General features: G+C 64.5%; 51 protein-coding genes and 1 tRNA gene (2 of these 52 cut by a window edge). 37 read left to right on the top strand and 15 right to left on the bottom strand.

The genetic code is table 11. The features are described from left to right. Both PU724_RS06690 and PU724_RS06685 read left to right on the top strand, forming a co-directional pair. Positions 1-172 carry the 3' end of a glycosyltransferase family 9 protein gene (locus PU724_RS06690; protein WP_354420933.1) on the top strand. 944 nt of this gene lie to the left of the window's left edge, so the window shows 172 of its 1116 coding nt (coding positions 945-1116); its start codon lies off the left edge, out of view; its stop codon occupies positions 170-172. Between the two features lie 118 nt (positions 173-290). Then, a complete protein-coding gene (locus PU724_RS06685) occupies positions 291-1031 on the top strand; it encodes a polysaccharide deacetylase family protein (protein ID WP_354420931.1) in 741 nt (246 codons plus the stop codon). 47 nt (positions 1032-1078) lie between these two features. On the opposite strand, the gene PU724_RS06680 is transcribed toward PU724_RS06685, so the two are convergent. Then, complete coding sequence (locus PU724_RS06680; protein ID WP_128275428.1) at positions 1079-1468, bottom strand: DUF427 domain-containing protein; 390 nt, start codon at positions 1466-1468, stop codon at positions 1079-1081. A 122-nt stretch (positions 1469-1590) separates the two neighbouring features. After that, entirely contained in the window at positions 1591-1962 is a 372-nt protein-coding gene (locus PU724_RS06675; RefSeq protein WP_127284015.1) for a hypothetical protein, read from the bottom strand. 190 nt (positions 1963-2152) lie between these two features. Between PU724_RS06675 and PU724_RS06670 the strand changes: the two genes are divergently transcribed. Together PU724_RS06670 and PU724_RS06665 are read left to right on the top strand one after the other, a co-directional pair. Next, positions 2153-3781, top strand: coding sequence for a fatty-acid--CoA ligase (locus PU724_RS06670; RefSeq protein WP_354420929.1), 1629 nt, complete (start codon positions 2153-2155; stop codon positions 3779-3781). Positions 3782-3854: 73 nt separating this feature from the next. Further along, positions 3855-4640 (top strand): DUF1499 domain-containing protein, encoded by a 786-nt coding sequence (locus PU724_RS06665; protein ID WP_354420927.1) that lies wholly within the window; start codon positions 3855-3857, stop codon positions 4638-4640. A gap of 3 nt (positions 4641-4643) precedes the next feature. Here the strand turns inward: PU724_RS06665 and PU724_RS06660 are convergent, their stop codons facing one another. Then, positions 4644-5552: an MBL fold metallo-hydrolase gene (locus PU724_RS06660; protein ID WP_354420925.1), complete on the bottom strand. Its 909-nt coding sequence runs from the start codon at positions 5550-5552 to the stop codon at positions 4644-4646. A gap of 116 nt (positions 5553-5668) precedes the next feature. Between PU724_RS06660 and PU724_RS06655 the strand changes: the two genes are divergently transcribed. The 7 genes from PU724_RS06655 (at position 5669) to PU724_RS06625 (ending at position 12775) form a co-directional block, all read left to right on the top strand. Beyond that, a complete protein-coding gene (locus tag PU724_RS06655; protein ID WP_354420923.1) occupies positions 5669-6262 on the top strand; it encodes a biotin transporter BioY in 594 nt (197 codons plus the stop codon). Positions 6263-6438: 176 nt separating this feature from the next. Then, complete coding sequence (rfbA, locus tag PU724_RS06650) at positions 6439-7320, top strand: glucose-1-phosphate thymidylyltransferase RfbA (RefSeq protein WP_354420921.1); 882 nt, start codon at positions 6439-6441, stop codon at positions 7318-7320. Between the two features lies 1 nt (position 7321). Next, positions 7322-7876 carry a dTDP-4-dehydrorhamnose 3,5-epimerase gene (gene rfbC / locus PU724_RS06645; RefSeq protein WP_354420920.1) on the top strand — a complete coding sequence of 185 codons (555 nt, stop codon included), beginning with the start codon at positions 7322-7324 and terminating at the stop codon, positions 7874-7876. Positions 7877-7889: 13 nt separating this feature from the next. Continuing rightward, positions 7890-8966, top strand: a complete 1077-nt coding sequence (gene rfbB / locus PU724_RS06640; protein WP_354420918.1) for a dTDP-glucose 4,6-dehydratase — start codon at positions 7890-7892, stop codon at positions 8964-8966. Beyond that, positions 8963-9883, top strand: a complete 921-nt coding sequence (rfbD, locus tag PU724_RS06635; RefSeq protein WP_354420916.1) for a dTDP-4-dehydrorhamnose reductase — start codon at positions 8963-8965, stop codon at positions 9881-9883. The genes rfbB and rfbD overlap by 4 nt, the downstream gene beginning before the upstream one ends. Before the next feature lie 240 nt (positions 9884-10123). After that, a complete protein-coding gene (locus PU724_RS06630; protein ID WP_354420914.1) occupies positions 10124-12112 on the top strand; it encodes a UDP-N-acetylglucosamine 4,6-dehydratase in 1989 nt (662 codons plus the stop codon). A gap of 117 nt (positions 12113-12229) precedes the next feature. After that, positions 12230-12775, top strand: coding sequence for a sugar transferase (locus tag PU724_RS06625; RefSeq protein ID WP_354420912.1), 546 nt, complete (start codon positions 12230-12232; stop codon positions 12773-12775). Here PU724_RS06625 and PU724_RS06620 read toward each other — a convergent pair. Both PU724_RS06620 and PU724_RS06615 read right to left on the bottom strand, forming a co-directional pair. Continuing rightward, on the bottom strand, positions 12763-13713 hold the full coding sequence (locus PU724_RS06620) for an NAD-dependent epimerase/dehydratase family protein (protein ID WP_354420910.1): 951 nt from the start codon (positions 13711-13713) through the stop codon (positions 12763-12765). The genes PU724_RS06625 and PU724_RS06620 overlap by 13 nt on opposite strands. A 31-nt stretch (positions 13714-13744) precedes the next feature. Continuing rightward, the gene (locus tag PU724_RS06615; RefSeq protein WP_354420908.1) at positions 13745-15019 is read right to left on the bottom strand and encodes an O-antigen ligase family protein; all 1275 of its coding nucleotides are present in this window, start codon (positions 15017-15019) and stop codon (positions 13745-13747) included. 492 nt (positions 15020-15511) lie between these two features. On the opposite strand from PU724_RS06615, the gene cysD reads away from it, so the two are divergent. Genes cysD through cysQ form a run of 3 tightly spaced genes read left to right on the top strand, consistent with a single transcriptional unit; the run spans position 15512 to position 19156 of the window. Further along, entirely contained in the window at positions 15512-16417 is a 906-nt protein-coding gene (cysD, locus tag PU724_RS06610) for a sulfate adenylyltransferase subunit CysD (protein WP_354420906.1), read from the top strand. A 2-nt stretch (positions 16418-16419) separates the two neighbouring features. Further along, on the top strand, positions 16420-18357 hold the full coding sequence (gene cysN / locus PU724_RS06605; protein ID WP_187331201.1) for a sulfate adenylyltransferase subunit CysN: 1938 nt from the start codon (positions 16420-16422) through the stop codon (positions 18355-18357). 10 nt (positions 18358-18367) lie between these two features. Continuing rightward, entirely contained in the window at positions 18368-19156 is a 789-nt protein-coding gene (gene cysQ / locus PU724_RS06600; protein ID WP_292104765.1) for a 3'(2'),5'-bisphosphate nucleotidase CysQ, read from the top strand. Between the two features lie 15 nt (positions 19157-19171). Here the strand turns inward: cysQ and PU724_RS06595 are convergent, their stop codons facing one another. After that, positions 19172-19900, bottom strand: a complete 729-nt coding sequence (locus PU724_RS06595) for a Crp/Fnr family transcriptional regulator (protein WP_127391553.1) — start codon at positions 19898-19900, stop codon at positions 19172-19174. A gap of 170 nt (positions 19901-20070) precedes the next feature. Here PU724_RS06595 and ccoN point away from each other — a divergent pair, with 170 nt between their 5' ends. The 7 genes from ccoN to ccoS all read left to right on the top strand — a co-directional run bounded on the left by ccoN (position 20071) and on the right by ccoS (position 26864). Then, positions 20071-21723 (top strand): cytochrome-c oxidase, cbb3-type subunit I, encoded by a 1653-nt coding sequence (gene ccoN, locus PU724_RS06590; RefSeq protein ID WP_189556485.1) that lies wholly within the window; start codon positions 20071-20073, stop codon positions 21721-21723. 3 nt (positions 21724-21726) lie between these two features. Then, a complete protein-coding gene (gene ccoO, locus PU724_RS06585; RefSeq protein ID WP_128273696.1) occupies positions 21727-22461 on the top strand; it encodes a cytochrome-c oxidase, cbb3-type subunit II in 735 nt (244 codons plus the stop codon). 2 nt (positions 22462-22463) lie between these two features. Further along, positions 22464-22625: a cbb3-type cytochrome c oxidase subunit 3 gene (locus PU724_RS06580; protein ID WP_407046030.1), complete on the top strand. Its 162-nt coding sequence runs from the start codon at positions 22464-22466 to the stop codon at positions 22623-22625. Next, on the top strand, positions 22616-23485 hold the full coding sequence (gene ccoP / locus PU724_RS06575; RefSeq protein ID WP_128273694.1) for a cytochrome-c oxidase, cbb3-type subunit III: 870 nt from the start codon (positions 22616-22618) through the stop codon (positions 23483-23485). Before PU724_RS06580 ends, ccoP begins: the two co-directional genes overlap by 10 nt. Before the next feature lie 219 nt (positions 23486-23704). Continuing rightward, the gene (locus tag PU724_RS06570; RefSeq protein WP_128273692.1) at positions 23705-24481 is read left to right on the top strand and encodes a DUF2189 domain-containing protein; all 777 of its coding nucleotides are present in this window, start codon (positions 23705-23707) and stop codon (positions 24479-24481) included. Next, positions 24478-26727 (top strand): heavy metal translocating P-type ATPase, encoded by a 2250-nt coding sequence (locus tag PU724_RS06565; protein WP_354420902.1) that lies wholly within the window; start codon positions 24478-24480, stop codon positions 26725-26727. Before PU724_RS06570 ends, PU724_RS06565 begins: the two co-directional genes overlap by 4 nt. Next, a complete protein-coding gene (gene ccoS / locus PU724_RS06560) occupies positions 26724-26864 on the top strand; it encodes a cbb3-type cytochrome oxidase assembly protein CcoS (RefSeq protein ID WP_127283836.1) in 141 nt (46 codons plus the stop codon). Before PU724_RS06565 ends, ccoS begins: the two co-directional genes overlap by 4 nt. 26 nt (positions 26865-26890) lie before the next feature. Here the strand turns inward: ccoS and PU724_RS06555 are convergent, their stop codons facing one another. The 4 genes from PU724_RS06555 to PU724_RS06540 form a co-directional block, all read right to left on the bottom strand. Continuing rightward, positions 26891-28033: a DegT/DnrJ/EryC1/StrS family aminotransferase gene (locus PU724_RS06555; RefSeq protein WP_292104726.1), complete on the bottom strand. Its 1143-nt coding sequence runs from the start codon at positions 28031-28033 to the stop codon at positions 26891-26893. Positions 28034-28339: 306 nt separating this feature from the next. Next, on the bottom strand, positions 28340-29263 hold the full coding sequence (locus PU724_RS06550) for a carbohydrate kinase family protein (protein ID WP_354420900.1): 924 nt from the start codon (positions 29261-29263) through the stop codon (positions 28340-28342). Then, positions 29260-29706 carry an RbsD/FucU family protein gene (locus PU724_RS06545; RefSeq protein ID WP_127283839.1) on the bottom strand — a complete coding sequence of 149 codons (447 nt, stop codon included), beginning with the start codon at positions 29704-29706 and terminating at the stop codon, positions 29260-29262. The genes PU724_RS06550 and PU724_RS06545 overlap by 4 nt, the downstream gene beginning before the upstream one ends. Before the next feature lie 2 nt (positions 29707-29708). Continuing rightward, a complete protein-coding gene (locus PU724_RS06540; protein WP_127283840.1) occupies positions 29709-30935 on the bottom strand; it encodes an ROK family transcriptional regulator in 1227 nt (408 codons plus the stop codon). Positions 30936-31203: 268 nt separating this feature from the next. Between PU724_RS06540 and PU724_RS06535 the strand changes: the two genes are divergently transcribed. The 11 genes from PU724_RS06535 to PU724_RS06485 all read left to right on the top strand — a co-directional run bounded on the left by PU724_RS06535 (position 31204) and on the right by PU724_RS06485 (position 47655). After that, the gene (locus tag PU724_RS06535) at positions 31204-32181 is read left to right on the top strand and encodes a sugar ABC transporter substrate-binding protein (protein ID WP_407046035.1); all 978 of its coding nucleotides are present in this window, start codon (positions 31204-31206) and stop codon (positions 32179-32181) included. A 161-nt stretch (positions 32182-32342) separates the two neighbouring features. Continuing rightward, a complete protein-coding gene (locus tag PU724_RS06530; RefSeq protein ID WP_127283842.1) occupies positions 32343-33407 on the top strand; it encodes an ABC transporter permease in 1065 nt (354 codons plus the stop codon). Between the two features lie 2 nt (positions 33408-33409). After that, positions 33410-34192, top strand: coding sequence for an ATP-binding cassette domain-containing protein (locus PU724_RS06525; RefSeq protein WP_187331199.1), 783 nt, complete (start codon positions 33410-33412; stop codon positions 34190-34192). Positions 34193-34333: 141 nt separating this feature from the next. After that, on the top strand, positions 34334-36796 hold the full coding sequence (locus tag PU724_RS06520; RefSeq protein WP_135858089.1) for a glycogen/starch/alpha-glucan phosphorylase: 2463 nt from the start codon (positions 34334-34336) through the stop codon (positions 36794-36796). A gap of 148 nt (positions 36797-36944) precedes the next feature. Continuing rightward, on the top strand, positions 36945-39158 hold the full coding sequence (gene glgB / locus PU724_RS06515; RefSeq protein ID WP_354420896.1) for a 1,4-alpha-glucan branching protein GlgB: 2214 nt from the start codon (positions 36945-36947) through the stop codon (positions 39156-39158). Between the two features lie 35 nt (positions 39159-39193). Beyond that, on the top strand, positions 39194-40459 hold the full coding sequence (gene glgC, locus PU724_RS06510; RefSeq protein ID WP_127285589.1) for a glucose-1-phosphate adenylyltransferase: 1266 nt from the start codon (positions 39194-39196) through the stop codon (positions 40457-40459). Between the two features lie 22 nt (positions 40460-40481). After that, the gene (glgA, locus tag PU724_RS06505) at positions 40482-41927 is read left to right on the top strand and encodes a glycogen synthase GlgA (protein WP_127393441.1); all 1446 of its coding nucleotides are present in this window, start codon (positions 40482-40484) and stop codon (positions 41925-41927) included. 3 nt (positions 41928-41930) lie between these two features. Further along, on the top strand, positions 41931-43559 hold the full coding sequence (locus PU724_RS06500; RefSeq protein ID WP_292169636.1) for an alpha-D-glucose phosphate-specific phosphoglucomutase: 1629 nt from the start codon (positions 41931-41933) through the stop codon (positions 43557-43559). Positions 43560-43614: 55 nt separating this feature from the next. Next, on the top strand, positions 43615-45633 hold the full coding sequence (gene glgX / locus PU724_RS06495) for a glycogen debranching protein GlgX (protein ID WP_354420893.1): 2019 nt from the start codon (positions 43615-43617) through the stop codon (positions 45631-45633). Further along, complete coding sequence (gene bglA, locus PU724_RS06490; protein ID WP_354420891.1) at positions 45630-47297, top strand: beta-galactosidase BglA; 1668 nt, start codon at positions 45630-45632, stop codon at positions 47295-47297. Before glgX ends, bglA begins: the two co-directional genes overlap by 4 nt. Positions 47298-47388: 91 nt before the next feature. After that, positions 47389-47655 (top strand): hypothetical protein, encoded by a 267-nt coding sequence (locus tag PU724_RS06485; protein WP_426213059.1) that lies wholly within the window; start codon positions 47389-47391, stop codon positions 47653-47655. Here PU724_RS06485 and PU724_RS06480 read toward each other — a convergent pair whose 3' ends face one another. Continuing rightward, positions 47656-49452 carry a TadG family pilus assembly protein gene (locus PU724_RS06480; protein ID WP_292100209.1) on the bottom strand — a complete coding sequence of 599 codons (1797 nt, stop codon included), beginning with the start codon at positions 49450-49452 and terminating at the stop codon, positions 47656-47658. Beyond that, positions 49452-49817, bottom strand: coding sequence for a TadE/TadG family type IV pilus assembly protein (locus tag PU724_RS06475; RefSeq protein WP_245478389.1), 366 nt, complete (start codon positions 49815-49817; stop codon positions 49452-49454). Before PU724_RS06475 ends, PU724_RS06480 begins: the two co-directional genes overlap by 1 nt. Positions 49818-50198: 381 nt before the next feature. On the opposite strand from PU724_RS06475, the gene PU724_RS06470 reads away from it, so the two are divergent. The 4 genes from PU724_RS06470 (at position 50199) to PU724_RS06455 (ending at position 55625) form a co-directional block, all read left to right on the top strand. Then, a complete protein-coding gene (locus PU724_RS06470; protein ID WP_354420889.1) occupies positions 50199-51791 on the top strand; it encodes a peptide ABC transporter substrate-binding protein in 1593 nt (530 codons plus the stop codon). Between the two features lie 175 nt (positions 51792-51966). Beyond that, entirely contained in the window at positions 51967-52890 is a 924-nt protein-coding gene (locus PU724_RS06465) for an ABC transporter permease subunit (RefSeq protein WP_354420887.1), read from the top strand. After that, positions 52883-54004: an ABC transporter permease subunit gene (locus PU724_RS06460; RefSeq protein ID WP_127312107.1), complete on the top strand. Its 1122-nt coding sequence runs from the start codon at positions 52883-52885 to the stop codon at positions 54002-54004. Before PU724_RS06465 ends, PU724_RS06460 begins: the two co-directional genes overlap by 8 nt. A 1-nt stretch (position 54005) precedes the next feature. Beyond that, positions 54006-55625 carry an ABC transporter ATP-binding protein gene (locus tag PU724_RS06455; RefSeq protein ID WP_292100202.1) on the top strand — a complete coding sequence of 540 codons (1620 nt, stop codon included), beginning with the start codon at positions 54006-54008 and terminating at the stop codon, positions 55623-55625. Positions 55626-55655: 30 nt separating this feature from the next. Here PU724_RS06455 and PU724_RS06450 read toward each other — a convergent pair whose 3' ends face one another. From PU724_RS06450 to PU724_RS06440, 3 genes are all read right to left on the bottom strand, one after another. After that, positions 55656-55991, bottom strand: coding sequence for a hypothetical protein (locus PU724_RS06450; RefSeq protein WP_292100201.1), 336 nt, complete (start codon positions 55989-55991; stop codon positions 55656-55658). Between the two features lie 186 nt (positions 55992-56177). After that, positions 56178-56254: transfer RNA gene (locus PU724_RS06445), tRNA-Pro, on the bottom strand. A gap of 191 nt (positions 56255-56445) precedes the next feature. Beyond that, positions 56446-57327 carry an NmrA/HSCARG family protein gene (locus PU724_RS06440; RefSeq protein ID WP_127286547.1) on the bottom strand — a complete coding sequence of 294 codons (882 nt, stop codon included), beginning with the start codon at positions 57325-57327 and terminating at the stop codon, positions 56446-56448. Between the two features lie 96 nt (positions 57328-57423). On the opposite strand from PU724_RS06440, the gene PU724_RS06435 reads away from it, so the two are divergent. Then, a protein-coding gene (locus PU724_RS06435; protein WP_127393022.1) for a LysR family transcriptional regulator crosses the window boundary here: on the top strand, positions 57424-57671 show its 5' portion. Its footprint extends 652 nt past the window's final position; the window shows 248 of its 900 coding nt (coding positions 1-248); its start codon is at positions 57424-57426; its stop codon lies beyond the right edge, outside the window.

The raw sequence follows: 57671 nt of genomic DNA, 5'->3' as shown, positions 1-57671 counted from the left end.
GCAGCCCTCCATGCCTTGCGAATGCGTGGCAAGCGACTTCTGCAAACCGACCGACCCGAGCAAGGCGTGCTGCGTCTGGCGCCTGGAAGTCGGACCTGTAACCGACGCCGTGCGCGAGATCCTTGCGCGCACCGAAAAGCAAACGGCAAACGCGATCTCGCGCTACGCCTGAAGCAAATTCTCGTGACTGCGTTCGTCGCACGGGCGCCGTCCCGATTTTCGCCTTGATGCGGGTCTTTTGGCTGGATATTGCAACCATCCTGCTTCGACCACCGGCCCGGAAATCGATCATGCGTCTCTTGCGGAAACATCTTTGCGCGATTGCGCTGTCGGTTTGCGCCGTGTCCACGGCCGGCGCCGCGCCGCTTGTCGAGCCGACGCTGCATCTGAAACCGCAGGCAGGCGGCAGCGGCCGCGTCGCGCTGACGCTCGACGCCTGCGGCGGCCAGACCGACACCCGCATCCTCTCGGCGCTCGTCGACAACCGCATTCCGGCCACCATTTTCGTCACCGGCATCTGGCTGAAGCGCAACGCCGCCGCCGTCGAGATCATGCGCGCGCATCCGGATCTGTTCGAGCTGGAGAATCATGGCGGCCGCCATATCCCGGCGGTCGACACGCCGCGGAAGATCTATGGCATCCGCAGCGCCGGCAGCCCGGAAGCTGTGCTGACCGAGGTCGAATCGGGTGCCGCGGCACTCGCAGGCACCGGCGAGCCGGCGCCGAAATGGTTTCGTGGCGCCACCGCCGAATACAGCCCGTCGGCCATCGCCACGATCCGCAAGCTCGGCTTCAAGGTCGCGGGCTTCTCGATCAACGGCGATGGCGGCTCGCTTCTGGGGGCCAGGGAAACCGCCCGCCGCATCGCCGCCGCCAAGGATGGCGACGTCATCATCGCCCACATCAACCAGCCGACCCATGCCGCCGGCGAAGGCGTGGTCCAGGGCCTGCTGGCGCTGAAGGCAAAAGGTCTGACCTTCGTGCGGCTCGACGATGCCGACGGCGTTGGCGACGACGGCACCACCGACTGATCGGTCAGGCCACGCTTTGGCCTCGTCCCGTCCGGTAAGGCAGCATGTCAGTCCGGCGTGGCCTCGATCGTCACCTTGCTCGGATAGAAGGCACCGTGATTGCGGATCTCCGTCATCTCGTCGAAGGGCCGCTCATAGGCCCACATCGCATCCTTGCCGGTATCGCTGGCCGGCAGCGCGCTCCAATAGCTGGCATCGCCCTTATAAGGGCAGTGCGTCGAGTGACCGGTCTTGGCCAACTGGCTGAAATCGATGTCGTCGAAGGGAATGTAGAAGACCGCAGGATAGGGCGGCTCCGACAGGAGCTTTGCCCTTGTCGAGGAAGCGATGACCGTTTCGCCGGCGCGCACGGTGACGGTGCCGCGAAAGGACTCGACGGTGATGACTTTGTCGGGATTGCGCTGGAAGCCGGGGGCGGGGTTGGCGATCTGGTCCATTGGCGGGCTGTCCTTGTCCGGTTGAGAGGTCGCCCGCAATAGGTGTGTCGTGCAGGCGGCCGGCGCAAGGCCAAGCGAAATCACGCCGGGGCGGCGTTCAGGGCGAGCCGTCGCGAAAATCGTCAGGCAGCCGTCTGGAACACGTCCATCAGCCCGGCATAGGCGGCGGCGATGCCGGCCACCGGATTGGTGCTCCTCGATGCGGTCTCGACCTTCAGCGCGCCGCCGACGGCCGGCAGGGTGAGCAGCAGGAATTGTCGATTGCCGCCGTCTCCGACACAGGCAGCCGCGACGTGCTGGTCCTCGCCGTCGTTCTGGACGCACATCTTGAACAGCAGCGTGCCGCCGACCGCCTCCAGGGCGCCGCCCACAACCTCGACGAATTCATCTTCGGAGACCGTCCTGGTGTCCGGCGCCAGATCGGCCAGACTTTCGGCAAGCGAGTTTTCGAGTTCCAGGTCTTCCGGCGCCTTGTCGTCGAGCTGCGTGTCCATGCGAACCTCTTTCATTCGCCAATCGCGCACCCAGCCCATTAACGAAACTTAACGCGGACGATGGCCGGATTGTGGCGGTTTGCGCAGGGTCTTCAAGGAATGCAACGCTTTCAGCGCTTACGGCTGGACAATCCGCCGGTTCGTCCCACAATGCCGCAAAAAGGATCGCCAAAGCGCAGGGGAGGAACAAATGCTTGGATTGATGCAGAAATGGCCGCTGCTTTGCCACAAGCTGATCGACAATGCCGAGCGGCAGCATGGCGGACGCGAGATCGTGTCGCGCTCGATCGAGGGACCGATCGTGCGCACCACCTATGCCGAGATCCATCATCGGGCGTTGAAGGTCGCGCAGCGGCTGGAGCGCGACGGCTTCAGGCTCGGAGACCGCATCGCCACGCTTGCCTGGAACACGGCGCGCCACATCGAGGCCTGGTACGGCATCATGGGCATCGGCGCGGTCTATCACACGCTCAATCCGCGCCTCTTTCCCGAACAGATCGCCTGGATCATGAGCAACGCCGAGGACAAGGCGATCTTCGTCGACCTGACCTTCGTGCCGGTCCTGGAAAAGATCGCCGGCGCGGTCAAATCGCTGAACAAGATCATCGTGCTGACCGACCAGGCGCATATGCCTCAGACGGCGCTGCCGAACGCGGTTGCCTACGAGGAGTGGCTCGCCGAAGCCGATGGCGCTTTCGCCTGGAAGACGTTCGACGAGAACACTGCCGCCGGCATGTGCTACACCTCGGGCACGACGGGCGATCCCAAGGGCGTGCTGTACAGCCACCGTTCCAACGTGCTGCACGCCATGATCGCGGCCATGCCCGACGCCATGGGCATTTCGGCCCGCGACATCATCCTACCGGTCGTGCCGATGTTCCATGCCAATGCCTGGGGCCTTGGCCAGAGCGCGCCGATGATCGGCGCCAAGCTGGTGATGCCGGGCTGCAAGATGGACGGCGCCTCTATCTATGAGCTGCTCGATACCGAGAAGGTCACCTTCAGCGCCGCCGTGCCGACGGTTTGGATGATGCTGCTGCAATATCTGGAGGAGACCGGCAGGAAACTTCCCCATCTGCAGAAGGTGGTCATCGGCGGCTCGTCCTGTCCGCGGGCCATAACCCAGAAATTCCAGGACAATTACGACGTCCATGTCATCCATGCCTGGGGCATGACAGAAATGTCGCCGCTCGGCACGCTTTGCACCATGAAGCCGGAATATGCCGGGCTGGAGGGCGAGGCGCGGCTCGATATCCAGGGCAAGCAGGGCTATCCGCCCTTCGGCGTCGAGATGAAGGTGACCGACGACGAGAACAATGCGATGCCCTGGGACGGCAAGACCTTCGGGCGGCTGAAGGTGCGCGGACCGGCCATCGCGCGCGCCTATTATGGCGGTGTCGGTTCTGAACAGTTCGACGCCGAGGGCTGGTTCGACACCGGCGACGTCGCCCATATCGATCCCGGCGGCTACATGCAGATCACCGACCGCGCCAAGGACGTCATCAAGTCGGGCGGCGAATGGATCTCGACCATCGATCTCGAGAACCTCGCCGTCGGTCACCCCGATGTCGCCGAGGCGGCGGCAATAGGCGTTCCGCATTCGAAATGGGGCGAGCGGCCGCTGCTGGTCGTTGTGCGCAAGCCGGGCAAGGAGCCGAGCAAGGCCGACATCCTGACCTTCATGAGCGGCAAGGTGGCCAAATGGTGGATGCCCGACGACGTCGCCTTCGTCGGCGAAATTCCCCACACCGCCACCGGCAAGATACAGAAAATCACCTTGCGTGAGCAGTTCAGGGATTATCGCTTGCCAACGGATTGACGGGACGGGCGTTTCTGAGGCTTCTGGCAGCCGTCAAAGGCTCTGAAGATCGTTCGGGTTGGTGCGGCGGATCATGGTTGTTATTGCTGAACGGCAGACGTCGAGCGCCGCCGGCTGGTCGCGGCGGACAGCGGCTTTTTCGCTGGTCCTGCTGCTGACGGTGCTTGTCGGCCATCAGTTCGACCTCGTCGAAACGCCTGTGTTCCTCTGGGTGCTGGCGATCGTTGCGCTGCTTGCCGCCTTCGCGCTGCTGTTTGCCGGCTTCGCCCTGTCGAGGCTGTGGAATTTCGGCGATCGCGGCGGGCGCGACCTCTCGGTCGGCGCGCTGCTGGCGCTTCTGGTCCTTGCCCCCTTCTGCGTCGCCGCCTACTGGGCGACGACCTCGCCGCCGCTGAGGGACATTTCGACCGATCTCGACGATCCGCCGGTGCTCGACACATCGGACCGGACGACGGACATGAACGTGCTGTCGCCGCCCACGCCCGGCGAGCAGCGGCTGCAGGGCGATGCCTATCCGCTGGTCACCGGCCGCAGCTACAACCTGCCGTTCGAGACCGTCGTCGACGCGGTCGAAACCGTGCTCGACCGCCGCGACTGGCAGTTACAGGGGCCGTATCCCGAAACCGACGGGCAAAGCGAGGTGACGATCAACGCGCTGGCCAGGAGTTTCGTGCTCGGCTTGCCCGCCGATGTCGCGATCCGCATCGCCGATAACGGCGACACGGTCGTGGTCGACATGCGCTCGGCCTCTCGCTACGGCCGCTACGACCTCGGCGACAATGCCGGCCGCATCGTCGATTTCCTTGGCGAACTCGACCAGGAGGTCGCCGGCCAGGTCGGGCCCGCGCCGGCCGAATGATGGTCATGCCGCCGGCGTGAAAATGCCGTCGATGGCGACGTCGCCGTCGCTGGCGACGAGGCCGCGCGCCACCAGGTCCTCCAGATGCGCAAGGACCGACAGGCCGGCGGCGCCGTGCAGGCGCGGGTCGGTATCGCGATAGATCGCCGCCACCATCTCTTTGATTGTCCGGTCGCCGCCGCGGATGCGTTCCAGGATCGCCCGCTCGCGCATCTTGCGATGCGTTTTCAGCCCGCGCATGAAGCTGCGCGGCTTGGTCACCGGCCCGCCATGGCCGGGCAACAGCAGCCGGTCGTCGCGCTCGATCAATCGGTCGAGCGAACTCATGTAGTCGGCCATGGCGCCGTCCGGCGGCGCGACGATCGAGGTCGCCCAGGCCATGACATGGTCGGCCGAAAAAAGGATGCCCGTCCCTTCGAGCGCGAACGCGGCGTGGTTGGCGGCATGGCCGGGCGTCAGCACCGTCCTGATCGCCCACCCGTCGCCATGGACCAGCGCGCCGTCGGCGAGCGCGACGTCCGGGATGAAACCCATGTCGGCGCTGGCGTCGAGCGGATTGACCTCGCCGATTCGCAGCGGCCGGGCCGGGCGGTGCGGGCCTTCGGCAAGCACGGCCGCGCCGGTGCGCTCCTTCAGCCGCGCCGCCAGCGGGGAATGGTCGCGATGGGTATGGCTGACGAGGATATGGCTGACCGGCCTGCCGCCGATAGCTTCGATCAGGGCCTGGAGATGCGCGTCGTCGTCCGGACCCGGATCGATTACCGCCAGCGTTTCGCGGCCTATCACGTAGCTGTTGGTCCCGTGGAAGGTGAAAGGACCGGGATTTCCGGCGGTGACACGCTGCACGTCCGGGGCGACCGTCACCGCCTGGCCGTAGGCGGGATCGAAGCGTGTGTCGAATTTGAGGGCCATGAGGCGACGCGAAGCTCCGTTCCGTGAGACGGCAAAAGCGATTGCCGCATAACACGGAAGCCAATATAGGAAAAAGCGAAGCCGCATGTCGGCGGCTGTCCGGAATGAGGAATACCATGGCACTTGCAGCAACGATGCGTCCGCTTGTTTCTCTGGCACTGCCCGAAAAGGGCGCGGCGCGGCTGGCGACGCAGCTTTTTCTGGCGATCATCGGGACGCTGCTGCTCATCTTGTCGGCCAAGACCAAGGTTGTGCTCGGCCCGGTCGACATCTCGCTGCAGACGCTGGCCGTGCTGCTGATCGCGTCGGCGTTCGGCCTGCGCCTCGGCGTCGCCACGCTGCTTCTCTACATGGCCGAGGGCGCCATGGGCTTTCCGGTCTTCCAGGGCACGCCGGAAAAGGGCATCGGCGTCGCCTATATGCTCGGCTCCACCGGCGGCTATCTGGCCGGTTTCGTCGTCATGGCTGCGATCGTCGGCTGGGCCGCCGACCGTGGTTGGGACCGTCATCCGGTCAAGCTCTTCAATGCCATGCTGGTCGGCGAAGTCGTCATGATGGCCATGGGCTTTGCCTGGCTGGCAATGCTGATCGGCGCCGAAAAATCCTGGCAGTTCGGCGTCGTGCCCTTCATCGTCGGCGACCTGATCAAGGTGGCGCTGGCCGCGAGCCTGGTGCCGGCGGTCTGGTCGCTGCTGCCGAAGCGGCCCTGAAAATCTGATCGAAAGATCGCCCGAAAAAGCCGGTGCTCACCCGCCGGCTTTTTGCTGTCGCTCGACAGCGCCGGTATTCGTGCACAGTCGAGCACCGTTGTTGACAGGCTACCGCGCAAAACCTAAGCACAGGCAACTTGATGCCGACGGGTGTTCGGCAATTCAAGGAGGGTTTGTTGAAAGGTATCATTCTTGCGGGAGGCAGCGGGGTCCGGCTCTATCCTCTGACCTTGGCGGTGTCCAAGCAAATACTCCCGATATACAACAAGCCGATGATCTACTATCCGTTGAGTGTGCTCATGCTCGCGGGCATCCGCCAGATCCTGATCATCTCGACCCCGCGTGACTTGCCAGCGTTCCGGGAACTGCTGGGCGACGGCTCGGAGTTCGGGCTCGAGCTTTCCTACGCGCCGCAGCCTCATCCCAACGGCCTCGCCGAAGCCTTCATCATCGGTCGCGACTTCATCGGCAAGGAGAGCGTGTCGATGATCCTTGGCGACAACCTCTATTTCGGCGAGGGACTGTCGCAGCTCTGCCGCATGGCGGCGACGCGCGAAAGCGGCGCCTCGGTGTTCGCCTACCATGTCGACGACCCGGAACGCTATGGCGTGGTTTCCTTCGACAAGGCCAGCGGCCGGGCATTGACCATCGAGGAAAAACCGCAAAGGCCCAAGTCCAACTGGGCCATCACCGGTCTCTATTTCTACGACAATGACGTCGTCGACATTGCATCGGCCATCCGGCCGTCGGAGCGCGGCGAACTCGAGATCACGGCGGTCAACAATGTCTATCTCGAGCGCGGGCAGTTGCAGGTGCACCAACTGGGCCGCGGCTACGCGTGGCTCGACACCGGCACGCATGACAGCCTGCATGAGGCCGCGTCCTTCGTCCGCACCATCGAGCACCGCCAGGGCATCAAGGTCGCTTGCCCGGAGGAGATCGCCTTCGAGCAAGGCTGGCTGACGGCCGACAAGGTGCTTGAACGCGCCGCCCGCCTTGGCCAGAACGAATATGCCACCTATCTGCGCAGGCGTGTCACCGAACTGACGGAGAACTAGGGTGCTGGAGATCAGCCCGCTCGGCCTTGACGGGTTGCTGGAGATCATCCCGAAGCGTTTTCACGATGCTCGCGGCTATTTCGTCGAGGATTGGAACGCCAGGCGCTTTGCCGAGGCGGGCATCGATCTCCATTTCGTGCAGGACAACCGGTCCTATTCCGCCGCCGCCGGTGTGGTGAGGGGGCTTCACTACCAGCTGCCGCCGCGCGCCCAGGACAAGCTCGTGCGTGTCGTTAGCGGCAGGATCCTCGACGTTGCCGTCGACATCCGCCGCGGCTCGCAGAGCTTCGGCAAATGGATCGCCATCGAACTGTCGGCCGAGAAGGGCAATCAGGTTCTTGTGCCGAAGGGATTCGCGCACGGCTTCGTCACGCTCGTGCCGGATACCGAGGTTCTGTACAAGGTGACCGACACCTATTCGCCTGCCCATGAGCGCGCGCTGCGTTTCGACGATCCCGCCATTGGCATCGAATGGCCGGCGTTCGCGGGCGGGTTCCAGCTCTCGGACAAGGACCTCGAGGCGCCGGTGCTTGCTGCTGCGAACGTGTTCACATGAGGAGGAGAGCAGCATGAATTTCCTGGTGACCGGTGGCGCCGGCTTCATCGGCTCTGCCGTGTGCCGGCATCTGTGCGCCAATCCGGCCTACCGGGTGACCAATCTCGACAAGCTCACCTATGCCGGAAATCTGGACTCGCTGCGGCCGATCGAAAACGCGCACAACTACAGCTTCGCCCATGCCGACATTGGCGACGAGAGGGCGGTGCTGGAGATCTTGCATCGCGACGCCATCGACATCGTCATGAACCTCGCCGCGGAAAGCCATGTCGACCGCTCGATCGACGGTCCGGGCGCCTTCATCGAGACCAACATCGTCGGCACTTACCGGATCCTGAATGCCACGCTGGACTATTGGCGCGGCCTGCCGCAAGAGCGCAAAGGCCGCTTCCGCTTCCACCATGTCTCGACCGACGAGGTGTTCGGCGATCTTCCCTTCGACGGCGGCATGTTCGTCGAGGAGACGCCCTATGCGCCTTCGTCGCCCTACTCGGCTTCGAAGGCCGCCTCTGACCATCTTGTGCGGGCCTGGCACGAGACCTATGGCCTGCCGGTGGTGCTTTCCAACTGCTCGAACAACTACGGGCCCTATCATTTCCCCGAAAAGCTCATCCCGCTGGTCATCCTCAACGCGCTGGACGAAAAGCCGCTGCCGGTCTACGGCTCAGGCGCCAATGTGCGCGACTGGCTCTATGTCGAAGACCATGCGCGGGCGCTGGAGCTTGTCGCCACGAAGGGGCTACCGGGCGAAAGCTACAATATTGGCGGCAATTCGGAACGCAGCAATCTCGGCGTCGTCGAGACGATCTGCGATCTTCTCGACCATCGACGGCCGCGCGCCGGCGGCGGCAGCTATCGCGACCTGATCACCTTCGTCGCCGATCGCCCGGGTCATGACCGCCGCTACGCGATTGATGCCTCCAAGATAGGCCGTGACCTCGGCTGGACGCCGAGGGAAAATTTCGACAGCGGCCTGGCAAGGACCGTCGACTGGTTCCTCGAAAACAGATGGTGGTGGGGGCCGATCCGCGACCAGCGCTATGCCGGCGAGCGGCTGGGCCAGGCCGAGAACAGGAAGGGCGCGGCGTGAGGCTTGCTGTAACCGGGCGCGACGGCCAGGTCGTCGCCAGCCTGCTTGAGGCCGGGCGAGAGCTGGAGGGCGTTGAGGTCGTTGCCGTCGGCCGTCCGCAACTCGACCTGGCGCAGCCCGGCACGGTGTTCGATGCCCTGGCCGTATGGAAGCCCGATATCGTCGTCTCCGCCGCTGCCTACACCGCTGTCGACCAGGCCGAGGCGGAAAGGGATCTGGCCTTTGCCGTGAACGCCGCCGGTGCCGGCGCCGTCGCCGAAGCCGCGGCGCGGCTTGGCGTTCCCGTCATCCACCTTTCGACCGACTATGTCTTCGACGGCACCAAGGATGGCGCCTATGTCGAGACCGACGCCACCCGGCCGCTCGGCATCTACGGCGCGTCGAAGCTTGCCGGCGAACAGGCGGTGGCTGCGGCCAATCCGCGTCATTTGATCCTGCGGACGTCGTGGGTCTACAGCCCGTTCGGCAAGAACTTTCTCAAGACGATGCTGGAGCGCGCCGCCGGCAGCGGCGAGATCGCGGTGGTGGCCGACCAATGGGGAAACCCCACCTCCGCATTCGACGTCGCCGCAGCCATCTTCAGCGCGGCGGCGAGGCTCGGCCGCGACAGGGACTTCGACGCATACGGCATCTACCACCTGGCGGGAACCGGCGAGACCAACTGGAGCGGCTTCGCGCGTCACATACTGGAGATGAGCCTGGCGCATGGGGGGCCGCATGCACGGGTGCGCGACATTGCCACCGGCGACTATCCGACCAAGGCGCCACGCCCGGCCAATTCGCGCCTGTCGACGGCGAAATTCAGCAGCGTGTTCGCCTGGCAGGCACCGGATTGGCGGCTGTCCACGCTAGAAACGGTATCGCGTTTGCTGGGAAAGGATGCTGATGGATCCTTCGCCGACGTGGCGGCGCCATAGCGATCGCTAATGTTGCGTATGCGCGCCCCAATCTGGCGAAGCTCATGCGGACAAGACAACTGGCCGTTGAAAGTATCTGGCCTCAACCCTCAAAAAATATCTGGCGATGATCTCAACTCCACGCTATGCGATAACAGGGTGACGGGCTGGGGGATGGCGCTCTGGATCGGCGTTGGATGATGATCTGTCCGGTGCCTATCTAGTGGCCATGTCATCGCGCCTGGAGTTCAGTACTACCCAATGACATCCTATGTAGAAGCCGTGTCCGGACTTCGGCCGAAGATGCGGCGTGCTATCATCATGCTTCAGGACATCGTCATGGTCCTGGTAGCGGTGGCGCTCAGTCTAACGTTGTCGCAATCGAGGCTTTCATTCGACGCGCTGTCTTACGGCGGGCTGGCTTGCTGGACGATCCTCGTGCTGCTTGCCCATCTGCTGTTCAGATATTGCGGCCTCTACAACACCGTCTGGCGCTTTGCTTCCACGCCCGACTTCTTCAACATCCTGAAGGGTTGCGGCATCCTCACGGTCGTTCTCTACCTGTCCTCGCTGGGCTTTCGCTTCTTCTTCCAGCCCGTCGCCGGCCTCAACGAGCGCCAGTTCATCGTCTTCTTCCTGGTCTCCTTCACCATTATTTCCGCGCCCAGGCTCTACTATCGATTCCTGCGCGACGGCGCGAGCTGGCGCATCCTCGGTCGCAGGAATGATCCAGGGATCAAGCAGGCGCTGTTCATCGGCAGGTTGAGCGAGGCCGACGTGATCATCCGTTTCACGCGCACCGCGCAGCCCGCCGAATATGCCATCGCCGGCATCATGGCGATCGAGGGAGAGGCGCCGCTGGGCACGCAGATGCAGGGCGTTCCGGTGCTGGCCGCCCGCCCGCGACTGGTCGAAGTGCTGGAGGAATACGCCAACGGCACCGAGAATATCGACATGCTCATTTTCGGCAACGGCGCCGAACGCGAGATCGAGGAGTATTCGGAGCTGGTCCGCGTCGCCCGCCACAGCGGCATCGCCGTCGTCCAGTTCTCGGGCTTCTCGGAACTCGGGCAAGGTGGCAGGCTTGTGCTCGACACCGTCGAGATGGAAACCATCCTGCGCCGCTCGACCGTTCCGCCAGACATAGAGCGCATCGGCGCCTTCGTCCGCGGCAAGCGCGTGCTGGTCACCGGCGGCGCCGGCTCCATCGGCCGCATTCTGGTCAAACGCTCGCTGGAACTGGGCGCCGAGGCCGTTCTGGTCGCCGACATTTCGGAATTCGGCATTTTCCAGCTCGACCAGTCCATCGGCGAAAAGGACCAGGATCGCCTGAAGAGCCGTATCGTCGACGTCACCGACCGGCGCCAGATGACTCGCGTCGTCAGCGAATTCAGGCCGTCCATCATCTTCCATGCAGCGGCGCTGAAACACGTGCCGCTGCTCGAGGAGAACTGGGAATCGGCGATCCAGACCAACATCTTCGGCACGCTCGCCTGCGCCGAGGTTGCCGCCAAATGCGGCGTTCCGCAATTTCTTTTGATCTCGAGCGACAAGGCGGTGGACCCGACCTCGGTGCTCGGCATCACCAAGCGGGCAGCCGAGCAGATCGTGAGTTCCCTGCACGAAACGCAGGCTGTCGGGCAGGGCGGCCGCCGCTCCGGCACCAAGTTCATCGCCGTGCGCTTCGGCAACGTGTTCGGCTCCAACGGCTCGGTGGCCACCATCTTCCAGGCGCAGATCGAGGCCGGCGGCCCGGTCACCATCACCGACCGGCGCATGACCCGCTATTTCATGACGGTGGCTGAAGCCGTCGACCTCGTCATCATGTCGGCCGCCGTTGCCGAAAAGCGCCAGGGCAGGGACGACTACGCCATCTATATGCTGGATATGGGCAAGCCGGTGCCGATCCTTGAAGTCGCCGAGACCATGATCCGCATGGCCGGCAAGAGCCCCTACACCGACATCCCGATCCGCTTCACCGGCATCAGGCCAGGCGAGAAGCTGCATGAGGTGTTGCAAGGCGAGAACGAAGAGGTCGTCGCCCTCGATACGGCCAAGATTTTTGGCCTGCGCGCCGAGGTGGTGGAGTGGCCGAGGATTCAGGCCGCGCTGACGGCGCTGCAGGCGGCGATACGCGACCAGGACAAGGCGGCAGCCCTTGCCGTGCTGGCGGGTTTGCATGAGGCTGAAAGGCTTCCGGCCGGGGCGCAGCAGGAAACCAGCCCGAAATCGGTTGGACAGGCAGGCTAGACCTGTCCGGCGCGTCGATGATTGGCTATTGAAGCCAATCCCGGCGTTCTCGCGCCTTGGCCCCTATCTGGCATTCGATGGCGCCGGGACGCAGGCCCTCGACCGGAGCGACATTGGATGACCCTGCAAGGGCCGAAGCGAACCCTCGATCTCGTGGTGGCGGCCCTGATGCTGGTGGCGACGTCGCCCGTGCTGCTTGTCGCTTTGCTGGCGGTCAAGGCGTCGTCACCCGGCCCGGCTCTGTTTTCGCAGATCAGGGTCGGCCACGGCGGTGTGCTTTTTCGCTGCCACAAGCTGCGGACCATGTACCGGGGAACGCCGTCCTTGCCCACGCATGAGGCGCCGTCACAGGCTGTTACCGCCGTTGGCAAGGCATTGCGCCGGGCCAAGATCGACGAGTTGCCGCAACTCTGGAACGTGCTCAGGGGCGACATGAGCCTGGTCGGGCCGCGGCCGTGCCTGCCCACGCAGACCGAACTGGTGGAGCGTCGCCGGGCGCTCGGCGTGCTGTCGGCGCTTCCCGGCATCACCGGCCTCGCCCAGATCCGTGGCATCGACATGTCGGACCCGAGGCTCTGCGCGGAAACCGATGCCGAATATCTTCGGACGGCCTCGATCGGCCTCGATCTCAAAATACTGCTGGGGACGATCTATCGCGCGTGAGCGGCGGCCGATTTGCGCCGCCGCGCCAGTCCGGTGAGCTGGTCCAGCGTGTCGGCTTCCGGAATCCATCCCTCCGAGACAAGCAGCGACGGATCGCAGGTCTGACTTGCCGTCAGGGCGTCCCACGCCTTGCCCTTGCCAAGCACCTTCGCCGCCGCGCGCAGGGGGGTACCCGGCACGGCGAGCAGGCGCGGCGGCCTGCCGAAGCCGCGCCGGAAGGCGGCGACGATCTCGGAAATCGCGGCAGGCGGGCGGTCGCCGGCGACATAAATGGGCTGAAGCGGCGCCGGCTTGGTCAGGAGCTGCAGCACCGCGCCGGCCACCGCGTCGGACGAAATCAGCGAGCGGATCCCGGTCAGGGCTCCTGTCGGCAGCGGCAGGGCGGTATCGGCAAGCCGCATCAGCGTTGCCAGGTTCCCCTTCATGCCCTCGCCATGAACCGGCGGCAGGCGCAGCACCGCGGCGTCGGAACGGCCGGCGGATCGATAAGCATCGAGCGTCCTGATCTCGCCTTCGCGCTTCGATCTGCCATAGGCGTCTTGCGGGGCAGGGGGCGTCTCCTCATCGATGGTGCCGCTGAAGCCGGGACCGACCACCGCCCGGATCGACGACAGGTAGAGGAAGCGTCCGCTTGCCAGCGTCGCCGCGGCACCCGCAAGCTGCCCGGTCAGGGCTCCGTTCACCGCCAGATAGTCGTGCTCGCTGGCGTCGCGGTCATTGTTCAGCGCCGCGCAGTGAACGACATGCGTCACATCCTGCATCACCGCCAGGAACGCATCGGCCGGGGCATCGAAGCCGGGCAGCAGAACCGCGTCGCTTGTCCGCCCCAGCCGTTCCGGGTGACGCGAGGCGATCCGCACCTCGAGCCCAGCATCGCGCAGTCGATTCACGACCTGGCGTCCGACGAGTCCCGTCGCGCCTGTGACCAGCACTTTCATGGCGTTACCCCGGGTTTGCGCATCCCCGTGGTCAGGCGGCCGGAGCCGCCGCCGCCAGCTCCCGCGGCAGCTCCTGCTGGCGTCCCGATGCGAGGTAGGTCCCGGCGACCACGAAGACCATGAATGTCGAATCAAGGATATCGTGGCCGAGCAGGATGCCGGTCATTCCGCCGATCAGGTAGACGATCACCGTGACGGCGACCATCGTTGCGCCGAAGCGCTCCAGCGGATCGGCGCTGGCGCGCAGGACCCTTGCCGCGTTCCACGCCGCGACCACGAAGATCGCCGCCAGCGTGATGGCCCCGGCCAAGCCGGCCTGCACCAGCGCTGTCAGAAAACCGTTGTGGAAATGGCTGAAGCCCGCGGCCATGCCGAACTGGTCGTGAAAACCTTGTTTCATCAGCGCCTGGCTGGCGGCGATGCCATGGCCGAAAATCGGAGCGTCCCGGAACGCATCGAGCCCGATTTGCCACAGTGCCACGCGCAGTCCCGTCGCCGTCGAATGGTCGCCTTTGGCAAGCGCGTCCCAGTCGCTGAACAGGAAATCCGCACGTTCCGACACGATGTGGAAACCGAGAATGCCGATCACCAGCGACATCGCGGCGGCGATCAGCAAGAGACGCACGAGACTTGCCTCCTCCAGCTTGCGCCGGTTGATCAGAAGCACGGCGAGGACCGATACCGGCACGGCCACCCAGATGATGCGTGTGCCCGAATAGAGGATGGCAATGATGCCGGTCACGGCCGCCAGGAGCAGCAGGCCCTTGGGTCGCTCAATGCCCGAAAGCGCGCCGGCCAGGCACATCATGACGCCGAGGCAGGTGACCGTGGCGAAGGGGATGGCGTTTCCGGCTCCGCCCTCGGCCCGCATGCCTAGCCAGTAATACTGCGCCACGGCCAGCACTAGGGCGCCGAAACATGCCGCCATGCTGGCCACCACGACGATGCGGGCAAGCGTCGCCTTGGCGGTGATGCTCCAGGTCGAGTAGGAGATCGGGAAGAGCAGGAAGGTGACCAGCGCCAGGAGATGCGGCGCATCGGCCCGGAGCGCGTTGTTGACGACCGACGCCAGCAGATATGCCGCGCAATAGGCATAGATCGCGACCGTCATGGCGAGCATCGGCGGGTCGAAATTGAAGCGCCGCCGCCTCAGGGCGAGCAGAAGCACCGACCAAAGGCCGCCGCCGTTGAACACGAAACTCACGGCCGAACCCAGCACCGGCGGACAAAAGAAGCAAAGGATCGAGAAGTAGACGTTGATCTGCGCGGGCGTGAGGTGCCGTTTGATGGATAAAAGCGGGTTCAATGCTCTGTTTCGCAATGTCTGGGGGTCGTTGGGACGCCGTGTTGTTCCGCGACGGCGGACGCGATCACCTTCGAAGCTTATCTGGTGCCACGGCGCGCGGGCAGCATTTCTGGTCGTATAGCGGCTGGGTTCGATTCCCGATAGTGCGGCGGCTGGAGGGCTCATCACAAATCGGCAGCCCGGCCCGCAACCGCGTGAGCAGGAGCTTCGCGCTGCGGGCCGTCCACAGTCCCCCGAAAGGCAATAGTTTCTCAGTTCTTTGGCATGCATCAGGCGGTAGGGCAGGATTTTCCCGCATACGCACCGATCGTGGAAAATTCATTCCGGATTGGCCGTCTGGCGGGCGCGTCTGGCATTGTTCCCCGCAATCGCGATCTGCTAGAACGCCGGCACGAATGTCCAGAAGCAAAGCTTGAACCGGGCTGTTTTTACGAAACGGTGCCTGATCTGTTGATGCAAGGTCTGGATGGCACGAGAGAACGCTCACAGTCCATGAATATCGCACTCACGCACCTGCAGCGGCTCGAAGCCGAATCCATCCACATCTTCCGCGAGGTGGCGGCCTCCTTTTCCAAGCCCGTCATGCTCTATTCGGTCGGCAAGGATTCTTCCGTGCTGATGCACCTGGCGATGAAGGCCTTTTTCCCGGCCAAGCCGCCTTTTCCCTTCCTGCACGTCGACACCACCTGGAAGTTCCGCGAGATGATCACCTTTCGCGACCAGATGGCGCAGAAGCTCGGCTTCGACCTCCTGGTGCATGTCAACGAGGACGGCGTGCGCGACGGCATCAACCCGTTCGACCATGGCTCGAACACCCACACCCATGTGATGAAGACCGTGGCGCTGCGCCAGGCGCTCGACAAATACGGCTTCGACGCCGCCTTCGGCGGCGCCCGCCGCGACGAGGAGAAGTCGCGCGCCAAGGAGCGCATCTTCTCCTTCCGTAACGCCCAGCATTCCTGGGATCCGAAGAACCAGCGGCCGGAAATGTGGAAGATCTTCAGCACCCGCATTGCCGCCGGCGAGTCGATCCGCGTCTTTCCGCTGTCGAACTGGACCGAGCTCGACATCTGGCAGTACATCCTGCAGGAAGATATCCCGATCGTGCCGCTCTATTTCGCCAAGGAGCGGCCGGTGGTCGAGCGCGACGGCATGCTGATCCTCAAGGACGACGACCGCATGCAGTTGCAGCCCGGCGAGGCGGTCGAGAACCGACTGGTCCGCTTCCGCACGCTTGGCTGCTATCCGCTGACCGGCGCCATCGAGTCCGATGCCGACACGCTGGAGGCCATCGTCGGCGAGATGCTGACGGCGCGCACCTCCGAGCGCCAGGGCCGCCTCATCGACCGCGACGAGGCCGGCTCGATGGAAAAGAAGAAGCGCGAGGGGTATTTCTGAGCATGCGCCACATCATGGCCAAAAGCCTCGCCCCCACCGACTCGATCCGCGAATACATGGCCGCGCAGGAGAAGAAGTCGCTGCTGCGCTTCCTCACTTGCGGCTCGGTTGACGACGGCAAGTCGACGCTGATCGGGCGTCTGCTGTCGGACACCAAGCAGATCTTCGAGGATCAGCTTGCCGCGCTGGAGCGCGATTCGCGCAAGCACGGCACGACAGGCGACGACATCGACTTCGCGCTGCTGGTCGACGGGCTCGAAGCCGAGCGCGAGCAGGGCATCACCATCGACGTCGCCTACCGCTTCTTCGCCACGCCGAAGCGCAAGTTCATTGTCGCCGACACGCCCGGCCACGAGCAGTACACGCGCAACATGGCGACCGGCGCCTCGACCGCCGATCTCGCCATCGTGCTGATCGACGCGCGCCAGGGGGTGCTGCGCCAGACCAGGCGGCATTCGATCATCGCCTCGCTGCTCGGCATTCGCCACATTGTGCTGGCCGTCAACAAGATCGACCTCGTCGATTTCGACCAGGCGGTATTCGACAAGATCGTTGAGGATTACAGCCGGTTCTCGCACAATCTCGGCTTCCAGACGATCGCGCCGATCCCGATGTCGGCCCGCTATGGCGACAATGTCTCCAGCCGCTCCGCCAACATGCAATGGTATTCCGGGCCGACGCTGATCGAGCACCTGGAAACCGTTTCGGTCGACGAGGCCGCGGTCGAGCAGCCGTTCCGTTTCCCGGTGCAGTACGTCAACCGGCCCAATCTCGATTTCCGCGGTTTTGCCGGCACCATCGCTTCCGGCTCGGTTGCGCAGGGCGACGAGGTCGTCGTCGCCAAGTCCGGCAAGTCGTCCCGCGTCAAGCGCATCGTCGCCCATGGCGGCGACCTTGCCCAAGCGGTCGCCGGCCAGGCGATCACGCTCGTCCTCGACGACGAGGTCGAGGTGTCGCGCGGCAACATTCTGGTCGCGCCGGCGTCGCGGCCGCAGGTCGCCGACCAGTTCGCCGCCAACATCGTCTGGTTCGACGAGCATGCGCTGCTGCCCGGCCGCTCCTACATCCTGCGCACCGAAACCGACCAGGTGAGCGCCACCGTCACCGAGCTGAAGTACCGCGTCAACGTCAACGACTTCGCCCACGAGGCGGCGAAGTCGCTGGAGATGAACGAGGTCGGCATCTGCAATCTCTCGACGCGCTCGCCGATCGCCTTCGACAATTTCGCCGAGAACCGCACCACCGGCGCCTTCATCCTGATCGACCGCATCAGCAATGCCACGGTCGGCGCCGGCATGATCCTGCATTCGCTGCGCCGCGCCGAAAACATCCATTGGCAGTCGCTCGATGTCGGCAAGCGCGGCCGTTCCGACCTGAAGAACCAGCGCCCGGCCGTGTTCTGGTTCACCGGCCTTTCCGGCTCTGGCAAGTCGACCATCGCCAACCTGTTCGAGAAGAAGCTGTTCGCCTCCGGGCGCCACACCTACATCCTGGACGGCGACAATGTCCGCCACGGCCTCAACCGCGATCTGGGCTTCACCGACGCCGACCGCGTCGAGAACATCCGCCGCGTCGCCGAGGTCGCCCGCCTGATGGCCGATGCCGGCCTGATCGTCATCGTCTCCTTCATCTCGCCCTTCGCCGCCGAACGGCGCGTGGCGCGCGAACTGATGGCCGATGGCGAGTTCGTCGAGGTGTTCGTCGACACGCCCTTCGAGGAATGCGCCCGGCGCGATCCGAAGGGTCTCTATGCGCGCGCGCTGAGTGGCGAGATCAAGAATTTCACCGGCGTCGATTCACCTTATGAAGCTCCGGAGAATCCTGAAATCCATCTCAAGACGCTCGGCAGATCGGCCGAGGAGATGGTAGAGGCCCTGGAACTCTGGCTGAACGAGCGCGACATTGCCGAAGACCAATACGACAGCGGCGGCGGCATCTGACGACGAGGTAATGCTCGGCGTGTTCGAGCGCCTGGCGCTGGAAGCCGGGCGCGAGGTCATGCGCGTCTTTCACGAAGGCTGCGCCGTTGACCGCAAGTCCGACTCCTCGCCGGTGACGGAAGCCGACCGCGAGAGCGAGAAGATCATCCTCGCCGGCCTGCGCGCCGCTTATCCGGCCATCCCTTGCGTGGCCGAGGAAGAGGTGGCGGCCGGCATTGCGACACCCGATCTCGACGGCGTCTTCTTTCTCATCGATCCGCTCGACGGCACCAAGGAGTTCGTCAACCGCCGCACCGATTTCACGGTCAACATCGCGCTCATTCGTCACGGCGTGCCGGAAGTCGGTGTCGTCTTCGCGCCCTGTACCGGGCGCTTCTTCTCGGGCCGGCCGGGCAGGGCGGAAGCGATCGAGGTCGACGGCGATTTCAATATCACGGACCGCCGGACCATCGCGGTGCGGGCAGGGGGGACGCCGCTCGCCGTCGTCGCCAGCCGCTCGCACAATACGCCCGAAACCGATGCCTTCATTCGCGACCTCGGTGCCGCCGAGATCGTCTCGGTAGGCTCGTCGCTGAAATTCTGCCTCGTCGCCGCCGCCGAGGCCGACGTCTATCCGCGCTTTGGCCGCACCATGGAATGGGATACGGCGGCGGGCGATGCGGTATTGCGCGCAGCCGGCGGCATGACGCGCACGCTGGACGGCCAGCCGCTCGCCTACGGCAAGCGCAACCAGGCCAGCGACGCCGATTTCGCGAATCCGCACTTTATTGCGAGCGGGAAGGCAGCCAAGGCAGTGTGAGCGGCCGCGATCGGGTCAGCCTGACCGCTGCTGGAGGCGCTGCCTGTCGATGATTTCGATCTGACGGCGGGATCTGATCTCGATAATCCCGTCGCGTTTCAGCCTCGACAGCTCGCGCGAGACCGTCCCGATGGTCAATCCCAGGAAATCGGCGATCTCGGCCCGTGTAAGCGGCAGTTCGAAGGCCAGCGTCCGATCGTCTTGCGCGACCATGGGGTCGAGATGTCTGCCGATCTGGCCGAGGAAGCTTGCCAGCTTCTCCGAGGCAGTCTTGCGGCCGAGCGCGACCATCCATTCCCGCGCCTCGTCGACATCGCGCAGCGCTTGCTTGAGCAGCCGCCCCTCCAGCATCGGATTGCTGGCGACCATGCGCTCCAGGGCACGCTTCGATATGCGGCAAAGCTCGACGTCCGAGGCGGCTTCGGCGGTGACCGCGCTTTCGTCGGCATAGAGCCTGCCGACGAAGTCCGGCGCGAACTGCAACCCGACGATCTGCCGGCGTCCATCGGCAAGCGTCTTGATCAGCTTGACCACGCCGCGCATGACATTGCTGTACGCCGTGATCGACGCGCCTTCGGAAAGCAGTTCTTCGCCGGCGCCGTGCCTGACGACTCTCGTGTGCTTGGCGAAGGCGAGCAGCTCATCCGCGTTGAGCACGCCGCACATGCCGTTGTGTCGCGCCTCGCAGCTTTGGCACAGTGCGGGAACGTTGGAATTGTGGACGTCCTGGCGGCCGGCGCTCATCTCATTTCGGCAGTGGTCATACTTTGTACAATGCCGCGAAAGCACAGACTTTCAAAGTGCAAACCGGGCAATAGGGCAGGCCAATTTGCGCTAGCGCAAAGACAGCTTCTGCCAGCGCGTATAAGGCGGGCCAACCACCGCCGTTCATGCACGCGAAAGGCAGACCTCGCATGACCAAGCTTACTGTCACCGAACGGCAGATTGGGCTTATCATCTGCCTCGTCGTGGCGGCGATCGGGCTTGCCATGGCCGCCGCGGGTCGTGGCGAGCCTTTTGGCGTCCAGGGCTTCACCGTGCTCCTTCTCGCGCTGGCGTTGAGCGGCTTCATCATCGCCAGATGGGATGCGCCGCCGCCGGACCGGTCCCTGCTCGAGCACTACTATGACGATCCGACCAAGGTGGGCATTGTCCTCACCATGTTCTGGGCTGTCATCGCCATGTTCGTTGGCGTTTGGGTTGCGGCGCTTTTGGCCTGGCCGGAGCTGACCTTCGACGCCGCCTGGGCGAGCTTCGGCAGGTTGCGGCCGGTCCACACCAGCGGCGTCATCTTCGGCTTCGGTGGAAATGCCCTGATCGCCACCTCCTTCCACGTCCTGCAGAGAACGTCGCGCGCCCGGCTGCCCGACCAGTTGAGCCCCTGGTTCGTGCTGATCGGCTACAATCTCTTCTGCATCGTTGCAGCCAGCGGCTATCTCCTGGGCATCACCCAATCCAAGGAATATGCGGAACCGGAATGGTATGCCGACCTCTGGCTGGTGATTGTCTGGATTGTCTATTTCCTGATCTTTGTCCGCACGCTGGCCCGCCGCAAGGAACCGCACATCTATGTGGCGAACTGGTACTACATGGCCTTCATCCTGGTCGTGGCGATCCTGCATATCGTCAACAACCTGGCTGTGCCGATCTCCTTCGGCAGCGCCAAGAGCTACTCGGCCTTCTCCGGCGTGCAGGATGCGATGACGCAATGGTGGTACGGCCACAACGCCGTCGCCTTCTTCCTCACCTCGGGCTTCCTCGGCATGATGTACTACTACCTGCCGAAGCGCGCCGGGCGGCCAATCTTCTCCTATCCGCTTTCGCTGATCAGCTTCTGGGGCATTACCTTCATGTATATGTGGGCAGGGTCGCACCACCTGCACTACACGGCGCTGCCGCAATGGGTGCAGACGCTCGGCATGACATTTTCGCTGGTTTTGCTGGTGCCGTCCTGGGCCTCGGCCGGCAACGCCCTGGCGACGCTCAACGGCGCCTGGCACAAGGTGCGCGACGACGCGACGCTGCGCTTCATGATGGTCGCGGCGGTCTTCTACGGCCTGTCGACCTTCGAAGGGTCGTTCATGGCGATTCGCGCCGTCAACTCGCTCTCCCACTACACCGACTGGACAATCGGCCATGTCCACGGCGGCGCGCTGGGTTGGGTGGCGATGATCACGTTCGGCTCGATCTACGCTTTGGTCCCGTGGATGTGGAAGCGCCCGGCGATCTATTCGCCGAAACTCGTCGAGGTGCACTTCTGGCTCGCGCTCTCGGGCACCATTGTCTACGTCTTCTCGATGTGGAACTCGGGCATTATCCAGGGCCTGATGTGGCGCACCTACAATGAGAACGGAACGCTCGCCTATTCCTTCCTCGACACGGTCGAGGCGATGCATCCCTATTATATCGCGCGCACCTTCGGCGGGCTGCTGTTTCTGCTCGGCGCGATCGTCGGAACCTACAATGTGCTGATGACCATCCGGCAGGCGCGCCTCGAGCGTGGCGTCGAGGCCGGTGGCGAGGTCGACCTGCCGCTCGGCAGGCCTGCCGCACAGCCTGGAGAATGACCCGTGGCTGACCTCCATCGCAAACTCGAACGCAGCGCCATCCGCTTCATGCTGGCCATCATCGCCGTCGCCTCGATCGGCGGCCTGGTCGAAATCGCGCCGCTTTTCACCATCGGCTCCACGGTCGAGGCGGCGCCAGACATGCGCGTCTACACGCCACTCGAGGTCGCCGGGCGCAACATCTATATGCGCGAAGGCTGCTACGCCTGTCATTCCCAGATGATCCGGTCGCTGCGCGACGAGGTCGAGCGTTACGGACCTTACTCGCTGGCGGTCGAATCCAAATATGATCACCCGATGCTCTGGGGGTCGAAGCGCACCGGGCCCGATCTAGCCCGCATCGGCGAGAAATACTCGGATGCATGGCAGGTGGCGCATCTCAACAACCCGCGCGATGTCGTTCCGCAATCGATAATGCCGGCCTATCGCTGGTTGCTGCGCACGCCTTTGAAGACCGACGATCTCGGCAGGCACCTGGCCGCCTTGCGGACCGTCGGCGTGCCCTACACGGACGAGATGGTCGCCAACGCGCCGATCGATGCCTATGGCCAGTCTGCGCCGGATGATGACAAGGCGCGTGGCGTCACCGAGCGTTACGGCAAGGCGACCCATGTAAGGGCTTTCGACGGCAATCCCGGCGAGTTGACGGAGATGGACGCGCTAGTCGCGTACCTGCAGATCCTCGGCGGATTGACCGATGCGGCCAGGAAGACCGACCAGACGGCGCTGGGGGAATGAGCATGCATGACGCGGTGGTCGCAATCTCCAAAAGCTGGGGCCTTTTCTATCTCCTCGCTCTGTCCGCCGGGGTGGTGATTTATGCCTACTGGCCGTCCAATCGAGCCGGGTTCGATCGCGCCAAAAGCAGCATTCTGGACAAGGACGACAAGCCGTGGATGTAGGACGACGCGACCCTGTCACCGGCCGCACCACGACCGGTCATGAATGGAACGGCATTGAGGAACTGAACACGCCGGTTCCCAAGGTCGTGCTGTTCTTTCTCGCCATCGGAGCGCTGTTCTGCCTTGGCTACTGGCTGCTGATGCCTGCCTGGCCGCTTGGTTCGACCTATACGAAGGGCTTGCTCGGCAACGACCAGCGTCGCATCGTCGATCAGGAGGTGGCAACAGCGAAGGCTCAGCGCGCCGCTTGGCTGGACAAGATCCAGGCCTTGGATTTCGCCGCGATCAAATCCGATCCGGTGCTGATGCAGGACGTGACGAAGGCCGGCCACGTGCTGTTTTCGGACAATTGCGCGGCTTGCCACGGCATCAAGGCAACCGGGGGGCCCGGCTTCCCGGATCTGACGGCAAAGTCTTGGCTTTGGGGCGGGGAACCCGAGAAGATCGCCGAGACGATCGGCATCGGCATCAATTCGACCAATGACGATACCCGCGTTTCGCAGATGCTGGCATTCGGCCGCGACGGCATACTCGATCGTCAGAAGATTGCCGACGTCGTCGCCTATGTCCGCTCCCTGTCGATGCCGGACGCAGGGTCGGCCGAAAGCATCGAGGCCGGCCGAGAGGTTTTCGCCGGCAACTGCGTGGCGTGTCATGGCAAGGACGCCAAGGGCATGCATGAGCAGGGTGCGCCCGACCTCACCGACAGCCATTGGATCTACGGCGGCACGCTCCAGGATGTGTATTCGACGGTCTATTCCGGCCGCCAGGGGCACATGCCGAACTGGAACGCGCGGCTGACGCCGGCGGAGATCAAGCTGCTCGCGCTCTATGTCGGCCAGCTTGGGCAGGCCAAATGAGAACGGCGGCCATGATTGCCGGTCTATCGGCGCGAAGGCGGGCAAACACCCGGCTCAAGTGGTTTGCAGTCGTGGCGGTGCTGTTGGCCGTCTTCATCGGCGCCAATGTTCATCTTGTCTACGTCGCCGTCCAATCGCAGCCGGAATGCGTGCTCGATCCCGCCTTAGACTCGGCGTCCCTCCTTCGTCCGGCCAGGCCGGCGTGTTGAGAGAAAGACCATGACCGAAGCCCCAAACGCCTCGCGGCCCTACATCGAGCGCAACCGGCGCAACCTGCCGGCCGGCACCGCTGTCGGTTGGCTCAAAGCCGGCTGGCGGGATTTCATGGTCAGCCCCGGCCCGAGCCTCGTCTATGGCGCGGCGGTTTTCATGGTTTCGCTGGCGATCGTCTGGACACTGTTCGCGCTTGGCCTGGACTATATCCTGTTTCCCGCGCTCGCCGGCTTCATGGTCGTCGGGCCGCTGATCGCCATCGGCCTCTATGAAAAGAGCTGGGCGATTGCCGCAGGGCAGCCAGTCTCGCTTTCGCGCATGATCTTCGTCCGGCCGAAATCCGGCGCGCAGGTCTGGTTCACCGGGGCGATCCTGTGCCTGCTTATGCTGGTGTGGATGCGGGCGGCGGTCTTGATCTACGCGCTGTTCTTCGGCCTGCTGCCGTTCCCGGGTCTCGATCACATCACGTCGATGTTGTTCACGACGCCTACTGGATGGGCGATGCTCCTGGTTGGATCCGTGGCCGGCGGCGTCTTCGCCGCTTTCGCCTTTGCCATCAGCACCTTCTCCGTTCCGATGCTTTTCGACGAGGAGACGGATGCCTTCACGGCCATGGGCACCAGCATTTCGCTGGTCTGGAACAACATACCCGTGATGATCGCCTGGGGCTCGATCGTGCTTGCGCTTTTCCTGTTGAGCGTCGCCACCGGCCTGCTTGGCCTGGTTGTCGTGTTTCCCGTGCTCGGTCACGGCACGTGGCACGCCTACAAGGCAATGAGATGAGTTGCTGCGCGCCCGGAGCGGAAGCCGCGGCCGAGCTCGGCGGCCCTCCGTCGCGCGATGAAATCCTGCTCGCCAGCCACGACCTTGCGGATGGCCTGCGCCAGACCGATCTGTCGGTGCCCGGCGTCCACTGCGCTGGCTGCATCGCCGCGATCGAGGGGGCGTTCCGCCGCGTCCCGGGTGTAGAGCAGGCGCGCGTCAACCTGTCCGCCAGGCGGCTGTCGGTGAAATGGCGGGGCGAGATGCCGCCCCCCATTTTCGAGACGGTGATGACGACAGGCTACGCGGCGCATCTGTTCGACAACGAGGACGCGGCCGTCGACCCCGAGCTTTCGCGGCTGCTGCGGGCAACCGCCGTCGCCGGCTTTGCCTCGATGAACATCATGCTGTTGTCGGTATCGATCTGGTCGGGCGCGGAGCCACAGACCCGCCAGGCCTTTCACTGGATTTCAGCGGTGCTGGCCTTTCCGGCGCTGATCTATTCCGGACGCGTGTTTTTCGCGGCGGCGTGGTCGGCCCTGCGGCAGGGAAGGACCAACATGGAGGTGCCGATCTCCGTTGGCGTCATCCTGGCGTTCGCGCTCAGCCTTTACGACACCGCCGCCGGCGGCGCGTATGCCTATTTCGATGCGGCGGTGTCGCTTTTGTTCTTCCTCCTCATCGGCCGCAGCCTCGACCATGTCATGCGCGAGAAGGCGCGCAGCGCCGTGCGCGGCCTGATCCGGCTCACGCCGCGTGGCGCGACGGTGGAACGCGAGGACGGTACGCGCGACTATCTGCCTGCCGGACAGATCAAGGCGGGCATGCTGCTGGCGGTGGCGCCCGGCGAGCGCCTCCTGGTCGACGGCATCGTCCACGGCGGCCGGTCCGATGTCGATTGCTCGCTGGTCAGCGGCGAGAGCGCCGCTCAATCGGTCGAACCCGGATCGTCCTTGCGCGCCGGGACGCTCAACCTCAACGGCGCGCTGACGCTGACGGCCACCTCCGATGCCGGCAATTCCTCGCTCGCCGAAATGGTGGCGCTGATGGAAGCGGCAGATGGCGGCCGCTCGCGCTACAGGCGCATCGCCGATCGCGCCGCGCGTCTCTATTCGCCGGTAGTTCACCTGACCGCGCTTTTCACCTTTCTCGGCTGGATGCTCGCGACCGGCGACTGGCATGGCGCCATAAGTGTCGCCATCGCGGTGTTGATCATCACTTGCCCCTGCGCGCTTGGGCTTGCGGTGCCGATCGTGCACACGGTGGCGGCCAGGCGGCTGTTCGAGGCCGGTATCATGGTCAAGGAAGGCTCGGCCCTGGAGCGGCTGGCGGAGATCGACACGGTTCTCTTGGACAAGACTGGAACGCTGACGACGGGGCGGCTGAGCTTGGCCAATGCCTCGCAGATCGAGCCATCCGCATTGGCGATTGCCGGTGCGATCGCGGCTCGCTCCAATCATCCTGTGTCGCGGGCTCTGGCGGCCTTCGACGACGGTTTGCAAATGATGCCGGTCGCAATTGCCGAGCATCCGGGACTGGGGGTCGAGTGCCGGATCGGGCGGCACCTCTACCGGCTCGGCCGGGCAGAATGGGCCGTATCCGGCGCCACGGCCGCAACCATGCTCTCACGCGACGGCCATCCGCTCGCTTCATTCATTTTTGAGGACAGCCTGCGGCAGGATGCGGCGCGCTCGATCGAGGCTCTGAAGCGCGATGGATTTGCCGTGGCCATCATGTCGGGCGACCAGGAGCGAACGGTCTTGCGCGTCGGTGGGCAACTCGGCATAGGCGACGTGTCGGCACGACTGCTGCCCGCGGAGAAGGTTGCCCGCATCGCCGCGCTTGCCGCCACGGGCCGCAAGGTGATGATGGTCGGCGATGGTCTCAACGATGCGCCGGCGTTGAGTGCCGCGCATGTGTCGATGGCGCCGTCCAGCGCCGGCGATATCGGCCGCAATGCCGCCGACCTTGTCTTTCTCCGGTCGAGCCTGCTGGCCATTCCCGATGCGATCGGCATCGCCCGGCAGGCGGCGCGGCTGGTGCATCAGAATTTCGTCCTCGCGATCGGCTACAACGCCATCGCCATTCCGTTTGCGATCGCCGGGCAGGTCACGCCGCTGCTTGCCGCACTGGCCATGTCGGCGTCGTCGATCTTGGTCGTCGCGAATGCCTTGCGGCTTCGCGGCATCGCCGGCCGCGATGTGGCCAGCGGCTGGGTTGCCGACCGGATGCCAAAACCACTGCCGCCCGTGGTGGGGCGCGCATGAGCAGTCTCGTCTATCTCATTCCGCTGGCGCTCCTGCTTGGCGGGGCGGCGTTGGGCGCGTTCTTGTGGTCGCTGAAAAGCGGTCAGTACGACGACATGCAAGGTGCGGCCGAACGCATCCTGCTCGACGACGAATAGTCGAGCCGGACAGGCAGCAGAGGGGCCTACGCCGCCGCGACGTGCGCCGAGTTCGAGCCGATATAGTTGCGGATCGTCTCGATGATCCGGTCCTGGTCGGCTTCGCTGAGATAGGGGTGCATCGGCAGGCAGAGGATCCGCTTCGGCAGTTCTTCCGAAACGGCGAGGCCGGTCGGCGTGCGCGGATAGTCGCGATAGGCAAGCTGCACGTGCAGCGGCTTCACGTAGTAGATGACGGACGGGATGCCCTTCTCCGTCAGATGCGCCTTCAGCCCGTCGCGCTTCGGCGTTTCGATGGCGTATTGCGCCCAGGCCGAGCGGCCGTGGCCCAGGTTGCGCGAGGCCTTGAGGATATCGCCGAGACCCGAGGCATAGCGGTCGGCGACCGCCTGCCGGGCAACCATCTCGTCTTCGAGGATGGCGAGCTTCTCGATCAGGATCGCCGCCTGCAGCGTGTCGAGACGCGAATTGATGCCGACGCGGATGTTGTCGTACTGGGTCTCGCCCTTGCCGTGGAAGGCGAAGGAGCGCAGCTTGTCGGCCATCGCGTCGTCATTGGTGAACATCGCGCCGCCGTCGCCGTAACAGCCGAGCGGCTTCGCCGGATAGAAGCTGGTCGAGCCGACATGGCCGAAGGAACCGCAGAACTTGCCGTCGGCCGAGCCGCCGATTGACTGGGCGGCGTCCTCGATCACCAGCAGGTCCTCGCGCTTGGCGATCGCCATGATCGCCTCGTAGTCGGCGGCGAGCCCGAACAGATCGACCGGGATGATCGCCTTCGGCTTCAGCCTGCCTTCCTTCTTGATCAACTGGATCGCCGCCTCGAGGCTGGCGATGTCGATGTTGTAGGTGTCGGGATCGACATCGACGAACACCGGTTCGGCCTTGGCCAGCGCCACCACTTCGGCCGTCGCTGCGAAGGTGAAGCTCGGCACGAAGACCGCATCGCCCGGACCGATGCCGGCGGCGAACAGCGGCAGCAGCAGCGCGTCGGTGCCGTTGGCGCAGGCCACGACATGCTTGGTGCCGACATAGGCCGCGAGCTTGTTTTCGAATTCGGTGACCTGAGGCCCGAGGATATAGCGGCCTTCGTCGACAACGCGGTCGATCGCGGCTTTGAGCCGGTCGCGGATACGTTCGCGCTGCGCGCCGAGATCGATGAACTGCATGTCTGCCTCAACAAGGGGTTGGTGCGTGTCGCCATGGCAAGCGGCGGGGGCATGACACGCACGGAAACAACAACTTAACGGGCCGCTGGTACCAGACTTGGACAATCCGAGAAAGCCGGCCCACGGGCATGGCGACCTGTCCGGATGTCGCAGCCTGTTACCGACGATCACTCCTGCTTTTCCGCAAGGTGCCGGAATTCCGGCCTTTGCAAGGCGCGATCAGTGCCATTTCTCGCGCTTTTTCAGCCGATGGATACATAAAGTGATCAGCCGGTTGAGCGGCTTTGCCGCCGGATGGCCGGCCGATCAGGCGATTTCGTGGCGCCAGGGAGGATTGGCGCCGGCGCGCGACACCGTCACCGCCGCCGCCTTGGCGCCGAGCGCCAGCGCCTGGCGGGTCGCGTCTTCCGACAGGTCGCCGATCGCTGCCTTGGTAAGCAGGCCCTGTTCGTGCAGCGAGGCGAGGATGCCGGCATTGAACGTGTCGCCGGCGCCGACCGTGTCGACCACCGTCACCTTCTGCGGCATCACCGTGACCTTGTGGCTCTTGCTGTAGCCGACCGCGCCCTCGCTGCCATGGGTGACGACGATCAGCTTCGGTCCGCGATCCAGCCAGTTGCGGATGACGTCCTCGTGCGAGCCGGCTTCGTCGAACCAGTTGAGGTCCTCGTCCGACAGTTTCACGATGTCGGCCATCGCCATCATCTCGCGGATGCGCCGCAGGTGTTTTGCCTTGTCGGGGATGAAGTTCGGCCGGATGTTAGGGTCGAGCATCATGACGCGGCTGTTGTGCTCGCGCCGCATGAACTCCTCATAGGCCGATCCGGCAGGCTCGGAGATCAGGCTGATGGCGCCGAACAGCATCGCCTCGATCTCGGCGCCGAGGCTCGGCAGATCCTCGATGGTGAGCATGCGCCCGGCGGTGTTCTCGTCGTAGAAAGTGTAGGTCGCCTGGCCGTTGGTGAGCCGCACGAAGGCGAGCGTCGTCGGCCTTGGCGAGGTGTGGGCATAGGTGGAACTGACCTTGCTTGCGCCGAGCGCTTCGCGGAACTGGCCGCCGAACAGGTCCGACGACAGGCCGGAAAAGAAGCCGGCCGGCGCGCCGAGCCGCCCGAGCGCGATCGCCGTGTTGAAAACCGCGCCGCCGACATAGGGCGCGAAGGCCGGTTCGCCCTCGGTCGTCGTGCGCGGCAGCATGTCGATCAGGGCTTCGCCGCAGCAGAGGATCATGATGTCTGGCTTTCCGGCGGATAGATCACGCCCTTGCGGATGATGATGTTGGCATAGAGCCGGGGTTCGCTGGTGGCGACGATCGCATGCGCGGCCTTGACCCGTGCATAGAAATCGGCGCCGGCCAGCGCAACCACCTTGTGGCCGGGCGCGCGCCTGGCGCATACCGCTTCCATCTCATGGTGGACCGGATCGGCGAGCGCCGGATCGCCCTTGACCGAGGCGCGAAACAGCGCCTCCGGCACGGCGTCGTCCACCGGCAGCACGCTCAATATCGCGTCGAGCACGGGAACCATGTGATGGCCGTCGGCGCGGATCAGCCGATGCGCCTGCTGCTCGGCCGGGTAGTTGCCGTCGACAAGCGCGATCTCGTCGCCATGGCCCATGGCGCGCAGCGTTGCCAGAAGCTCCGGGCCGAGCAGCGAGGGGATGCCGATCAGCATGCTTAGGCGCTCCTGGAAATCGTGGTCGAGCCGATCAGGAAGCGCTCCGACAGCGGCAAGCTGGCGCCGCCAAGTGCCCGCGCGTGGATGCCGACGGTTCCTTCGCGCACCGCCGGCAACTTCAGGCCTTCGCCGTCGATCGTGCCGATGGCCACTCTCACCGCGTCGACGAGACGGCCGCGCACCGAGAGCGGCATCCAGCCGTCGATCACCGCCGCCTCGAAATCGATGACCGAGGAGGCCGCGACGATGGCGTAGGCGAGCGCCTGCGCGGCGCCGGCGATCCATAGGTCGAGCTCGGGGCCGATCTCGCCCCAGTCCTCGGGCGACGTCCACAGATGCGAGGCCTCGACGCCGCGCGCGTTGAGCGCCTTCTCCAGCATGGCGATCGACGCCACGTCGATGAGCTGCGTCGGCTTGCCGTCCGGCCCCGGCACCGGCATCGAGCCGAGCGCGCCGGCATTGCCGGTCGGTCCGCCGAACAGCCGGCCGTTGAGCACGATGCCGCCGCCGGCGAAGGCGCCGATGTAGAAATAGACGAAGTCGCGCGCCCCGCCCGCCTGGCCGAAGACGAGCTCGGCGCCGCAGGCCGAGGTGGCGTCGTTCTGCAGGTAGACCGGGAAGTCGCACTGCGCCTGGATGTCGGAACGGATGTCGCGGTGGCGCCACTCGTCCATGATCTCGCGCGGCGCGCCGGCGGTGTCGGCCCAGTTCCACAATTCGAACGGCATGGCGATGCCGAGCCCGGCAATGCGCTTGTCCTGCGCCTGGGTAAGTTCGCCACGCATCCTGGTCATGCCGGAAAGCGCGAATTCCACCGTCTCGCGCGGTGCCGGATAGCGGTAGGAATGCTGCAGCATCGAGCGCACATTGCCGAGGAAGTCGATCAGCACCAGCTCGGCGCTGCGGCGGCCGATCTTGAGGCCGATGAAGAAAGCGCCTTCGGGGTTGAGCGCCATGGGAATGGAGGGCTGGCCGATCCTTCCGCGCAGCGGCGCCTGGCGCACCAGCAGCCGATCGTCCTCCAGTTCGCGCATGATCACCGAAACGGTCTGCGCCGAGAGTCCGGTCATGCGCGCTATGTCGGATTTGGCGAGGCTGCCATGCTGGCGCACCAGGGACAGCACAAGCCGCTCATTGTGGTCGCGCATGCCGCTCTGGTTGGTGCCGCGGTGCAGGCGGCTCTCTGCCGCCTCGGGCGAACCGTGCCTCGCAATGCCGGTCTCCACCCTGTTTCCTCCGTCGTTTCCCCTCAATGCTTTTCGTGCAGAATGAGTGAACGACGCAAGGCTGTCAATAATAAATAAGAGTGATTTAATTATTGACAGCCGTCTCGGAGTGGTGTCTTTTGAGGGGGCGTCCACGCTGGGAGAAATGGTTGGATGCGCTTGAGACGTCGGGTGGCCCGGCGTCCGCAATGGTTCCACTGGGAGGAAAATCGTGACCAAGAAAGCACTGCTGAAGTCCACCGTGTTCGCGGCCGCCGCGTTGGGCCTGATGGCGTTCGCCTCGACGGCATCGGCCGCCGGCGTCGGCGCCTGCCTGATCACCAAGACTGACACCAATCCCTTCTTCGTCAAGATGAAGGAAGGCGCGACCGCCAAGGCCAAGGAACTTGGCGTCGACCTCAAGACCTATGCCGGCAAGATCGACGGCGACAGCGAGAGCCAGGTTGCGGCGATCGAAAGCTGCATCGCCGACGGTGCCAAGGGTATCCTGATCACCGCGTCCGACACCAAGGGCATCGTGCCGACGGTGAAGAAGGCGCGTGACGCCGGCCTGCTGGTGATCGCGCTCGACACCCCGCTCGATCCGATCGATGCGGCCGACGCGACCTTCGCCACGGACAACCTCGAAGCCGGCAAGCTGATCGGCGCCTGGGCCGCTGCGACGCTTGGCGACAAGGCCAAGGACGCCAAGATCGGCTTCCTCGACCTGACCCCGTCGCAGCCGACCGTGGACGTCCTGCGCGACCAGGGCTTCATGATGGGCTACGGCATCGACGTGAAGGACCCCAACAAGATCGGCGATGAGGACGATCCGCGCATCGTTGGCCATGACGTGACCAACGGCAACGAAGAGGGTGGCCGCAAGGCGATGGAGAACCTCCTGCAGAAGGACAACACCATCAACGTCATCCACACCATCAACGAGCCGGCCGCCGTCGGTGCCTACCAGGCGCTCAAGGCAGTCGGTCTCGAGAAGCAGGTGCTGATCGTCTCGGTCGATGGCGGCTGCCCCGGCGTCAAGTCGGTCACCGAAGGCGTCATCGGCGCCACCTCGCAGCAATATCCGCTGCAGATGGCCGCGCTCGGCATCGAGGCGATTGCCGCGTTCGCCAAGGACGGCACCAAGCCGAAGCCGACCGAAGGCAAGAACTTCTTCGATACGGGCGTCAACCTCGTCACCGACAAGCCGGCCAACGGCGTCAAGTCGATCGACACCAAGGAAGGCCTCGCCAAGTGCTGGGGCTGATGCTGGGCTGACCGGCACATAAACCTTGCGGCTGGGGGCTTGATCCCCGGCCGCATCGGGTGGACGATGCGCTTTCGTTGGCGCTGACAATCCAGGCGACAGACCGGAATGCGTGAACGGGACGGGGAGCCGTGAGAAGCTCCGCGCAGACGGGAGGAGATATGTCTCAGATTCAGGAATTCGAGAAGGTTCTCTCGAGCAGCGACACCAGCGTCGCCGCCTTCGATGAGCACGGCAAGTCGTTCGTCAAGCGCGCCCAGCATTTCCTGCACTCCACGCCGGCCGCTGTGCCGCTGATCGTGCTGGTCTTGTCGATCATCATCTTCGGTATCGCCATCGGCGGACGGTTCTTTTCGTCCTACACGCTGACGCTGATCCTGCAGCAGATCGCCATCGTCGGTATTCTGGGCGCCGCCCAGACGCTGGTCATCCTGACCGCCGGCATCGACCTGTCGATCGGCGTGATCATGGTGATTTCGGCCGTCATCATGGGCAACTGCGCCATCACCTACGGTATGCCGACCATCCTCGCCGTTATCGTCGGCCTTGCCGCCGGCGCCGCCTGCGGGCTGCTCAACGGCCTTTTGGTCGCCTACATGAAGCTGCCGCCGTTCATCGTCACGCTCGGCACCTGGAACATCGTCATGGCCACGAATTTCATCTATTCGGCCAATGAGACGATCCGCGATGCCGATGTCGATGCGCAGGCGCCGCTGCTGCACCTGTTCGCGATGAGCTTCAGGGTCGGCTCCGCCGTGCTGACAGCCGGCGTCATTGCCACGGTCGTGCTGGTGGGAGTGCTTTGGTACGTGCTCAACCACACCGCCTGGGGCCGCCATGTCTATGCCGTCGGCGACGATCAGGAGGCTGCGAAACTGTCGGGCATCCAGACCAAGAAGGTGCTGATCACGGTCTATGCCCTTGCCGGGCTGATCGCCGCTTTCGCGGCCTGGGTCTCGATCGGCCGCAACGGCTCGATCTCACCGTCGGCTGCCGTCACCGACTACAATCTGCAAGCCATCACCGCGACGGTGATCGGCGGCATCTCGCTCTTCGGCGGCCGCGGCTCGATCCTCGGCACGTTGTTCGGCGCCATGATCGTCGGCGTCGTCTCGATGGGTCTCAACATGATGGGCGCCGATCCGCAATGGAAAGTGCTGCTCACCGGCGTGCTGATCATCGGCGCCGTGGCGGTCGATCAATGGATCAGAAAGGTTTCGGCATAATCATGACCCAGGAACCCATCCTCACCGCGCGCGGTCTCACCAAGCGCTATGGTCGTGTCACCGCCCTCGACAATGCCGATTTCGACCTCTATCCGGGCGAAATCCTGGCGGTGATCGGCGACAACGGCGCCGGCAAATCATCGCTCATCAAGGCGATTTCCGGCGCGGCGGTGCCCGACGAAGGGGAAATCAAGCTTGAAGGCAAAGCCGTTGCCTTCAAGTCGCCGATGGAGGCTCGAGAAGCCGGCATCGAGACTGTCTACCAGAACCTCGCTTTGTCGCCGGCGCTGTCGATCGCCGACAACATGTTCCTCGGCCGCGAGATCCGCAAACCTGGCCCGCTCGGCAGCTGGCTGCGCATGCTCGACCGTCCGGCGATGGAAAAGCGCGCCCGCGACAAGCTCACCGAACTAGGCCTGATGACCATCCAGAACATCAGCCAGGCGGTCGAAACGCTCTCGGGCGGCCAGCGCCAGGGCGTCGCGGTGGCGCGCGCCGCCGCCTTCGGCTCGAAAGTGGTGATCATGGACGAGCCGACCGCCGCCCTCGGCGTCAAGGAAAGCCGCCGCGTGCTGGAACTGATCCTCGACGTCAAGAAGCGCGGCCTGCCGATCGTGCTCATCTCGCACAACATGCCGCATGTGTTCGAGGTCGCCGACCGCATCCACATCCACCGGCTCGGACGGCGCCTGTGCGTCGTCGATCCGAAGCAGATTTCCATGTCGGATGCCGTCGCCCTGATGACCGGCGCCAAGAAGCCGCCGGAGGACGCGCTGGCCGCCTGATTCGCCGCGACGGGTAATTTGCCGCAGATGAATCGGTTGCCTGTCGACCTAAATCGATTGAATATATGCTGCAATGCACTGGGGTAGGGTGGGAGGAACCGTGAAAGCCGGTATGATCATGGCAACCGCACGAGAGGCGACATGACAAGCGCGATGACGACCGAAGCTCCCATCCTGGAAATCCCCGACCCCAAGACGCTCGCCGACGAGGTCTTGCTGGCCCTCAAATACAGGGTCGGCAAGGGCACCAACGTCGCCACCCAGTACGACTGGCTCACCGCATCGATCAAGGTCGTGCGCGACCGCGTCGTCGATCAGTGGATGCAGGCCACGCAGGAGGCCTACGCCCAGCAGGAAAAGCGCGTCTACTACCTGTCGCTGGAATTCCTCATCGGCCGCCTGATGCGCGACGCATTCTCCAATCTCGGCCTGATGGACAACATGCGCGAGGCGCTGCGCTCGCTCGGCGTCGACCTCGATCTCATCGCCGGGCTCGAACCCGATGCCGCGCTCGGTAATGGCGGTCTTGGCCGGCTCGCCGCCTGCTTCATGGAGAGCATGGCCACCGTCGGCATTCCGGCGCATGGCTACGGCATCCGCTACGCCAACGGCATGTTCCGCCAGGAGATCCATGACGGCTGGCAGGTGGAGCTGCCGGAAACCTGGCTCGATCACGGCAATCCCTGGGAGTTCGAGCGCCGCGAGCGCTCGTTCGAGGTCGGCTTCGGCGGCTCGGTGGAATCGATCACCTCCAAGGACGGCAGGCTCGAGCGCCACGTCTGGAAGCCGACCGAGCATGTGCTGGCCGTCGCCTACGACACGCCGGTCGCCGGCTGGCGGGCCAACCGCGTCAACACGCTGCGGCTGTGGTCCGGCATGCCGATCGATCCGATCCTGCTCGACAAGTTCAACGCCGGCGACCACATCGGCGCGCTGGCCGAAAGCAACAAGGCCGACGCCCTGTCGCGCGTGCTCTATCCCGCCGATTCCCACATGGCCGGGCAGGAGCTCAGACTGCGCCAGGAGTATTTCTTCTCCACCGCCTCGCTGCAGGACATCGTCCAGCGCCATCTCAGCCAATACGGCGACCTGCAGTCGCTGCCCGACAAGGCGGCGATCCATCTCAACGACACCCATCCGGCGATCGCCGTGCCCGAACTGATGCGGCTCCTGATGGACGTCCACGGCATGGATTTCGACCAGGCCTGGGACATCACCAAGCGCACCTTCGGCTACACCAACCACACGCTGCTGCCGGAGGCGCTGGAAAGCTGGCCGGTGCCGCTGTTCGAGCGGCTGCTGCCGCGCCACATGCAGATCGTCTACGCCATCAATGCCGAGGTGCTGCTGGAGGCGCGCGCCACCAACAAGTTCTCGGGCGAGCAGATCAGCCGCATTTCGCTGATCCAGGAGAATGGCGACCGCCGCGTACGCATGGGCAATCTGGCCTTCGTCGGCTCGCATTCGATCAACGGCGTCTCGGCGCTGCACACCGAGCTGATGAAGGAGACGGTGTTCGCCGACCTCCACAAGCTCTATCCCGACCGCATCAACAACAAGACCAACGGCATCACGCCGCGGCGCTGGCTGATCCAGTGCAATCCCGGCCTCACCGCGCTTGCCCGCGAGGCGATCGGCGACCGCTTCCTGGACGATATCGACGCCATCAAGGGGCTCGACGCCTTTGCCGGCGACGCCACCTTCCGCGAGAAGTTCGCGGCGGTGAAGCGGGCGAACAAGTCGAGGCTCGCCAACCTGGTCGCCGACCGGCTCGGCATCAAGCTCGACCCCTCGGCGCTGTTCGACATTCAGGTCAAGCGCATCCACGAATACAAGCGCCAGCTGCTCAACATCCTGGAAGCCGTCGCGCTCTACGACCAGATCCGCTCGCATCCCGAGCGCGACTGGATGCCGCGCGTGAAATTCTTCGGCGGCAAGGCGGCGCCGAGCTATCACAACGCCAAGCTAATCATCAAACTCGCCAACGACGTCGCCAGGGTCATCAACCGCGATCCGGCGGTGCGCGGCCTGCTCAAGGTCGTGTTCGTGCCGAACTACAATGTCAGCCTGGCCGAAGTGCTGATGCCGGCCGCGGACCTTTCCGAGCAGATCTCGACCGCCGGCATGGAAGCCTCCGGCACCGGCAACATGAAGTTCGCGCTGAACGGCGCGCTGACCATCGGCACGCTGGATGGCGCCAATGTCGAGATCAAGGAATGCGTCGGCGACGACAACATCTTCATCTTCGGCCTGACCACCGCCGAGGTCGCCGAGCGGCGCAACAATGGCTACAATCCGCGCGCGGTGATCGAAGGCTCGCCGGAACTTTCGCAGGCACTCGCTGCCATCTCCTCGGGCGTCTTCTCGCCTGACGATCCGCAGCGCTACCGCGCATTGATCGACGGCCTCTACAACAGCGACTGGTTCATGGTGGCGGCCGACTTCGACACTTACGCGGCCACCCAGCGCGACGTCGATACCGTCTGGCGCAACAGCCCCGACTGGTACGCGCGCGCCATCCGCAACGTCGCTCGCGTCGGCTGGTTCTCTTCCGATCGCACGATCCGCCAATATGCGAAAGAAATCTGGAACGTGCCCGTCTGATATGATTGCATGAGGTCACGAACAACGTGGCCCCTAGTGGAGTGAGTTTGACACTTGCGACCGATCCAGGACCAGTCGGCGATACAGATGTCGAAGTCAAACCTCCGCTAGTATTTGAGTACGAGTGCCCAGGGAGGGCGACCGCCTGATGAGGAAGCCGCGCGCGACCGCTGCGACGAGCGGGCCGGACGGACTGGCGCCAGCCGGCGATGTCGCGGCGATTGTCGCCGGCACGCATGGCGATCCCTTCGCGGTTCTCGGCGTGCATGAGGCCGGCAAGGGCTTTGTTGCCCGCTGCTTCGTGCCGAACGCCGAGTTCGTCACCGCCTACACACTGAGCGGCAAGGCGGCAGGCGAGCTGTCGCGACGCGACGATTCGGGTTTCTTCGAGGGCAAGCTCACGCTCAGGAAGCGTCAGCCGCTGCGCTATCACGCCAGGAATGCCGGCGGCGACTGGTGGCTGACCGATCCCTATTCCTTCGGCCCGGTGCTCGGCCCGTTGGACGACTACTATATTGCCGAGGGCTCGCATCTGAGGCTCTTCGACAAGCTCGGCGCCCATGTCATCGACCATGAGGGCGCCACCGGCGTGCATTTCGCCGTCTGGGCGCCCAATGCGCGGCGCGTCTCGGTGGTCGGCGCATTCAACGAATGGGACGGGCGCCGGCACACGATGCGCGACCGCCGCGACACCGGCATCTGGGAACTGTTCATCCCCGATATCGGCGCGGGCCAGCCCTACAAGTTCGAGATCATCGCCCCCGACGGCGTGCGCCTGCCGCTGAAGGCCGACCCGTTCGCCTTCGAGTCGGAACTGCGCCCGGCCACCGCGTCAGTGACGGCGCCGCCGATGGCGCATGAGTGGGGCGACGAGGCGCACCGTACGTTCTGGCGCAGTGCCGACCCCAGGCGCGAGGCGATCTCGATCTACGAGGTTCACGCCGGCTCCTGGCAGCTTCGCGACGACGGCACGTTCCTGAGCTGGGACGAACTCGCCGCGCGGCTGATCCCCTACGTCGCCGACACCGGCTTCACCCATATCGAATTCCTGCCGATCTCAGAGCACCCTTACGACCCGTCCTGGGGCTACCAGACCACCGGCCTCTACGCGCCGACCGCCCGTTTCGGCGATCCAGACGGCTTTGCCCGTTTCGTCGACGGCGCGCATCGCGCCGGCATCGGCGTCATCCTCGACTGGGTGCCGGCGCATTTTCCCGTCGATGCGCATGGCCTCGCCCGCTTCGACGGCACCGCGCTCTACGAGCATGAGGATCCGCGCCAGGGCTTCCATCCCGACTGGAACACCGCGATCTACAATTTCGGCCGCCGCGAGGTGGTGTCGTTCCTGGTCAACAACGCGCTGTTCTGGGCCGAGAAATACCATGTCGACGGTTTGCGCGTCGACGCGGTGGCCTCGATGCTCTACCTCGACTATTCGCGCAAGGCCGGCGAATGGATCCCCAACGAGAAGGGCGGACGCGAAAACCTCGAGGCAGTCGCCTTCCTGCAGAAGATGAACAAGGAGGTCTACGGCCACCATCCCGGCGTGGTGACGATCGCCGAGGAATCGACCTCATGGCCGAAAGTGTCGCGGCCGGTGCATGAGGGCGGGCTGGGCTTCGGCTTCAAGTGGAACATGGGCTTCATGCACGACACGCTGGAGTATTTCTCCAAGGAGCCGATCTACCGCAAGCATCACCACAACGACATCACCTTCGGACTTGTCTACGCCTTCTCCGAGAACTTCGTGCTGCCGCTCTCCCATGACGAGGTCGTGCACGGCAAGGGCACGCTGCTGGGCAAGATGGCCGGCGACGACTGGCAGAAATTCGCGACCTTGCGCGCCTATTACGCCTTCATGTGGGGTTACCCCGGCAAGAAGCTCCTGTTCATGGGCCAGGAATTCGCCCAGCGCCGCGAATGGAGCGAGGCGCGGGCGCTAGACTGGGACTTGCTTGACCACGCTCCGCATCGCGGTATCTGGCAGACAGTGCGCGACCTCAATTATCTCTACCGCTCGCGTCCGGCGCTGCATGCGCGCGACTGTGAACCGGAGGGCTTTTCCTGGCTGATCGTCGACGACAGCGAGAATTCGGTGTTCGCCTGGCTGCGCAGCGCGCCAGACGGCAATCCGATCGCCGTCATCTCCAACTTCACGCCGGTGCCGCGGGAAAATTACCGCGTGCCGCTGCCGAAGGCCGGCAAATGGCGCGAGATCATCAACACAGACGCTTCGGCCTATGGCGGTTCGGGCAAGGGCAATGGCGGCGTGGTCGAGGCCAGGGCGGAAGGTGGAGGCGTATCGGCGACGATGCTTTTGCCGCCACTGTCGACGATCATGCTTGAATTTGTCCCGGACTGAACGATGCCGCACACTGGTAATTTGGGAGGGTAAAAATGGCAGACTTGAAAAGAACCCAGCCGCTGGCACGTGATGCCATGGCCTACGTGCTGGCCGGCGGGCGCGGCAGCCGTCTCAAGGAACTGACCGACCGCCGCGCCAAGCCCGCGGTCTATTTCGGCGGCAAGACGCGCATCATCGATTTCGCGCTGTCCAATGCGCTGAACTCCGGCATTCGCCGCCTCGGCGTCGCCACCCAGTACAAGGCGCATTCGCTGATCCGCCACCTGCAGCGCGGCTGGAACTTCCTGCGCCCCGAGCGAAACGAGAGCTTCGACATCCTGCCGGCCAGCCAGCGCGTCTCCGAGACGCAGTGGTATGAGGGCACGGCCGACGCCGTCTACCAGAACATCGACATCATCGAGGCCTACGGCCCCGAATACATGGTGATCCTGGCCGGCGACCACATCTACAAGATGGACTACGAGCTGATGCTGCGCCAGCATGTCGACGCCAATGCCGACGTCACCGTCGGCTGCCTCGAAGTGCCGCGCATGGAAGCGACCGGCTTCGGCGTCATGCATGTCGATGCCAAGGACACCATCATCTCCTTCATCGAGAAGCCGGCCGACCCGCCCGGCATCCCGGACAAGCCGGACTTCGCCCTGGCCTCGATGGGCATCTATGTGTTCAAGACCAAATTCCTGATGGAGCAGCTGCGCCGCGACGCCGCCGAGCCCGGCTCCAGCCGCGACTTCGGCAAGGACATCATCCCCTATGTCGTCCAGCACGGTAAGGCGATCGCGCACCGCTTCGCCAAATCCTGCGTGCGCTCGACGGCCGAGAACGAGGCCTACTGGCGCGACGTCGGCACGGTCGACGCCTATTGGGAGGCCAATATTGACCTGACCGACGTCACGCCCGAACTCGACCTCTACGACCGCGACTGGCCGATCTGGACCTATGCCGAATTGAAGCCGCCGGCAAAATTCGTCCATGACGAGGATGGCAGGCGCGGCTCGGCGGTTTCCTCGCTGGTCTCGGGCGACTGCATCGTCTCCGGTGCTTCGCTGAAGAAAAGCCTGATCTTCACCGGCGCGCGCATCAATTCCTATTCGACGCTCGAAGAAGTCGTCATGCTGCCGGACGTGCATGTCGGCCGTAACGCCAGGCTGAAGCGCGTCGTCATCGACCATGGCGTGCGCATCCCGGAAGGGCTGGTGGTGGGCGAGGATGCCGCCCTCGACGCCAAGCGCTTCCGCGTCTCGGAGAAGGGCATTTGCCTCGTCACCCAGGACATGCTCGACAAGCTTAAACTGTAGACAGGATGGGATCATTAAGCGCATGCAGGTTCTGTCGGTCACGCCCGAAATCTTCCCGCTGATCAAGACCGGCGGGCTTGCCGACGTGACCGGCGCTTTGCCGATCGCGCTGGCCGGCAAGGGCGTCGCCATGCGCACCCTCATCCCCGGCTACCCTCAGGTGATGGCCGCCTTCAAGAAAAAGAAGGCCGTCTACCAGTATCCGCTGCTGCAGGGTGGCAAAGCCTCCATCCATGCCGTTCAGATCGCCGGGCTCGACCTCTTTGTGCTCGACGCGCCGCATCTGTTCGACCGGCCGGGCGGCCCCTATGGCAATGCCACCGGCGCCGACTGGCCAGACAATTGGCGGCGCTTCGCGGCGCTCAGCCAGGTTGGCGGCGACATCGCCGGCGGCGCCATCTCCGGCTACCAGCCCGACATCGTGCACGCCCATGACTGGCAGTCGGCGATGGCGCTTGCCTATATGCGCTACGGCAAGGCGGTCGGCGTGCCGTCGCTGATCACCGTGCACAACCTCGCCTTCCAGGGCCAGTTCGGCGCCGGCATCTTCGGCGAACTCGGCCTGCCGGGCGTGGCGATGGCGCTCGACGGCGTCGAATATTATGGCGGCGTCGGCTATCTCAAGGCCGGCCTGCAGGCCGCTTGGGCGATCACCACGGTGAGTCCTACTTACGCGCAGGAGATCCGCTCGCCGGAATTCGGCATGGGCCTCGACGGGCTGATCAACATGCGCGCCATCGATCTCCACGGCATCGTCAACGGCATCGATGTCGACATCTGGAATCCCGAGACCGACAAGCATCTTGTGGCCAATTATTCGGCCGAGACGCTTGCTGCGCGGGCCAAGAACCGCAAGGCGGTGGAGGACCGTTTCAATCTCGAGAGTGACGACAGTCCGATCGTCTGCGTCGTCAGCCGGCTGACCTGGCAGAAGGGCATGGACATATTGGCTGCGGTCGTCGACGGCATCGTCGCCGCCGGCGCGCGCCTGGCCATCCTCGGCTCCGGCGACGCCGGCCTCGAAGGCGCGCTGCTTGCCGCCGCCGCCCGCCATCGCGGCCGCATCGGCGTCGTCGTCGGCTATGACGAGGCGCTCTCGCACATCATGCAGGGCGGCTGCGACGCCATCGTCATTCCGTCGCGCTTCGAGCCGTGCGGGCTGACCCAGCTCTACGGCCTGCGCTATGGTTGCGTGCCGGTCGTCGCCCGCACCGGCGGGCTCGCCGACACCATCATCGACGCCAACGAAGCGGCGATATCGGCTGGCGTTGCGACCGGTTTCCAGTTCGCGCCGAACAATGGCGGCGCGCTCGTCCATGCCATCCACCGGCTGGTCAGCGCGCATGCCAATCCCGCCGTTTGGAGCTCGATCCAGCGCCAGGGCATGAAGGCCGATGTCTCCTGGGACAGGAGCGCCGAGAAATATGTCGAACTCTATCGCCTGCTGCTTTCGAAAAGGGTTGCCTGAATCATGATACGGACCGTCGCCACCAAACCCTATCTTGACCAGAAGCCCGGCACCTCCGGCCTGCGCAAGAAGGTGCCTGTGTTCCAGCAGGAGCACTATGCCGAGAACTTCATCCAGTCGATCTTCGATGCGCTGGAAGGGTTCGAGGGCGAGACGCTGGTGATCGGCGGCGACGGCCGCTTCTACAACCGCGAGGTGATCCAGAAGGCCATCGCCATGGCCGCCGCCAACGGCTTCGGCAAGGTCATGGTCGGGCAGGGCGGCATCCTCTCGACGCCGGCCGCCTCCAACGTCATCCGCAAGTACAAGACCTTCGGCGGCATCATCCTGTCGGCCAGCCACAATCCGGGCGGCCCGCACGAGGATTTCGGCATCAAATACAATGCCGGCAATGGCGGCCCGGCGCCGGAGAAGATTACCGACGCGATCTTCGAGAAGACCAAGACGATTTCGAGCTTCAAGATCGCCGATATCGGCGCGATTGACATCGACACGATCGGCACGGTCAAGGCCGGCGGCATGACGGTCGAGGTTATCGATCCGGTCAGCGACTATGCCGAGCTGATGGAAAACCTTTTCGACTTCGATGCCATCCGCGCCAACTTCAAATACGGCTTCCGCATGCGCTTCGACGCCATGCATGCGGTGACCGGCCCCTATGCCAAGGAGATCCTCGAGCGCCGGCTCGGCGCGCCGAGCGGTACCTGCCGCAACTTCAAGCCGCTGCCGGACTTCGGCGGCCACCACCCGGACCCGAACCTTGTGCACGCCAAGCATCTCTATGACGAGATGATGGGCCCGGACGCGCCGGACTTCGGCGCCGCCTCCGACGGTGACGGCGACCGCAACCTGATCATCGGCAAGGGCATCTTCGTCACGCCGTCGGATTCGGTGGCGATGCTCGCCGCCAATGCGCATCTGGCGCCGGGCTACAAGGACGGCTTGAAGGGCATTGCCCGCTCGATGCCGACCAGCGGTGCCGCCGACCGTGTCGCCGAGAAGCTTGGCATCGGCATCTACGAGACGCCGACCGGCTGGAAGTTCTTCGGCAATCTGCTCGACGCCGGCATGGCGACGATCTGCGGCGAGGAAAGCGCCGGCACCGGCTCCAACCACGTGCGCGAGAAGGACGGACTGTGGGCGGTGCTTCTTTGGCTCAACATCCTCGCCGTGCGCGGCGAGAGCGCCAAGCAGATCGTCACCGAGCATTGGGCGACTTACGGCCGCAACTACTATTCGCGCCACGACTATGAGGAGGTCGACACCGACCGCGCCAACAGGCTGGTCGATGAACTGCGCGCCAAGCTCGCCTCGCTGCCTGGCACCAGCGTGCGCGGCCTGAAGATCGCCACCGCCGACGACTTCGCCTATCACGATCCGGTCGACGGCTCGGTGAGCAAGAACCAGGGCATCAGGATCCTGTTCGAGGGCGGCTCGCGCGTCGTCTTCCGCCTCTCCGGCACCGGCACCTCCGGCGCCACGCTGCGCGTCTATATCGAGCGCTACGAGCCGGATCAGGCAAGGCACGATCTCGACACCCAGGAAGCGCTCGCCGACCTCATCGCCGCGGCGGACGACATTGCCGGCATCAAGAGCCACACCGGCCGCGACAAGCCGAGCGTGATTACTTGAGGGTGGTAACTGAGGCTCCACCTTCTCCCACAAGGGGAGAAGGGGAGGCGCGCGCGTGACCTCACCCGGCGCAACCATCACCAACGAAGGGATCCGCTTCGCCGCCTGGTCGTCGTCGGCGAGACGCCTTTGGGTCTCGATCTTCGACGATGCCGGCGAGCGCGAGATCGACCGGCTCGAGCTCCAGCCGGAAGGCGAGGGCTCGCGCGCGCTGCTCGTCACCGGCCTCCCCAGCGGCACGCGCTATGGCTTCCGCGCCGATGGTGACTACGCCCCCGAGCGCGGCCTCTGGTTCGACCCGGAGAAACTGCTCACCGACCCCTACGCCATCGAGATCGACAGACCGTATCAATTCAACTGGCGGCTTGCCGCCAAACGCAACGAAGGCGCCGACACCGCGGCATTGATGCCCAAGGCGGTCGTGGTCGCGCTGCCGCAACCGGCCGCGCTGTTGTCGCCCGTCTTCAAGCCCGGCGGCCTGATCTATGAGCTCAATGTCCGCTCCTTCACCAGGCTGCATCCCGACGTCCCGGAAGCGCAGCGCGGCACCATCGCCGCGCTCGCCCATCCTGCTGTGATCGAGCATCTGCAAAAGCTCGGCGTCTCCGCTGTCGAACTGATGCCGATCAGCGCCTCGATCGACGAGCGGCATCTGCCGCCGCTCGGGCTCCACAACGCCTGGGGCTACAATCCCGTCACCTTCATGGCGCTCGATCCGCGCCTGGCGCCGGGCGGCCTCGCCGAATTGCGCGACACGGTCGCCGCCTTGCGCAAGGCCGGCATCGGCACCATCCTAGACCTCGTCTTCAACCACACCGGCGAGAGTGACCGCTTCGGTCCGACGCTGTCGCTGCGCGGCCTCGATGCGCAGGCCTACTACCGGCACGAGCCGGACGGCAGGCTGGTCAACGACACCGGTACCGGCAACACCATCGCCTGCGATCACCCGGTCGTCTGCGAAATGGTGCTCGACACGCTGCGCCATTTCGTCCGCCATGCCGGCGTCGACGGTTTCCGCTTCGACCTGGCGCCAGTGCTCGGCCGCGTCGACGGCACGTTCGACCCGCAAGCGCCGCTGCTTCAAGCCATCGCCGGCGATCCGCTGCTGGCCGACCGGGTGCTGATCGCCGAACCCTGGGATATCGGCCCGGGCGGCTATCAGCTCGGCAATTTTTCTCGACCCTTCCTCGAATGGAACGACCGCTGCCGCGACGACGTCAGGCGCTTCTGGCGCGCCGATGCCGGCACGCTCGGCACGCTGGCCACGCGGCTCGCCGGCTCGTCCGATGTCTTTGCCAGGGCAGCGCAGGACAAGAGCCGCACAGTCAATTTCATCGCCGCGCATGACGGCATGACGCTGGCCGACCTCGTCGCCTATGAGCAGAAGCACAACGAGGCCAATGGCGAGCAGAATCGCGACGGCCACGGCGACAACCTGTCCTGGAACAATGGCGTCGAGGGCGAGACCGACGACGCTTCGATCGTCGAGGCGCGGCTCGGCGATCGGCGCGCGCTGCTTGCTACGCTGTTTGCCTCGCGCGGCACGATCATGCTGACGGCGGGCGACGAGTTCGGCCGCACGCAAGACGGCAACAACAACGCCTACGCGCAGGACAACGCCATCACCTGGCTCGACTGGGCAGGCCGCGATCAGGCGCTGGAGCGGTACGCGGCAGCGCTCAGCGCGCTGCGCCGCGCCGTGCCGGCGCTTTCGGATACGCGCTTCCTGAGCGGCCAGCCGCAGGCCGGCTCCGACGTGCCCGATGTTGCATGGCTGACCGAATCCGGCGCGCCGCTCGGCGAGACCGACTGGAACGACGCGCGGCGGCATCGCCTCGCCATGGTCCTTGGCGGGGCCAGCGCCGGCGATGGCCGCCTCGCCGTCGTCGTCAACGGCGACCGCCGCCAATGCGTCTTCACGCTGCCGGAACGGACCGGGTTCCGCTGGCATGCCGCCATCGAGGCGGCGGATGGCGGCGGCGACCTGTCGCGGCCGGTGCCGGGACGGACGGTGGTATTCATGATCGAGCGCAAGGCCGGCGGTCGGACACGCAGCGGGAAGGACAAGGGATGACTGATGGCAATGGGGAGCGGGGGGCCGACTGGTGGCGCGGCTGCGTCATCTACCAGATCTATCCGCGCTCCTTCCAGGACACGACGGGCGACGGCAGCGGCGATCTCAAGGGCATCACCGCCAGGCTCGCCCATGTCGCTTCGCTCGGCGTCGACGCCATCTGGCTGTCGCCCTTTTTCAAGTCGCCGATGGCCGACATGGGCTACGACGTGTCGGACTATCGCGATGTCGATCCGATGTTCGGCACGCTCGAGGATTTCGACGCGCTGGTCGCCGAGGCGCACCGGCTCGGCCTGAAGGTGGTTATCGACCAGGTGATCTCGCACTCCTCCGACAAGCATGAATGGTTCGTCGAGAGCCGCGCCAGCCGCGACAACCCGAAGGCCGACTGGTACGTCTGGGCCGATGCCAGGTCCGACGGCAATGCGCCCAACAACTGGCTGTCACTGTTCGGCGGACCGGCCTGGGAGTGGGGTGCCACACGCCGGCAGTACTACATGCACAATTTCCTCGCCGCCCAGCCCGACCTCAACTTCCACAATCCGGAGGTTCAGGACGCGGTGCTGGACACGGTGCGCTTCTGGCTGGAGCGCGGCGTCGACGGCTTTCGACTCGATACGGTCAATTACTATTTCCATGACCGTTGGCTGCGCGACAACCCGCCTCTGGCGGCAAGCGTCGCCGGCACCAACGGCGCCACCACCACCTATGCCTTCCAGGAGCATCTGTTCGACAAGACGCGGCCGGAGAACCTCGATTTCCTGCGCCGCTTCCGCGCGCTGCTCGACGAGTACCAGGACCGAGCCGCGGTCGGCGAGGTCGGCGACGAGGACCGCTCGCTGCAGACGCTCGCCGCCTACACCTCCGGCGGCGACAGGCTGCAGATGTGCTACACATTCGACCTGCTCGGGCCGCAATTCTCGGCGGCGCACATACGCGGCTGCGTCGAGGCTTTCGAAGGCACCGTCGCCGACGGCTGGGTCTGCTGGGCCTTCTCCAACCACGATGTCGTGCGCCATGTCAGCCGCTGGACGCGGCCGGGCGGCGATCCGGACACAGTGGCGAAATTCTCGATCGCGCTGCTCGCCTGCCTGCGCGGCTCGATCTGCCTCTACCAGGGCGAGGAACTCGGTCTGGAGGAAGCGGAACTCACCTTCGAGGATCTGCGCGACCCTCTCGGCATCCGCTTCTGGCCAGGCGTCAAGGGCAGGGACGGCTGCCGCACGCCGATGGCCTGGGAAGCCGGCGCCGACAATGGCGGCTTCACCACGGGCAAGCCCTGGCTGCCGCTGCCGGCCAGCCACCGCGCCCGCGCCGTGGACGTCCAGAACGGCGAGGAGGGATCGGTGCTTTCCGCCTACCGGGCGGTGCTTGCCTTGCGCAAGCGGCACCCAGCGCTGGTCAGCGGCTCCATCCGCTTCCTGGATACCGAAGGCGATGTCCTTGCCTTCGTCCGTGAGGGTGAGGGCGAGAGGCTGGTCTGCATCTTCAATTTCGCCGACGAGCAGGTAAATTGGGCGTTGCCTGGGGATTTGGGGCCAGTTGAAGCGATTGACCTTGGCACCGCTTCGGTCATTGGCGAAGACGTACTGGTGCTGCCGCCGCTAGGTACCTTTCTGGGGCGAATCAACCTGACCCGGTCAGGGTCCGTCGAGGCTTGGTGATTTTACGAACGATGTCGCGTTCGGGGAGCAACCGCCATCTGTAGTTGTGTTGTGCACGCTGCACGAGATACGCGAGCTGTCTTCGAAGTTGTTGCTCCGCGATATTATCGACATGTCGTCTGGATTCAACGCTGTTTTTTTGGGCGGGATATCTGGCTTCCAAGTCACGATTGTCAATGAAAACGAGCACTTGGTGAAGATTCAAGACGGAAAAGTATTGATATCCTTGTCTAAGGAACACGCTGGTGTGATTTCAGCGATGCTTGATCGAATAGATGCGCAAGGCCAGACCATATACGTCGATTTCGATGGCCTGAACCTCTTTGAAGAGGCAAATTTGATTATCTCTGCAACCTGACTACTGCACCAGCACGGAGCGCCCGCAGGTCCCACCGGTGACCCGGATATCGGCTTCGCCGACATGCACGCCGAGCGCACCAAGCACGTTGTAGACCAGGCTGTCGACCGGCGCGGTCACGCCGTTCAGCACCGTCACCACCGCCGGCTTCACGGTGCCGAGGAGGGCGGTGACGTCGAGGCCGGCACCGAGCGCCTTGACCGACAGCGACAGGTTGTTGACCAGCGAGGTGGAGAGCGACTGCGTCAGGTTCTTCGTCGACACGGTCTTCATCGTCTTGGCGGCGATTTCGGTGGCGTTGAAGGTCAGGTTCGTCGGCGCCATGTTGGTAACCGAGAACGCCGAAGATCCGTTGATCTGCAGCAGGCTGAGGTTGACCAGCAAGAGCTTGACGCTGACGTCGGCGATTTCGGCGTCGCTAAACGATTGCGGCTTGGTGAAGTCGGCAAAGCCGTTGGCGTTGGTGTCGGCGAGATGCGCGGCGACGATGCCGGGCTGTGCCGCGATCGTGACCTTCAGGCTGTCGGGACGGCCGGTCGGGCAGCTGACGTCGGTGAGCTTCGCTTCGGCATAGGCCACTTCGACATTGAGCGGCAGGTTGACGGCGAGCAGCTTGATGCCGCCGCCCAAATTCACGCCGGCGTTGCCGTTCCCATTGTTGCCGCTGCCGATGCCGACGCTGGCATTCAGCTTGATGCGGGTCTGCGCGGTGCGCACCACGGTGCCGGCCTCGCCGACTCTCAGCCAAGGCGAGGATTGCGGCGGCTCGCCGATGGCGATGCTGAGCGTGGTGGAGGTCAGCCCCGGTATGGTGGCGCCGAGATTGACCTGGACCTGGTTGGTGCCGTTGGCAAGTGCCGCCGCCGCCGTCATCATGCTCATGGCGCTCGTCGCGACGGTAAGCCCCGCCGGCTTCTGGCCGACGCCGAGGCTGCCGACGGAGCCAAGATCGATGAGGTGGCTGAGCGGGATCTTGACCGTGTTGGTTGCGCCGGCGGCCATCGTCTGCAGTGCCAGCTTGGAGGTGCGGTCAAGCCCCGGGACATTGGCCATGGCTGTAGCGATCTGGCCGATGGTGGCCTTCGAAGCCACCACGTCCGAATAGCTCACGCCCGTCAGATGCAGTTGCGTCGCCAGCGCGTCGGTGAAGGAGAGCACGTCGACATCGGCCGATATCAGCGCGTTGTAGTCCATCACGCTGAGCGAGATGTTGGTGCCGAGCAGGCCGCCGAGCAGCGCGTTGAGCACGCCGCCATTGAGGCTGGCGAGCCGCGACCCGACCGAGAACGCGGCTTCCGCCTGGGCGCTGGCGGTGGCCGTCGTTCCGATCACCGGCGGCTTCATCATCATCGCGCCGAAATAGAGCGTGCCCTTCTTCTTCAGCGACACCTGCACGGCGTTGTAGGGCAGCTTGCCGGCCTCGAAACGGCTTCCGGCGGCGATCGCGCTGACGCCGGAATAGCGGCCGGGCACCACCTGGACGACCGCCTTGCTGGCCGTCGGCTCGATGATCGTCCCCTGCTTCTGGACGGCGACCGAGTTGAAGCCGTTGTCCTTCAGCGTGGTCAGCACCGCCTTCTCGGCATTGTTGATGTTGGCCGCGGCGGTGATCGCCGCGAGATCGACGATCGACTGTGCCGCGCGGCGCTCGTTGAACAGCGCGCCTTCGTCGACCGCGAAGGCTGTCAGCGCCAGCGCGACCGGCGCGCTCAGCGCCGCCATGACGGCGAAGTTGGCGCGCCTGTCGGCGATCAGCCGGCTGCCCGATCGCAGCATCGCGGCGGCAGCGGCGCGCATCATATGCCCCCGACGCGGATCGTCGATTGGCGCTTGATCGTCATCGATGGCATCGGCAGGCTGTCCAGCAGGTTCCAGATCGGCAGCTCGCGCGCGTCGTAGCTGACCGAAACGACGAACTGGCTGCCGTCGATAGCGCTGTCCTTGGCATCGACCGTCAGCTTGTGCGGGTCGACGAACGGATAGCCGGCGACGTCGTGATTGATGAAATTGGTGACCAAGGCCTGCCGCTCGGTCTGGTTCAGCCCGGCTATCGCCGTTCGCGCCGCGTCGGCGGCGATCTGCTGGACCGAATGGCTGGCTCCGAAATAGATGCCATATGCAACCATGCCGAGCAGAAGCAGGATGAAAAGCGGCGCCAGCATGGCGAATTCGACCGCCGTTGTCCCGACGGCGTCAGCCCGGAAACGAGACCACGAAACACGGCTTTTTGGGTCCTGCAGCATAGTGCGGAGCATGCCAAATCCGCACTGCAAAAACAGAAAACGGATGGAGCAACCGCTAGGTGCAGCAAGTTGAACGTTCTGTTTTTGCTTAAGTCGCCGCTGTTTTAGCGATTGCGCGCTAACTTAGCGTCAAGCGTGCACACAGCACGACTCGGTTGAAATCGGATATCTGTCTGTCTAGTGTCCTGCCACCAGCCGCCGGAAGCGATCGGTGGCACGCCCAAAAGCGACCAAAATTGGTTCAGGGGCGTCAACACGTAAAAGGTGTGGCTGAGGGGCCGCGCCGACAGGGAGAACTTCATGCTGAAAAATGTGCTGAAGGCGACGGTGTTCGCCACCACCATGGCCTTGGCCGCGGGCACCTTCTACACGCCGGCTTTCGCCGAGACCGTTTACAACCGCGGATCCGCCGCCGAGGCGGAGACCGTCGATCCGCACAAGACCTCGACGGTCTACGAAGCCGATATCATACGCGACATGTTCCAGGGCCTGGTCATGCATGACCAGAAGACGAACCTCATCCCGGGCGCCGCGGAAAGCTGGACCGTGTCCGACGACGGCACTGTCTACACCTTCAAGCTGCGCAAGGACGGCCTCTGGTCGGATGGCAGCCCGGTGACGGCGGAAGACTTCGTCTATTCGTTCCGTCGGCTGGAAGACCCGGCCACCGCTGCCGAATACGCCTCGATGCTCTATCCGGTGAAGGGCGCTGAGGACTTCAACACCAAGAAGGGCAAGGCAGAGGACATGGGCGTGAAGGCGGTGGACGCCAACACGCTGGAAGTGACGCTGAAGGCGCCGACGCCCTATTTCCTGGAGATGCTGACCCACCAGGCGACCTATCCGGTCAACAAGGCCTCCATAGACAAGCTCGGCGCCGACTGGATCAAGCCGGGCAAGCTGGTTTCCAACGGCGCCTATACGCTGGCCGAATGGGTGCCCAACGACCATCTCAAGCTGGTCAAGAATCCGAAATTCTGGGACGCCGGGACCGTCAAAATGGACGTCGTCAACTACATCCCGACCGAGGATCGCTCGTCTGCGATGAAGCGCTTCGAGGCCGGCGAACTCGACAGTTATGGTGACTTGCCGACCGAACAGCTTGCCGATCTCAAGACCAAGTTCGGCGACCAGGTCCGCGTCGGTCCATATCTCGGCACCTATTATTACGCGATCAAGACCGACAAGGCGCCGTGGGACAATGTCGAGCTGCGCAACGCCATCTCGATGGCGATCGATCGCGACTTCCTCGCCGAGAAAGTCTGGCAGAACTCGATGCTCCCCGGCTATTCGATGGTGCCTCCGGGCATCGAGGGTTATACGCCGGCAGTGGCCAAATACGCAGACATGCCGCAGATCGACCGCGAGGACGCGGCCAAGAAGATCCTCGAGAAACTCGGCTATACGCCCGAGCATCCGTTGAAGATGGAGATCCGCTACAACACCTCGGAGAACCACAAGAACACGGCGGTCGCCATCCAGGAGCAGCTGAAGCCGCTCGGCGTGGAGGTGACGCTGCTCAACACCGACACCAAGACCCACTACGGCTTCCTCGAGCAGAAGGGTAATTATGACGTCGCCCGCGCCGCCTGGATCGCCGACTACAAGGATCCGGAAACCTTCCTCGGCATCTCGCGCAAAGCGAGCGGCAACAACTACTCCGACTACAACAGTCCGGCCTATGAGGCCGCAATGGACAAGGCAGCCGCCGCCGGCGGCAAGCTCGAGGAGCGCATGAAGGAGCTGGCCGCGGCGGAGCGCGTCCTCGTCGACGACGTCGGCCAGATCCCGCTTCTCTACTACAGCTTCCACGACATCGTTTCCTCGAAGCTGCATGGCTTCGACGACAATGTGATGGACATCCATCCGTCCCGCTTCATCTCCAAGGACTGACAAGAAACCTTGGCCGTGCCGCCGCTCCCATTTTGGGCAGCGGCGGCCGCGGTCTGTCGTCGTACCGGGCCGAAAGTCGGGTTGGATTTTCGGCAATGCCGGTGCGAAGATCAGAGATGCCGGCGTTGCGGGTCTTCGTTTGGAGAGCCGTCACCCTGGCTGAAGCGGGGCGCCGATGCTGCGTTATGTCTTCCGGCGGCTGTTGACCGCCATCCCGACGCTATTCGTCATCGTGACGCTGGCGTTCTTCCTGATCCGTGTCGCGCCGGGCGGCCCGTTCAACCAGGAGCGGGGACTGAGCCCTGAGATCAGGGCCAATCTCGAAGCTCAGTTCGGCCTGGGCGACCCGCTCTGGCTGCAATATGCCCACTATCTCGGTAACCTTTTGCGCGGCAATTTTGGCCCGAGCTACAACATGCCGGATTTCACCGTCACCGAGCTGTTCGCCAAGGGGCTGCCCATCTCGGTCCAGCTCGGGTCCTCGGCGCTGCTGCTGGCCTTGCTGGTCGGCGGCGTGCTCGGCACCGTCGCCGCGCTCAACCAGAACAAGCTTGGCGACTATGCCGTGATCGCGCTGGCGACGGCCGGCAGCACAATTCCCACTTTCGTCATCGCGCCGGTGATCCAGCTCCTGTTCGGCCTGACCTGGAAACTCCTGCCGATCGGCGGCTGGGGCGACGGCGCCCTGATCAACAAGATCGGCCCGGTGCTGACGCTTGCGCTGCCGCAGATCGCGATCGTCGCCCGGCTGATGCGCGGCTCGATGATCGAGAGCTTGCGCTCCCATCACATCCGCACCGCCCGCGCGCTCGGCCTGTCCGACTGGTCGGTGGTGGTCAAGCACGCGCTGCGCGGCGCCATCCTGCCGATCGTCTCCTTCACCGGCCCGGCGGCGGCGGCGCTGCTCACCGGCTCGGTCATCGTCGAGACCATCTTTTCCATTCCGGGCGTCGGCCGCTATTTCGTCGATGCCGCCCTGAACCGCGACTACACGCTGGTCATGGGAACGGTGGTGGTCATCGCCATCTTCACCATCGTCTTCAACCTGATCGTCGATGTCATGTACGCGGTCGTCGACCCGAGGGTGCGCTATGACTGATATCGCAGCCGCAGCCCCCGCAGTCGTTGGCCGCTCGCTCTGGGGCGACGCCTGGGCGCGCCTCAAGGCCAACCGCGCTGCCATGTTCAGCCTCTATTATCTTGCCTTCATCGCGCTGATCAGCGTGTTTGGTCCATCCCTGGTGCCGCACGAATACACCACGATCTACGGCGACTATGTACGCACGCCGCCGAGCTTCTCGGCATACCCTAAGCCCGACATGATCCAGACCGCATTGACCGACGCCATCAAGCGCATGCGCGTCGACATCAAGGAATGGCACCAGGACGGCAGCCGCGTGATCGTGACGGTCACGTCCAAGAAGCCGATAGACGACCGCTACATCCGCTATCTCGATCGGTCCGACGCCTTCGACGACACAAAGATCGATAGCAAATCGCCCGATGGGCTCGAAGTGACGATGAGTGCCGCCATCAAGCAGCAATATTTCTACTTCGGCACCGACAACACCGGCCGCGATCTGCTGTCGCGCACGCTGATGGCCGGGCGCATATCGCTGGCCATCGGCCTGCTGGCGGGCGTCGTGGCGGTGGTGATCGGCGTGCTCTACGGCGCCGCGGCCGGCTTTGCCGGCGGCCGGGTCGACGAGGTGATGATGCGCATCGTCGACGTGCTCTATTCGCTGCCCTTCATCTTCTTCGTCATCATGCTGGTGGTGTTCTTCGGCCGCAACTTCGTCCTGATGTTCCTGGCGGTCGGCGCCGTGCTGTGGCTCGACATGGCACGCATCGTGCGCGGCCAGGCGCTGTCGATCCGAAGGCAAGAATATGTCCAGGCCGCCGAAGCCATGGGTGTCGGCCAGCGCGGCATCCTGATGCGTCACGTCATCCCCAATCTACTAGGCCCGGTGGTGATCTACATGACCCTGCTGGTGCCGCAGGTCATCATCCTGGAGAGCTTCCTGTCCTTCCTCGGCCTCGGCGTGCAGGAGCCAATGACCAGCTGGGGCGTGCTGATCTCGGTCGGCGCCAAGAATATCGGCAGCGCCAACTGGCTGCTTCTGTTCCCCGCCTTCTTCCTCGTTTCGACGCTGTTCGCGCTGAACTTCGTCGGCGACGGCCTGCGCGACGCGCTCGACCCCAAGGACCGCTGATATGGCCGCTGCCGAAACGATCCTCGACGTCAGGGACCTTCGCGTCCGCTTCCGCACCCTTGACGGTGCGGTCGAGGCGGTCAAGGGCATCAACATCAACGTCAGGGCCGGCGAGACCGTCGCCGTGGTCGGCGAATCCGGCTCCGGCAAGAGCCAGACCATGATGGCGGCTATGAGCCTGCTGGCCTCCAATGGAGAGGCGACAGGCGCCGTCGACTATCGCGGCCGCAACCTTTTGACGATGAGCAAGAGCGAGCTCAACAAGGTGCGCGGCCGCAAGATCAGCATGATCTTCCAGGAGCCGATGACCTCGCTCGATCCGCTCTATTCGATCGGCAACCAGCTGATCGAACCGATCCGCAGGCATCGCGGGCTGGGCGCGGCGGAAGCGCGCGAGGAGGCGCTGAAGCTCTTGCGGCTCGTGCACATTCCCGATCCCGAACGGAGGATGAAATCCTATCCGCACGAAATGTCGGGCGGCCAGCGCCAGCGCGTCATGATCGCGATGGCGCTGGCCAACGATCCCGACATCCTGATCGCCGACGAGCCGACGACGGCGCTCGACGTCACCATCCAGGCGCAGATCCTGATGCTGCTCGCCGAATTGCAGCGCAAGCTCGGCATGGCCATCGTCTTCATCACCCACGATCTCGGCATCGTCAGGCGCTTCGCCGACCGCGTCTATGTCATGCGCCAGGGCGAGGTGGTGGAGGAGGGCGAGGCCGAAGCACTCTTCGCCAACCCGCAGCACGCCTACACCAAGATGCTGCTGGCGGCCGAGCCGACCGGCTCCAAGGCGCCGCCGCTGGCCGGTGCCCCGGTGCTGCTCGAGGGCCGCAATGTCGAGGTGGTGTTCAGGATCGGCGGCGGCTTCCTTGCCGGGGAGCCGCTGATGCTGCGCGCCGTCGACAACATCTCGATCCGCCTGAAGCGCAACCAGACGATCGGCATCGTCGGCGAATCCGGTTCCGGCAAGTCGACGCTCGGCCGCGCGCTGCTCAGGCTGTTGCCCAGCGAGGGCCTGATCCGCTTCGGCGACCGCGACATCTCCGACGCCGACCGCCAGGCGATGCGGCCCCTCAGGCGGCAATTGCAGCTCGTCTTCCAGGATCCGTTCGGCTCGCTGTCGCCGCGCATGACCGTCGGCCAGGTGATCACCGAAGGGCTTTTGGTGCACGAGCCGTCGCTCACCGGCAAGCAGCGCGACCAGCGCGCGGTCGAGGCGCTGCGCGAAGTCGGGCTGGACCCCAATTCGCGCAACCGCTATCCGCACGAATTCTCGGGCGGCCAGCGCCAGCGCATCGCCATCGCCCGTGCCATGATCCTGAAGCCGAAGCTGGTGGTGCTGGATGAGCCGACCTCGGCGCTCGACCGCTCGGTGCAGAAGCAGATCGTGGAGCTGCTGCGCAAGCTGCAGGCCGACCACGAACTGTCCTACCTGTTCATCAGCCACGACCTCGCCGTGGTCCGCGCCATGGCCGACTACATAATCGTCATGAAGCAGGGCAAGATCGTCGAGGAAGGGCCGACGGAAGACATCTTCAGCAATCCGCAGGCCGGCTACACCCAGACACTGATGAACGCCGCGATCGATACGGCGCGATTTCGGATGAGCGCGTAGGGCAGCGGCCCTGTGCCCAGCCGCACAACGCTACGACGGGCACTGCCGCTTTCTTGCCGCGACGATCGCCTGCTGCTGTTGCTGCATCCGTTCGATCCTGGCCGTTTCGCGGTTGGCCACGACCGTCTTCACGCGCTCGCCGCCGAGCAGCCAGTTCGGCACGCTGGTGTTGGCGACCTTGCCGCGTGCGATGGCGGTTTGCGAGATCCCGGTGGCGGTGTCGCCGAGCGCGACGTTGAGTTCCGGGCAGCTCATGCGGTCGTATTTGCCCGAATCGGTCGAGGCAAACCTCGAGGAGCAGCCAACCGCTACGAGCAGCACAGTGATCAAGGTGAATGGGAGCGCTGCCGTCGGCGCGGACTTCATACTTTCACCTGCTCTCGCCGTTCCTCAGTCTCGCACGCCCGTCGAACCAGGGTAGGGCCCCATTAGGTCAAAGCGAGAGCTCGTTGTCGAGCACAATGGAAGGCCAGAGGCCGTTCCGCTCGATTTGCGGCGCAGATGGGTGATTTCGGGAGCGGGAGGCAACAAGCACCCAAGTGCTTGTTTTTCTGGTCGGAGTGGCAGGATTTGAACCTGCGACCCCATCGTCCCGAACGATGTGCGCTACCAGACTGCGCTACACTCCGTGACCAGACCGCGGGCTTATAGCCGCCGCTTTTCGATCCTGCAAGCGCCAATGGCAGTACGTCTGTCGCATTTCGTCACATTCGCCGCGGACTGTTGAAATCTTCGGGCTGGCTCAGCGATCCGCTGCGCGAAAAGGGCAAGCGGACCAGCACGATGGGCTGGCTGATCCGCTTGCCGAAACCCAGCGCAATCAGGCGGCTGACCGATCGAGCATGCTCCAGTCGAACGCGCGCGCCCAGTCGGCAAAGCTGTGCCAGCGCACCTCCTGGAATTCCTTGTGCAAGCCGGGGATGTCGACGTCGTAGCCGACGCTGTCGAACCATTCGAACATCAACGCCGCATCCTCGTTCTGCTGGCGGGCCATGGCGATCGGGACCTCCTGGTAGCCGATCGGGCGGCCGATGGCCTGCGACAGGATTTTCGCCTGCTCTTCGCCGGACAATTCATCTCCGGCGAAATCGAAGCGCTTGCCGAATACCCGTTCGCGACGCTCGATCAGCGCCGCGACGAAGGCGCCGATGTCCGCCAGCGCGACCAGCTGCAGCCTGCGCTTGGCGGGCACCGCGAAAGCATGCGTGCCCTGGGCCAGCGCGCCGATCGACCAGGGGGCGACGAAATTCTCCATGAAGGCGACCGGGGCGCTGATCGTATAGGGGATGCCGAGCCGCTCGATATGCCGCTCGACCAGATATTTGCTTTCGAAATGCGGGATGCCGGTTTTCTTGTTGGCGTCGGCGACGGACGAATAGACGAGATGCCCGACGCCGGCAGCCTTCGCCGCGTCGGCGGCAAGGATACCCTGGCGGGTCTCTTCCTCCATGCCGGCCTCGGTCATGGTGCCCATCAGGAACATGGTGTCGACGCCGCTCGCAGCCTTGATGATGGAGGCGGCGTCGGATAGATCGCCGGCCACGATTTCGGCGCCGGCGGTCGCCAGTTGCCGCGCCGCCTTGCCGTCCGGCGAGCGCGTCAACGCCTTGACGCCGTGGCCCTTGGCAAGAAGAGCGCGCGCGACCGCGCCGCCTTGCTGGCCGGTGGCGCCGGTCACCAGAATGTCTCTTTTGATGGTCATCTGTTTGCTCCGTGTTTGCGTGGAGCAAAGTTAGGGTTTGCGGCATTGATGCATAATCACCTATAATTGGAAAACTTTGTCCCACTCTTGGATACAATGATCGACCTCAACGACATCGCGGTTTTTGCCCGCGTTGTGGAAACCGGCAGCTTCACCGCCGCCGCGCGCCTGCTTGCCATGCCAAAGACGACGGTCAGCCGCCGCATTGCCGCGCTCGAGCGCGAGTTCGGCGTCCGCCTGCTGCAGCGCACGACCCGCAGCCTCAACATGACGGATGCTGGGCGCCTTTATTACGAGCAGAGCAGCCAGGCACTGCGGGCGATCGAAGAGGCCAATCTGCGCCT

This window comes from Mesorhizobium abyssinicae (assembly GCF_049887195.1).
GTDB classification, from domain to species: domain Bacteria; phylum Pseudomonadota; class Alphaproteobacteria; order Rhizobiales; family Rhizobiaceae; genus Mesorhizobium; species Mesorhizobium abyssinicae.
This window is presented reverse-complemented; position numbering and strand designations above follow the sequence as displayed.

Bases quoted from the DNA above. Each gene is read 5' to 3' on its own strand.
- PU724_RS06670 (WP_354420929.1), top strand. From the start codon at position 2,153: ATGCTTGGATTGATGCAGAAATGGCCGCTGCTTTGCCACAAGCTGATC.
- PU724_RS06455 (WP_292100202.1), top strand. From the start codon at position 54,006: ATGGCCGCTGCCGAAACGATCCTCGACGTCAGGGACCTTCGCGTCCGC.
- PU724_RS06565 (WP_354420902.1), top strand. From the start codon at position 24,478: ATGAGTTGCTGCGCGCCCGGAGCGGAAGCCGCGGCCGAGCTCGGCGGC.
- PU724_RS06460 (WP_127312107.1), top strand. From the start codon at position 52,883: ATGACTGATATCGCAGCCGCAGCCCCCGCAGTCGTTGGCCGCTCGCTC.
- PU724_RS06480 (WP_292100209.1), bottom strand. From the start codon at position 49,452: ATGCGCGCCGCTGCCGCCGCGATGCTGCGATCGGGCAGCCGGCTGATC.
- PU724_RS06520 (WP_135858089.1), top strand. From the start codon at position 34,334: ATGACAAGCGCGATGACGACCGAAGCTCCCATCCTGGAAATCCCCGAC.
- PU724_RS06625 (WP_354420912.1), top strand. From the start codon at position 12,230: ATGACCCTGCAAGGGCCGAAGCGAACCCTCGATCTCGTGGTGGCGGCC.
- PU724_RS06530 (WP_127283842.1), top strand. From the start codon at position 32,343: ATGTCTCAGATTCAGGAATTCGAGAAGGTTCTCTCGAGCAGCGACACC.
- PU724_RS06450 (WP_292100201.1), bottom strand. From the start codon at position 55,991: ATGAAGTCCGCGCCGACGGCAGCGCTCCCATTCACCTTGATCACTGTG.
- PU724_RS06685 (WP_354420931.1), top strand. From the start codon at position 291: ATGCGTCTCTTGCGGAAACATCTTTGCGCGATTGCGCTGTCGGTTTGC.
- glgA (WP_127393441.1), top strand. From the start codon at position 40,482: ATGCAGGTTCTGTCGGTCACGCCCGAAATCTTCCCGCTGATCAAGACC.
- PU724_RS06570 (WP_128273692.1), top strand. From the start codon at position 23,705: ATGACCGAAGCCCCAAACGCCTCGCGGCCCTACATCGAGCGCAACCGG.
- PU724_RS06595 (WP_127391553.1), bottom strand. From the start codon at position 19,900: ATGAGCGCCGGCCGCCAGGACGTCCACAATTCCAACGTTCCCGCACTG.
- PU724_RS06675 (WP_127284015.1), bottom strand. From the start codon at position 1,962: ATGGACACGCAGCTCGACGACAAGGCGCCGGAAGACCTGGAACTCGAA.
- PU724_RS06580 (WP_407046030.1), top strand. From the start codon at position 22,464: ATGCATGACGCGGTGGTCGCAATCTCCAAAAGCTGGGGCCTTTTCTAT.
- glgB (WP_354420896.1), top strand. From the start codon at position 36,945: ATGAGGAAGCCGCGCGCGACCGCTGCGACGAGCGGGCCGGACGGACTG.
- PU724_RS06655 (WP_354420923.1), top strand. From the start codon at position 5,669: ATGGCACTTGCAGCAACGATGCGTCCGCTTGTTTCTCTGGCACTGCCC.
- PU724_RS06525 (WP_187331199.1), top strand. From the start codon at position 33,410: ATGACCCAGGAACCCATCCTCACCGCGCGCGGTCTCACCAAGCGCTAT.
- PU724_RS06620 (WP_354420910.1), bottom strand. From the start codon at position 13,713: ATGAAAGTGCTGGTCACAGGCGCGACGGGACTCGTCGGACGCCAGGTC.
- cysN (WP_187331201.1), top strand. From the start codon at position 16,420: ATGCGCCACATCATGGCCAAAAGCCTCGCCCCCACCGACTCGATCCGC.
- PU724_RS06550 (WP_354420900.1), bottom strand. From the start codon at position 29,263: ATGATCCTCTGCTGCGGCGAAGCCCTGATCGACATGCTGCCGCGCACG.
- PU724_RS06680 (WP_128275428.1), bottom strand. From the start codon at position 1,468: ATGGACCAGATCGCCAACCCCGCCCCCGGCTTCCAGCGCAATCCCGAC.
- PU724_RS06630 (WP_354420914.1), top strand. From the start codon at position 10,124: ATGACATCCTATGTAGAAGCCGTGTCCGGACTTCGGCCGAAGATGCGG.
- PU724_RS06465 (WP_354420887.1), top strand. From the start codon at position 51,967: ATGCTGCGTTATGTCTTCCGGCGGCTGTTGACCGCCATCCCGACGCTA.
- PU724_RS06555 (WP_292104726.1), bottom strand. From the start codon at position 28,033: ATGCAGTTCATCGATCTCGGCGCGCAGCGCGAACGTATCCGCGACCGG.
- bglA (WP_354420891.1), top strand. From the start codon at position 45,630: ATGACTGATGGCAATGGGGAGCGGGGGGCCGACTGGTGGCGCGGCTGC.
- cysQ (WP_292104765.1), top strand. From the start codon at position 18,368: ATGCTCGGCGTGTTCGAGCGCCTGGCGCTGGAAGCCGGGCGCGAGGTC.
- PU724_RS06440 (WP_127286547.1), bottom strand. From the start codon at position 57,327: ATGACCATCAAAAGAGACATTCTGGTGACCGGCGCCACCGGCCAGCAA.
- PU724_RS06660 (WP_354420925.1), bottom strand. From the start codon at position 5,552: ATGGCCCTCAAATTCGACACACGCTTCGATCCCGCCTACGGCCAGGCG.
- ccoS (WP_127283836.1), top strand. From the start codon at position 26,724: ATGAGCAGTCTCGTCTATCTCATTCCGCTGGCGCTCCTGCTTGGCGGG.
- cysD (WP_354420906.1), top strand. From the start codon at position 15,512: ATGAATATCGCACTCACGCACCTGCAGCGGCTCGAAGCCGAATCCATC.
- rfbB (WP_354420918.1), top strand. From the start codon at position 7,890: ATGAATTTCCTGGTGACCGGTGGCGCCGGCTTCATCGGCTCTGCCGTG.
- PU724_RS06470 (WP_354420889.1), top strand. From the start codon at position 50,199: ATGCTGAAAAATGTGCTGAAGGCGACGGTGTTCGCCACCACCATGGCC.
- glgC (WP_127285589.1), top strand. From the start codon at position 39,194: ATGGCAGACTTGAAAAGAACCCAGCCGCTGGCACGTGATGCCATGGCC.
- PU724_RS06665 (WP_354420927.1), top strand. From the start codon at position 3,855: ATGGTTGTTATTGCTGAACGGCAGACGTCGAGCGCCGCCGGCTGGTCG.
- PU724_RS06500 (WP_292169636.1), top strand. From the start codon at position 41,931: ATGATACGGACCGTCGCCACCAAACCCTATCTTGACCAGAAGCCCGGC.
- PU724_RS06535 (WP_407046035.1), top strand. From the start codon at position 31,204: ATGGCGTTCGCCTCGACGGCATCGGCCGCCGGCGTCGGCGCCTGCCTG.
- ccoN (WP_189556485.1), top strand. From the start codon at position 20,071: ATGACCAAGCTTACTGTCACCGAACGGCAGATTGGGCTTATCATCTGC.
- PU724_RS06545 (WP_127283839.1), bottom strand. From the start codon at position 29,706: ATGCTGATCGGCATCCCCTCGCTGCTCGGCCCGGAGCTTCTGGCAACG.
- PU724_RS06475 (WP_245478389.1), bottom strand. From the start codon at position 49,817: ATGCTGGCGCCGCTTTTCATCCTGCTTCTGCTCGGCATGGTTGCATAT.